This window comes from Vibrio sp. L3-7 (assembly GCF_963898195.1).
Taxonomy (GTDB): Bacteria; Pseudomonadota; Gammaproteobacteria; order Enterobacterales; family Vibrionaceae; genus Vibrio; species Vibrio echinoideorum.
Window position 1 is genome coordinate 1 of the sequence record NZ_CAWQUW010000007.1, and the last position, 57,671, is coordinate 57,671.

Genomic DNA, 57,671 nt, shown 5'->3' on the forward strand with positions numbered 1-57,671 from the left:
CTAAAGGGTTGTCGTAGACTACGACGTTGATAGGCAGGGTGTGTAAGTGCTGCGAGGCATTGAGCTAACCTGTACTAATTGCCCGTGAGGCTTAACCATACAACACCCAAGGGGTTTTGTGGACTCAAAGACAGACCTTGAATGCGTTTGAAGAGAAATACTTTTAAATAAGCTTTCCAGATTATTTTGCCTTCAGTTTTTAAAAAACTGAAAGTAAAAGCAAAATTTGCTTGGCGACCATAGCATTGTGGACCCACCTGATTCCATGCCGAACTCAGAAGTGAAACACAATAGCGCCGATGGTAGTGTGGGGTTTCCCCATGTGAGAGTAGGACATCGCCAGGCTCCTATTTATTTTCACTTTTTAAAAAGTGAAGACAAAAGGTATCGTTATTTGCATAGCAAGTAACAACTTCAACAGTGCACGAATCTGTTGATGACAATTTGCTGGAGGGATGGCTGAGTGGTCGAAAGCACCGGTCTTGAAAACCGGCAACCGTTAATAGCGGTTCTAGGGTTCAAATCCCTATCCCTCCACCACCATTGAAAAGCCCGTTGAGAAATCAGCGGGCTTTTTTTCGTCTAAAGAAAACTAACTTAGTTTATTAGCACATCTAATCGATACCCTAAATTAATATCTTTATTTCATCTCGAATTACTCCACACTCCAATAATAAAACAAACTTTCATTTAACCTTCTTAAAATTATCATGTTGTTAAGTTAACTTGATGAGATAAGGTAGCTTTTACTATAATTGTATTTAAATAATTCGAATTTTCTAGAAGTGTGGATTTATAAACAAAGCGGTTTGGGGTTTAGCGCTCGGTCAGACGTTGCTCTGGTGTTGTCTCTATTATGTTTTTCCGGCGCTACTTCTAAATTGTGAGCAAGTGCACGACTGGAGTCGTTATGAATTCATATTGGGGTTAACCTTGGCAGTGGGTGTATCTGATATTGCGGCCTTGGCTTCTGGGTATCTAATTGACAAAGGTTATGGTGGATTGCCTTTATGAACCTTGCTTTGCCTTTCTGACCCGAAATTTGAGAACGAAAGCCAAACGTGCGATCACTATGATCACCTTGGTGACAGGCTTTGCGATCACCATCTGTTTTCCAACGGTTCACTACTTCACGCAGCATTGTAGCCCAGTGGTACATTGCAGATTTTTGCTGGGGCAGCTCTGTTTGTCGCCGCGCCATAGCTGTTGATTAACACCAAATCGCTTGCTCGGCTTCGTGTGCCCTCTAACAATGGGGCTGACTCAAAACTGCCTCCCAAAGTATCAAGGTCTTCAACTACTTGTTTAAGCTCTGCTTCTTACCTGTTTAATCTAATGTTTTCGTTTCTCCATGATCGCGCTTAACCATGGTGTGGTGTTAAACCATCTTTTGCCATTGTTGGATGAGTGTAATGTTTCAGATGACTTAGCGATATTGGTGATCTCTTTGATAGGGCCTGTGCAGGTAGCTGGACGTATGATGTGGCTGTTGGTTGATAAACACTGGTCGATCGAGTGGATCACCGTTGCGTGCTTTATGAGTATCTGCTGTGCGACTTTGTGTTTGATTCTATCTGAGAATATTCTGTATCTCGTGTTCGTTTTTGTGCTCTTGCAAGGTTCGGCTTATGGTGTGATGAGTATTGTGAAGCCGCTGACGACTCGTGAGGTTATGGGCGAGGTTAACTGGGCGCTGTGAAGTATCTTTGTTAGTGCAGTTGTTGGTTTTATCTCGATAGTCACTGTATCAAGGCTTCATCTAGCTCGAACTCAATCGTGTTTATCGTAGACATAGATTGTGTTGAGGCGGTATTCACATCGCTTTGAAATTAAACACTTAATGATATCGAGCACTCCTTTATGGGGTGCTTTTTTTTATGTGAATTTAGCAGCTATTGGAGGTGTGTATCTATTGAGCAGAGAACACTGAGGAGTTGCCATTTTAATTGAGCTTTTCATTGTCAAATTACTGTGAATTACGTCTGTATATAAGTTGATATTTCCCATCAAATCTCTCCTTATTTTGGTATTAAAAACAGCGAGTTAAGCTTGTCTAGATAAGTTAGCTAACCGCTTGAAATATTACATTTCTGCAAATAAACCGACACGTAACCTTAATAATTAGACGTCAAAGTGGCCTTAAATCAAACAGGGACATTGACGATGAATAACATCATTGAAGTTAAGACGGTCAACAAAACATTCGGTTCGAACAAGGCTCTGAATGGCATCAATTTGACGATTACAAGCCGCAAGATGACGGCACTATTAGGCCCATCGGGTTCTGGTAAATCTACGCTGCTTCGTCATTTAAGTGGCCTGATCATCGGAGATAAAAACACGGATTCTCAAATTAACGTGCTTGGTCAAACGGTGCAGGCGAATGGTAAGGCGGACTGCAATGTTCGGAACATCCGTGCGCAAGCGGGTTACATCTTCCAACAATTCAATCTCGTAAACCGCTTATCTGTGATGACCAATGTACTGATTGGCGCACTGAGCTCAACACCTAAGTGGCGCACTCTTACGGGTATTTTTACGGTTGAACAACAACAAGAAGCGCTTGAAGCACTGCGTCGAGTTGGTATGGAAGATTTCGCAAGTCAACGTGTTGGCAATTTATCTGGTGGTCAACAACAACGTGTCGCTATCGCACGCGCATTGATGCAGAAAGCCAAAATCATTTTTGCTGACGAGCCTATCGCTTCGCTTGATCCTGAATCAGCACGCATCGTGATGGAGTTGCTTACGGACATTAATGAGAAGGAAGGCATTCCTGTCATCGTCACGCTTCACCAAGTCGACCACGCCCTTAAGTATTGCGAAAACATTATCGCGCTGAAAGACGGCCAAGTGTTCTACGAAGGAAAGAGTGCGGAACTGACTAAGCCTCAGCTTGAAGACCTATACCGTTCTAAAAAATCGATAAACACACCATACATCCAATCTAACGACGTGCTCGCTACGTCTTTTTAAATATCAGGGAAATCAAGATGTTTCATTCAATGAAATCAGGGATTAAGAAGGCTGTCACGTTGGCAACTGTGTTGATGACGACGCTCACCGCCGGTCACGTTGTTGCAAAAGATTCGATCAACTTCGGCATTATCGCGACCGATGCACAACAAAACTTGCGTAGCCGTTGGGAGCCTCTTCTGGATGACCTAGGTAAAGCGTTAGGCATGCCAGTAAAGGCTTATTTCGCACCTGATTACGCAGGCATCATTCAAGCACAGCGTTTTGGTAAGGTCGATTTTGCTTACTACGGAAACAAGGCGGCGATGGAAGCCGTTGATCGTGCTGACGCAGAAGTCTTCGCTCGATACATAGATGAAGAGGGCTTACAGGGTTATTACAGCTTACTCATTGTGAATGCCAAAAATGACAACATCAACACGCTTGAAGACGTGATCGAGCAGCGCGAAACATTAAAATTAGGTAATGGCGATCCTAACTCTACGTCGGGTTTCCTTGTGCCGAATTTCGAAGCGTTCGCCAGCAATGGTATTTCTGCCAATGACTTTCACCGCAACGTAACCGCAAGCCATGGTGCCAACGTGATGGCTGTCGCGAACAACCAAGTGGACGTCGCAACCAATCACACCATGAGTCTTATCCGCATCGAAGAGCAAAACCCTGAGTTGTTTAACAAGCTGAAAGTGGTTTGGAAATCAGAGCTTATCCCATCAGACGTGATTACCTACCGTAAAGATTTAGATGAAGACTTGAAGCAAAAAGCACGTGATTTCTTCGTGAGTTACGGCCAAGAGCCTGAACAGCTTGAAAACCTGCATCAATTGGCTTGGTCTGGCTTTGCTGCTACCGACAACAACCAACTATTGCCTATTCGCCAAATGGAAGCGTTCAAAAAGCTGGTTGACGCTGAAAACAACAGCAACCTAAGCGAGAAAGACAGATCCATACGCATGGCGCAATACCAAGCAGAAATCGACCAGCTGCAAACGGAAATTGATGCGCTGAAAGGCTAATCCTATCCCCTGCGCCGCTTTGGGCGGCGCAATAAAAGAGTAAAGAACAATGACTGCAACAACTCAAAGTTATGTACCTTCATCAAAGCTGTCGATCAAAAACGGTGTGATTGCTGTGATAGCCCTACTGGTCCTTAGCTGGGCGTGGCAAGGCGCAGAAATGGCACCAATGATGTTCTTTGAACACCCAGAGAACATGGTTCAGCTAGGCAAAGATTTCTTCCCCGCAGATTTCAGTGAAAGCAACGTGTACCTCAGTGAAATGCTGGTGACGATTCAAGTGGGTATTTGGGGAACCGTGCTATCGATTCTGTTAGCGATTCCATTTGGCATTTTGAGTGCTGAGAACTTGATGCCGAGCTGGGTGACATTTCCAATCCGTCGATTAATGGATTGTTTACGCGCTATAAATGAAATGGTGTTTGCGATGCTGTTTGTCGTGGTTGTCGGATTAGGACCGTTTGCTGGTGTGATGGCGCTGTTTATTCATACAACAGGTGTGCTTGCCAAGCTATTTGCTGAAGCCATTGAAGCGATTGAACCCGGCCCGATGGAAGGCGTGAAAGCGACAGGCGCAAACCCAATCGAAGTGATTCTTTACGGCGTGATTCCACAGGTGATGCCGCTTTGGATTTCGTACTCACTGTACCGCTTAGAGTCGAATATTCGCTCGGCAACGGTTGTGGGTATGGTTGGTGCAGGCGGTATTGGCGTGCTGCTTTGGCAATCTATCTCAGGTTTCCAACTGCAACAAACCGCAGCAATCATGTCGATTGTTATCGTGACGGTGAGCGTTATCGACTTCGTTTCTCAAATCATCCGTAAGAAGTTTATCTAGGCATCTTAGATGTCTATTTATCTGAACTTATCTAGATAAGTGATTGAACTTTAGGAAAGGAAACTCTTATGCCCGTTTACTTAGATATTGCCTCAGAGCTTGAAAAGGAAGTGAAAGATCGCTTTGTACCGGGTGACTACTTACCTCCGGAATCCAAATTGGCTGAGCGCTTCGCCGTGAATCGTCACACGCTTCGTCGCGCTGTTGATGAACTGGTGTCTACGGGCTTGATTCAACGTCATCAAGGTAAAGGCAACATGGTAATTCGTCAGCCAAGTGACTATCGACTTCACTCCGGTGCGCATTTCACCAAGAACCTGATTGAGCAAGGTGCGATGCCAAGATGTGAAGTGCTTCAATCTCGTCTTATCAATGTATCACCCAAGATTTCGGGCTACTTGAAAGTGGCGGAGGGAAACAAGGTCATCCACATCCGTACCCTGCGAAAAACGGGAGATACACCGAGAACCATCATCGACCATTACCTACCGAATCTGGAGTGGTGGCCGATTATCAAGAACTTCACCAACGGTTCTTTGCACCAATTTATTCAGCGTGGTTTGGAGATTGATTTAGAGCGAAAAGAGACTCGGGTGGGCGCGAAAATCCCAACCAATGAAGAGTGTCGTTTATTGCAAATCAGTACCAGTACACCGCTACTCAAAATTAAAACCACCAACGTAATTAAAGGCACTCAAGTAATAGCGGAATTCTCAAGTTCCAATACCCGTGCCGACGCAACCGAAATAGTAATGGAGCACTAAATGACAGCTTTGAAAGAGCGAAAAAAGTGGATGTCAGTACTCGCGCAGAGCCAGTTCTCAGAATTGAAAACGCGCTGGGAAGCATTAGGGCTAGAAGCGAAGTACGCCATGGTTCGCGAACCGGAGATTGGGTTAGCACAAGTCCGTGCGCGTATGGGATCAACGGGTCGTCAGTTCAATATGGGTGATGTCACGATTACTCGCGCCGTAATCAAGCTAACAAGTGGAGAACTTGGTTACAGCTACTTACAGGGGCGAAGCAAGCCTCATGCAGAGCTAGCCGCTGTTGTCGATGCCTTAATGCAAAACGGGCAACAAGCCGAAGTGATTAATACGCAAGTTATTGAACCTTTGGCTGCGATGAAACATGAACGAGACAGTCAACGTCGCCAAGAAGTGGCGTCAAGCAAAGTGGACTTTTTTACCATGGTTCGCGGAGAAGATTAGGCTCGCGGTGAAGACTAGGTACGAAGAACCACATGTCATTCAAGAATAAGATTAACGAATTAAACAGGTTAGAACGAATTCAATGAGTATGATTTCTCCTGCATTTCAAGATGCAGTTCATGACAGCCAGCAGTGTTTTCGATTACTGCTGAAGGCAATGTCTGAACCCGGCACCGTCGTAACGCTAAACCGCTGTGAAGGCTTTGGTTCAATGATGAGCGCAGCGGCTCAAACACTACTTTCAATGGCGGATAACGCAACGCCAATTTGGCTATCTGAGACATTAAAGGCCGATCACGCGGTGACTGAAAACATCAAATTCCACGTTGGCGCACCGATTGTAGAACAGACTCAACAAGCGAGCTTTGCTGCGATTTCAGCACAAGATCTACAGGAGATTGATTGGTCAGAACTGACATTCAATCTCGGCAATGAAGAGTACCCAGATACCTCAACAACGTTTGTGATTGAGGTCGATAGCTTAACGTCTGGAACTGAGCTGTCGCTGAGTGGCCCTGGAATCCAAAGTGAACAAGCTGCGTTTTTTAACGGTTTACCGATTGGCTTTATTGCTCATCTTAAAGAGCGTCAATCACTGGTGAAGTTTCCATTAGGTGTCGACTTTATCTTTGTAGCGGACCAGCAAGTGCTGTGTCTGCCTCGAACAACCAAAGTGGAGGCAACAACATGTACGTTGCTGTAAAGGGTGGAGAAAAGGCCATTAGTCTGGCGCATCAACTGCAAGCGAAGAAGCGTCGTGGTAATCCTGAATTGCTAGAATTGAGTGTTGAACAGATTCAAGAGCAGCTGTCAGGTTCGGTAGACCGAGTGATGACGGAAGGCGGAATTTATGACAAACAACTCGCGGCATTAGCCATCAAACAAGCCGCGGGTGATTTGGTTGAAGCTATCTTCTTGTTGCGCGCTTATCGCACCACGTTACCTCGCCTGATAACTGCGCAACCCGTAGACACGAGCGCAATGCGAATTGAGCGTCGTATTTCGGCAACCTATAAAGACTTACCGGGCGGCCAGATCTTAGGTCCAACCTACGATTACACGCATCGCTTGTTGGATTTCAGTCTGCTTGCTGAGGGTGAAACACCGCAGATCCCAACTCAATATGTGACTGACACTGAACCTTGTCCTCAGGTGCTGGGCATTCTTGAAAACCTCGACATGATGTTGACCGAAGAAGACGATCAGCAAGTACCAGAAGACATCACCATGAATCCGGTGAATTACCCGTGTAACCGCAGTGCACGCCTACAAAACTTGGTTCGCGGCGATGAAGGTTTCTTATTGGCACTGAGTTACTCAACCCAACGTGGCTATGGTCGTAACCACCCATTCGCAGGCGAGATTCGTACCGGCTTTTCGACACTATCTATTGAACCGGAAGAACTGGGTTTTAGCATCGACATCGGTGAGATTGAGCTGACCGAGTGTCAGATGGTCAACGGCTTTGTTGGCAATAAACAGCAGAAAGCCAAACTGACCCGAGGCTACGGCTTAACGTTCGGTGCGACTGAACGTAAAGCAATGTCGATGGCGTTGGTTGACCGTTCTTTGCAAGGCGCAGAATACGATGAGCCTGTCGATGGCCCAGCTCAAGATGAAGAGTTTGTGCTTTCTCACTCAGACAACGTAGAAGCCGCAGGCTTTGTATCTCACCTTAAACTTCCTCACTACGTCGATTTCCAAGCAGAACTGGAACTGCTTAGAAAAATGCATAAAGAGCACGATGAATTGATGGCTCAGCCAGGTAATGACGAACAAGGTAATGATGTACAAGGAGGTCAGTCATGAACACAGCAACGCTTAATGCACCGATACGTAACTCTTCAGCGACAGTCAATACTGAAGAAACAGCATCTCAGAACCGAGCCGGTGCGACGGGTTACAACTACGGCTACCTTGATGAGCAAACCAAGCGAATGATTCGTCGTGCGTTGCTTAAAGCGGTTTCCATTCCGGGTTATCAAGTTCCATTTGGTGGTCGCGAAATGCCAATGCCTTACGGTTGGGGAACGGGTGGTGTGCAGGTCACCGCTGCAATAATCGGCCAACCAGACACGTTAAAAGTGATCGACCAAGGCGCGGACGACACAACCAATGCAGTGTCGATTCGTGAGTTCTTCAAGTTCATCGCCAGTGCAAATACGACTGAAAAAACGACGGAAGCGAGCATTATTCAGACACGTCACCGTATTCCTGAAGTTGATCTTCAAGAAGATCAGATCTTGGTGTATCAGGTGCCGATCCCAGAGCCGCTGCGCTTTATTGAACCTCGTGAAACTGAGACTCGTAAAATGCATGCGCTGCAAGAGTACGGAATCATGCACGTCAAACTGTATGAAGACATCGCTCGTTTTGGCCACATCTCAACGGCTTACGCTTACCCAGTGCGAGTAAACGATCGCTACATCATGGATCCATCGCCAATTCCTAAATTCGATAATCCAAAAATGGACAACATGGCAGCATTGCAACTGTTTGGTGCGGGTCGTGAAAAGCGTATTTACGCCGTACCTCCTTACACCAAGGTTCAAAGTCTAGATTTTGAAGATCACCCATTCGAGATTCAACAATGGGACGAACCATGTGCGATTTGTGGTTCGACGAATACCTTCCTTGATGAAGTCGTTATGGATGACCAAGGCTCACATATGTTTGTTTGTTCAGATACGGATTACTGCCGTGAGCAACAAGATAGCAGTCAACAACTTGATGGCAATCAGTTTGTTCATAACGAGATAGGCCGTAAAGAGGAGAACAACGCATGAACGCGGTGACGAACATGAAACACGAATGGAAACAGTCAGAGCAGCCTCTGTTGTCTGTCTCTAATCTCACTAAGCTTTATGCGCCGGGTAAGGGCTTTCAGAACGTATCTTTCGACCTTTTCCCCGGAGAAGTGTTGGGCATTGTGGGTGAATCGGGATCGGGTAAAAGTACCTTATTGAAGTCGATTTCTGGCCGTCAAACACCAGACAGCGGTGAAGTGATCTACCTGCGTGGTGACGCGGATAAGCAAATCTCACAACTGGAAGACTTGTACCAAATGGCAGAAAGCCAACGTCGCCATTTACTGCGTACAGAGTGGGGCGTGGTGCATCAACATCCAATGGATGGCTTACGCGGCCGAGTGTCGGCAGGCGGGAACATTGGTGAGCGCCTAATGGCAGTTGGCGAACGTAACTATGGCGAAATTCGAGAGAAATCTGCGAAATGGTTGGGTGATGTGGAGATCCCAACGGATCGAATGGATGACATGCCTACAACTTTCTCTGGCGGTATGCAGCAGAGATTACAGATCGCCCGCAATCTGGTGACGCACCCCAAGTTGATCTTCATGGATGAGCCAACTGGCGGTTTGGATGTGTCGGTACAAGCCAAGTTGCTCGATCTTCTTCGCCGCTTAGTCACAGAGCTTGAATTGGCCGTGGTGATCGTAACTCACGATCTTGCTGTAGCTCGTTTGCTTGCACATCGACTAATGGTAATGCGCCGCAGTGAAGTAGTCGAAAGCGGCCTGACCGATCAAGTGCTTGATGATCCTCAACATCCATACACACAACTGCTGGTTTCTTCTGTACTGCAGAATTAGGACGATGACATGAATACCAAATTAACCGTAAACAACGTTAGTAAAACCTTTGTGCTGCACAATCAAAATGGTGTTGAACTGCCAGTTCTCACTGGCGCGAACTTCTCAGTAGACAGTGGTGAATGTGTGGTTTTACACGGTCATTCAGGTTCAGGCAAATCAACGCTGTTGCGCGCGCTATATGCCAACTACCTAGTGGACTCTGGCTCGATCAACGTTGTACACCAAGGCAACACGCTAGACGTTGCGAAAGCAACACCAAGAGAAATCATCAACGTGCGTAAACACACCATAGGTTGGGTAAGCCAGTTCTTGCGTGTGATTCCACGTATTAGCGCGCTGGAAGTGGTGATGCAACCAATGGTGGAAATGGGTGGCTGCGCGCAAGAGGCAGAAGAGAGAGCTAAGTTACTGCTGACTCGCCTAAATGTACCTGAACACTTGTGGCACTTAGCACCTGCAACTTTTTCTGGTGGTGAACAGCAGCGTGTGAACATCGCACGTGGTTTTATTGTTGATTACCCAATCCTACTGCTTGATGAGCCAACGGCATCGCTTGATGCAACCAACAGTGCGGTGGTCGTAAGTTTGATTGAAGAAGCCAAAGCAGGCGGCGCTGCAATCATCGGTATCTTCCATGACGAAGCAACACGAGATCTGGTCGCTGACCGACTGTATGACGTGAAACTACAAAAAGACATTTCATCAAAACAACTCACCACAGCGTGTGCGTAAAGGGAGCTGACGCAAATGATTATTACCAACGTAAATCTAGTGCTTGAAAACGAAGTTGTGCGTGGCTCTGTTGAGCTGCGAGACGGCGTGATTGCCAACATGTCTGACTCGACGAGCCAACTTCCTAGTGCCTTTGATGGTGAGAATGGCTTTCTAATGCCGGGTTTAATTGAGCTGCATACCGATAACCTTGAGAAGTACTTCACGCCAAGACCCAAGGTAAACTGGCCACCGCTTTCGGCAATGAGCGCTCATGATACTCAGCTGATTGGATCCGGTATCACCACGGTGCTTGATGCGGTTGCTTTGGGTGACTACCGAGATGGCAATCGCCAAGAGAATCTCGACCAGTTTATTAATACCGTGGCTGAGAGCCAGAAGCGTGGTCTAACCCGAGCCGAGCACCGTATTCACTTGCGTTGCGAAGTGCCGCACTCAACCACGGTTGGTTTGTTTGAGCGTTACGTCAACATGCCAGAAGTGCAGTTAGTCTCCGTAATGGATCACGCGCCGGGTCAGCGCCAGTTTGTTAACCTAGATAAGTATCGAACTTACTATCAAGGCAAGTACAACATGACGGATGCTGAAATGGCGGTGTACGAAAAAGACCAAATTGCTCAGTCAGAACGTTGGTCGAAACAGAATCGTGATGAGATTTGTCGTCAGTGCCGAGAGTTGAACATTCCAACGGCAAGTCATGATGATGCAACTAGCGCGCATGTGACGGAATCTAAAGAGTTGGGTATGGTCATCGCAGAGTTCCCAACCACAGTTGAGGCAGCGCAGCGCTCTCACGAATTAGGATTGAAGGTAATGATGGGTGCGCCAAACGTGATTCGTGGCGGTTCGCACTCGGGTAATGTCGCAGCGCATGAACTGGCGTCTTTGGGCGTGTTGGATATTTTGTCTTCCGATTATTACCCAGTGAGCTTGTTAGACGCGGTATTTACGCTAGTGAATGATGAGCGCAACAACCTCGATGTAGCACAAGCGGTGCAATTGGCGACATTGAACCCTGCACAAGCTCTAGGCTTAACTGACCGTGGTGTAATAGCAGAAGGTAAGCGTGCCGATCTGGTATTAGCGCATCGTTTGGATGATCACCAGCTCGTATCTCGTGTGTGGCGGGAAGGCAAGAAGGTATTCTAATCCATGTCTAAAAGTTACTCATTTGATGTGAATGGGGTGGTGAACGCTACCCCTAAAGCTGACAAACCGGGCCAGCTTTATTACGTAATTGGTCCTTCTGGGGCAGGGAAAGATTCGATTATATCGGCTCTACGAGAACAGTTCGTCAAAGATTTAGTGGTTGCTCATCGCTACATTACACGTGCGGCCGATGCTGGTGGCGAAAATCATGTCGAGCTCAGTGACGATGAATTCTTTATTCGCTACTCACGCAATATGTTTGCAATGAGTTGGCAGGCACATGGCATGAGCTACGGCATTGGCCAAGAGGTTCACCAATGGATGGATGCGGGCTTAAGTGTCGTGGTCAATGGTTCGCGTGCGTATTTAGATGCCGCCAGAGACTTATTTGGCGAGCGGTTAGTCTCCGTTGTCGTGAGCGTTAAGCCTGAGGTGTTAGAAGCCCGCTTACGAGCCCGCGGACGAGAAAATGAAGCTGAGATTGCCCTTCGATTGCAACGTGCGGCTGACTATTGTGTGGATTCTGCATCAGGCTCATCGGCTCTCAATAATACGCTGTGTATTGATAACAGTGGCACGCTTGAACAGAGCATTGCGCAGTTTGCTCGTTTAAAAGAGCAAGCTGAAAGGCTCGCAGAACCAGCAGGCGGTGTCGTATGAAATTTACCATGTTAGGCACAGCCAACAGCGCGATGGTGCCAGTTTACGGGTGTGATTGTTCGGTGTGTGTTTCTGCCTTTGAAGACCCAAACTTAAGACGAGAAAAGTCATCAGCGTTCCTTGAACATAATGGAAAGTTTCTGCTGTTGGATGCTAATGCGCCTGATCTTATGCGCCGATTCCCCGCAGGATCGATTGATCAGATCTTATTGACTCATTACCACATGGATCATGTTCAGAGTTTGTTTGATCTCCGATGGGGTGCAGGCGATAAGATCTCGGTGATTTCTCCTGATGATCCGCTTGGCTGTGATGATCTTTATAAGCATCCGGGTATCTTAGATTTTTCCATACGAGCACAGGCGTTCAAGCCTTTTGATTGGCAGGGAATAATAGTAACGCCATTACCCCTCAATCACTCTAAACTTTGCCTTGGTTATTGCTTTGAACTTGATGGCAAGCGATTGGCCTATTTAACCGACACGATAGGGCTGCCAAAGCAAACCGAACGTTGGCTGAAAGAGTTTCCCGTTGATTGGTTAATCACGGACTGTAACTCCCCACCAATTGAAGACCCTCAAGTTCGAGCCAGTCTAAACCACAACGATTTCCACCATATATTAGATATTGATGAAACCTGTCGTCCGAAGAACCTTGGTTTGATTCATGTCAGCCACCACATGCTTGGCTGGGCAGCACAACACCCACAAGCCTTTTCGCAGCGATTGCGCATTCTCAACGATGGCGAGGAGATAACCCTATGAGCCAACCTCTTTCCCCAACCTTAAACAGCGAACCGAGCGTTGCTCAAAGCAGTAAGCTGCATAACGTCGAATTAGGACGTTGGACCGAAATCGCTGACCGTTGCGTGCTAAATAACGTGAAAGTCGGAGACTACAGCTACATACAAAATGACTGTAACCTGATGTTTACCGAAATAGGTAAGTTCACATCAATCGCCGCATCGGTTCGCCTAAATCCGAGCAATCACCCGTGGTGGCGTCCAACGCTGCATCACTTCACTTATCGCCCTGGAAAGTATCAGCTAGGTGAAGACCCTTCATTACTGGATGATGAGGTGTTCTCGTGGCGTGAAGAAGACAAAGTACACGTTGGACATGATGTGTGGATTGGTCACGGTGTGATTGTGCTTCCGGGTATTACCATCGGCAATGGCTCGATCGTCGGAGCGGGGAGTGTGGTCACGAAAGACGTGCCGCCATACTCGATTGTGGTTGGCAACCCAGCCAAGGTACTGCGCCCTCGCTTTGATGATCCTAGTTACGTCGAGCGATTAGAAAGCCTTGAGTGGTGGCATTGGGGTGATGAAAAACTGGCAGAAGCATTGCCACTTTTCCAAAAAGATTGCGGTGAGTTTTTGAGTCACTTTGAGCAAGCTTAAACTCGATGTTTTTTAAATCTGAAAACTAAAAAAGCAGCCTAAGTGGCTGCTTTTTCGTTTAATAATTTTCTGGCGGTTTAGTTGGTAAGCCGTTTAGTTCGCTAACTGGTTAATTAGCAAGCTTAGCCTCGACTTGCCCAAGTGCGCGTTGGTACATAAACCATGCACATGTTCCGGCAAGCACATTGCCGACCATAGCGCCCCAAAACAGGCCTTCAATACCAGCAAGCTGCGAACCAACCCATAAGCAAGGTAAGAAGAAAGCGAACAGGCGTAGCGCTGAAATCGTTAATGCGGTGTAAGACTTGCCTAATGCGTTCGAGACAGAAACCATTAACATACAGATTCCCAGTGGCCCTAAGCTAATAGGCACGATCAGTAAGTGATAGTTCAAAATCGTTGAGACTTCGCTTTCACTGGTCATTAGGTTTGCCAGCCCGCCTGAAAACAACCAAGTCACTAACGCTATCACCAACTGGAAACCCAATACGAACATCACTGCAATCTTAACGAGCTTGCGTATGTTTTCGAGGTTGTTCTCTCCTAACATGCGGCCAATCATTGGAGGCATCGACATAGTCAGTGCTAACACGGCAACAATGGAGAAAAACTCAAAACGAGAACCCAAAGCCCAAGCTGCAACGGCTGCAGTCCCATAGCCAGCAAGTAGCTTGGTGGCGAACATTGATGAAACGGGTGGTAGCAATTGACTGATCATGGCAGGTCCCATGATGTTACCGATTGAACGAACACTTTTGCTGATGTCGAGATCGTGCCAGTCGAATGTCATCCAATGCTTTTTCGTAACTTTTGGAGCAACGATAAAGATACCCGCACCGAACGCCAAAATGGTCGCAATGGCTGCCCCATTGATGCCCATGTCGAAAGTGAAGATGAAAATCGGGTCCAATATCAAGTTGATGATACTGGTCGCGATCATCATTGATCCGGGCAGCATGGTATTACCATTGGCACGACACACACTGTAGAAAAAGTAGAGCAGCGCACCTGTCCAAGAGCTGACTAGCCAATAGATCCAATAAGAATCAATGATCGGCAATACCGTCGGTGGCGCATCCAACAACTGTAAAATTGGCCCACGCAGCAGATAGATGATGACAGAGAAAAGCGCGACACTCACGCTGCCCATCGCAATCACTAATCCACCAAGCTGCTTAGCGTAGCGCGTTTCATTCGCGCCAATGGCTCTAGCGATTACCGCGGTCGTCGCGATACCCAGCCCGACCTGAATACCAATGATGATCATCTGTATTGGAAGCGTGAAACCTTGAACAGCCAGCGGTAGTACGCCCAGTTGGCCAATAAAAGCACTGTCTACAAGCTGAAAGCTCATTAGGGAGAGTACCCCAAACAGCATTGGCCATGTCATTGTATAGAGTTGTCGGCCAAGAGAAGGCGAGGGAGTTGCGGTAGTAGAATTCATAACACTCTTATCGGTCTTGAAGTTAGGCTTGTTGTGGTGACAAACCTCTCAATGAAGAATTGCGTAAAGGATAACGTAAGGTCAGCTCGATACCAATAATTGTTACCGGATCTAAGCATATTACTTAACGTCGAATTTGGCGGTGTTGGCGCATTGTGTGCTGTCACTTTAGGGAAGCATCTCTCAAACCTTATTTATTTTATAGGGTTATCGTTGTTGGCTAATGTAATTATCAAATCCATAAACTAATATCGTTGGAGAGAAAAGGAATTGCGAGTTAGCAAGCACAGTTTTAACTGCATATTGGAGAAGGAACCTAAATATGCCGACCACAGAAGAAATTCAGATCAGCCAAGAACAAGTTAGAAAGAACAAGGCGAAGGTACTCGCCAAGATAAACCAACAAGGCATCATGTCTCAGGGCTTTCGCTTGGTTAACGTCAAAGACTATCAACAGAAGTTACAAGCATTGAAACAAAAGGTCGAAAACTTCGATTACATGAATGCCGCTAACAAGCAGCAGGATCAAGTCATTCTCGACATCATGACTCAGAAGGAAAAGATCCATAACTATCTGGATGAATCATCCAGTCAGAAGTTAGCGAACGGTAACCTAGATTTTGGTTCTCGAAATCAAGTCGCGAATGCCACGCTCAAGAAAAAACAGTTGTTTCTGATGTTTATGGAGACAGTTGAAGCGCAAGAGGCTCTAAAAGAATATGCAGTTAAAGTGGCCTCTGTATGTAATGGAACTGTAAAACAGCCTCCGGGCGCTTACCTAGGGGTGAAAGATTTTCATGGTGCGCTAGACAAAATTACCAATCGTAAGCGTAACTATGATATTGGTGATCTGAAAGACGCGGCGCGTATGACGATAGTGTTTGAAACCTCGCAAGATATGGTCGCTGCAAAATCCATTATCGCCTTGTCGACAGAGTTCGATAAATTAAAGCACCATCAATCAGCAATGAAAGATCGTTACGGAACCAGTAAGGGGCAAAACGCTAAATTCAACTGTGGGGCGACAGACGCAGGTTATAAGGATATAAAGTTCTTCCTAGAGATGGAGAACGGACATATTGGTGAGCTTCAACTTAACACCAAGAATATGATGGTAGCCAAAAAGAATGGCCATATTATTTACGATATTCTACGTGACGGCGGGACGTTAGATAAGCCTTTCACTATTACTAATACGGAAGTCTTAGCAAAAGTGTCTCGGAATATGAATGAAAAATGGTTCAATTTCATGAATACCCGAGTTCCAAAAGCGAGAGAAGATATTGCAAAAGTTCGACTGTTGGTAGACCGTCTGAATGGTAACCTTACAAAAGGCATAAACTCTTTGCTCGTTAACTTAGACGATATCAAAACACTTTCTGCCGTTAGTATATATATCTATGAGCAGGGCGATAACGCTAGGGCTTTACTTGATTAAGTAGCCGAGTCGTTGTGGTTATTCATCGCATAGAAAATCCGGACATAAAGCCGGATTTTTTACGTTAGAGCATGATGGGATGTTTCTTGCCTTTCTGCTGATTTTTGGAGAGAGTGGCTGCGCCTGTACTCTGGCGCTGTGATGCCAACCCAACCTTTGAAAGCACGATTAAAGTTGCTCAAATCACTGTAGCCAACTTGCCAGCTGATCTCTTGCACCGAAAGATCTGTTTCTTCGAGCAACTGTTTGGCTTTCTCTTCTCGAACCTGTTCTTTGGCTTTTTTAAAGAAGATATTTTCACTCTTTAGATTTCGTTGCAGTGTTCGTTTTGTCATTCCCAACATGGTTGCAAACCACTCTATGTTAAACCAAGGCAAAATTGCGTAGGTCTGGATTAACGTTTCGACTGACTGGTACCAATTTAATTCGCTGTCTTGCTCTGTTACTGCACGATAGTCATCAGGTAATGGAATCGTAATCGCCCCATATTGTTGTTCAAACTGAATATCAGAATTAAAGAAGTGTTTAGGTAATTTACGAGCCTTGTTGTTTGTAGAAACAAGCTTAGCGTGTGATGGCTGCCATCTGCTGTCTATAAATTTACGGCATAAGCTAATTACAGTAAGGGATCTAAACCACTCGGATTGTTCAAAACCAGATGTAGATGGGTGATAACAACTTCGATGGCATAACCACCACAAGCCGTCTCTATACTCAGTCCATATAGTGACGTGATTGTTCAAATTAGGCATTTCGGCGATCAAACAACGAATGGCCTGCTCTAACGATGTGCATTTCTCTATTTCACGGCTCAGTTGTGGTGACAGTTGTTCCAGAGACGTTTTACGACCGACCTCAATCCCTATCGAATAACCAAATTGACGCTCAAGTCCATGAATGAAGCGAATCAAATCTTGCGTAGGAAGCCACTGATTAGATTGTGTTAGCTCAAGTGGCAAACCACATTCTATAGCGACACCGCGCCAATCAAGTGCTTCTTTATCGCAATACGCAATGTATGGGGCAATATTACTGGTAGAGCTCAATAGTATGTTAGTGGTGCGCGATGATGCTTTCATTGTTGTTAGTGCTTACCTATAAATGTCACCAAATGACCTAATTAAGTGTAGCGTAACTCAATATACTTTTCCCAACCCAAAGAGGAGAAGAATATGAAACTTACACCCATTGCCCTAATTATTTCATCACTCACGATTTCATCGCTTGCTGTGTCATCGACTGTATTTGCAGAAAACCCAGTAGAAGCCGCGCTTAAGATTGAAGGCGCGCAGGTTACTCTACCTATGAAAGATGCTCACCAATCTTTTACTCCTGACTTCGTTGATTCTGCCCGCGAAAACTTCAATAACTTCCATTGGCAAATGGGTGGAGACCACAGTGTTTACTACAACATGCACATGAGTGAATTCATGCCGACCGCTTTTGCCGCTCCTAATGTTGAATATAAGCCACTGGTTAAAAATATCGATTCACGTCTTGCTAAATTAACGGTAAACACCGAAACCAAAGGTGAGCTGACGATGGAGCAATACCTAGCGGATGAGCAGTTCCGAACTCAAGGTTTCATGTTAATTCACAAAGGGGAAATTGTTTATCAGGCCTACCCAGGCATGAGCCCAACAGACACCCATGTTTGGGCGTCAACAGCGAAAACGACGGTAGGCGCAGTAGTCGCAATGTTGGTTGAAGAAGGTAAAGTCGATCCTGAACAAGATATTACTTATTACATCCCTGAGTTAAAAGGGAGTAATTGGGAAGATATCACTGTCCATCAAGTGCTCAACATGTCGACTGCGTTAGACAACGAAGAAACGCTTGAATCGATATTGAATCCGGACTCTGACGTAGTACGTTTCTTTGCTGCGTCATTCAATTCACCAAGAGCAAAAACCGGTGAGATGGAAACATGGATGAATGTTGCAAAAGGTGCTCAGAAACTGGAGGGCGAGAAAGCAGGTGATCATTTCCGCTATGCCTCAATCAATACCATGGTTTTGACCAAGCTAGTAGAAAACATTGAAAACAAGACTTGGACCGAAGTCTTTGAAGATCGTGTTTGGTCTAAGGTACATGCCCGTCAGCCTATGCAGTTTAACCTAACGCCAGATGGAATGGCGATTGCCGTCGGTTTGGTTTCGACAACAGTAGAAGATATGGCGCGCTGGGGCACTCTGTTTACGCCAAGCTGGAAAGCGGTGGCGGATGAGCCTGTCATCTCTCAAGCCGTGATTGATCGTATTCGCAATAGCGGCGATCCAAAAACCTTTGTCGGCACTAGCAAAGAGAGCGGTTCAGTTCATGCTTTTAACGAAAAGGCCGACTACAACGCTTATCAATTCGACTATATCTTCAATGACGGTGCGATGTCGAAAAGTGGCAACCTTGGCCAGTTTATTTATATCGATCCAGATCGTGATTTTGTAGGCGTGATGTTCTCAACCAACCCATACCATTCAGGTTTTGGTGAGAATAAAGGCCCGGCACTAATGCGTTCAGCAGCAAAACTACTTGCTGACAAGTAATCTATTTATTACCTAACAGGATGTTCCAGGCTTCAAGGAGGAAGCAAACGACTTTCGAGAGATATAATGAAAAAGTTTGCTCTATTAATCCCGTTGAGTTTAGGTCTAGCCCTTCCTGCACATGCAGGTTCAGATTCCGAACGTGTTATCGATCCTGCTGATGTCACTAAAGTTTATACTCAAGCTGCATTGATGTTGAATGGTAGTTCAGATATCCAATTTCAAGGGCAAGTTTCTGGCGGTTTAGAAAACGGTCAACAGTTTGCCCTACTGGCTGAAGGGACGTTTGTCGATGAAAGCAACACAGCGCTTCGCGATCCAGATAAATTCGGTACAGAGTATAGCAACTCTAGAATCCAGTACTTCCACGTCTTTGAAACGGGGACTAAAGCTACGCCTAAAGTGGGTCTTTCATTAGATTATATTAATACGCGCAACAGCATTAAAAATGACTTATTGTCGGTTGGCGGTGTTGTTGCGATTAACCCTGCTTATACCGGTGGATTTCTTGTATTTCCAAGAGCAGGGTTGATGACAGGTAGCATGGAGATCCCTGGTGTTACTTCATCTAAAGATGATTTAACGGGATACTCGCTTGGTTTGATTACCGCGAAGCATCTCGGTGACTCTGGCGCCTATGTGTCTTTAGTACCTGAGTGGCAGGATCTGTCTGGTGATGATATCGACATGCAAAACTTCTCATTTAAAACATCGTTAAATGTGCCGATGAACACTGCAAGAACTTGGTGGTTGAATACGCGTTATGACATTACCAAGGCGGATGTTGATGTGAAAGGTGTGTCAATGCCGAATGGTTGGCAGACCGAAGCTTGGGTAGGCGTTAGATACTACTTCTAGCGATCTCGCCAGCTAATTAGCAAAGAACCTAAAAAAGCCAGTCATCGTGACTGGCTTTTGTTGTTAAGGTACGCGTGAAGCGTTACTTATTGGCGACGTTACCAAGCTTCAACCATGTGTCGATAACCGTATCTGGGTTTAAAGAAACAGAGCTGATGCCTTGTTCCATCAACCACTCAGCTAGGTCGTCATGGTCAGATGGGCCTTGGCCACAAATACCTACGTATTTACCCGCTTTAGCTGCTGCGTCAATCGCCATTTTCAACATCGCTTTAACCGCAGGGTTACGCTCGTCGAATAAGTGCGCAACATCGCCTGAATCTCGGTCTAGGCCAAGTGTCAGCTGTGTCATGTCGTTTGAACCGATAGAGAAACCATCGAAGTACTTCAAGAACTCATCAGCCAAAATCGCATTGGATGGAAGCTCACACATCATGATGACTTTCAGACCTTGGTCGCCACGACGCAGGTTAAACTTAGCCAGAATGTCGATAACCGATGCCGCTTCGCTTGGTGTACGAACGAATGGAATCATGATTTCAACGTTCTTCAGTCCCATCTCGTTACGAACGCGTTTCAGCGCTTGAGTTTCAAGCTCGAAACAGTCTTCAAAGACTGGAGAGATGTAACGAGATGCACCACGGAAGCCCAGCATTGGATTCTCTTCATGTGGTTCAAACGTTTTACCGCCAACAAGGTTACTGTACTCGTTCGACTTAAAGTCAGACATACGTACGATTACACGCTTAGGCCAGAATGCAGAAGCGATGGTCGCGATGCCTTCCGTTAGCTTGCTTACGTAAAAATCGATTGGATCTTTGTAACCACGAATGCGTTGGTTGATTTCTGCTTTGATCTCATCCGTTTGCTCATCGAAGTTCAGCAGAGCTTTAGGGTGAATACCGATCATCTTGTTGATGATGAATTCAAGACGAGCAAGGCCAACACCTTCGTTCGGGATTTGAGCGAAGTCGAAGGCACGATCTGGGTTACCCACGTTCATCATTACTTTGGTTGGCAGCATTGGTAGCTCATCAACCTCAGAACGCTTGATCTCAAAGTCGAGTTCACCTTGATAAACGTAGCCAGTTTCGCCTTCAGAGCATGATATGGTCACGATATCACCATCGTTCAGACTACTTGTTGCTGTCCCACAACCTACTATTGCAGGAATACCTAGCTCACGAGCAATGATCGCCGCGTGACAAGTGCGGCCGCCACGGTTAGTCACAATCGCAGAGGCTTTCTTCATCACAGGTTCCCAGTCTGGGTCTGTCATGTCTGTTACCAGTACATCACCTTCTTGAACCAATGACATTTGGTCTAGAGAGTCAACTAAACGAACCGGTCCAGAACCGATACGTTGACCGATAGCACGGCCTTCAACCAAGACATCCGCCTTGTTGTTCAGCTCGTAACGCTCGATAACGTTTTGGTCGCTTTGAGAACAGACTGTTTCAGGACGAGCTTGAACGATGTAAAGCTTGCCGTCGATACCATCTTTTGCCCACTCGATGTCCATCGGACGTTGGTAGTGCTTCTCGATGATCATCGCTTGTTTTGCTAGCTCTTTGATCTCTTCATCGTTCAGTGAGAACTCGTTACGTTCTTGAGTATCCGTGTCGATGATATCAACTTGTTTACCGATCTCTTGGTTGGTTGAGTAGATCATCTTGATCAACTTAGAACCAAACGTCTTTTTAACGATAGGGTAGTGACCCGCTTCTAGCATTGGCTTGTGGACGTAGAACTCGTCTGGGTTCACAGCGCCTTGTACAACCATTTCACCTAGGCCCCAAGAAGAGGTGATGAACACCACTTGGTCGAAGCCTGACTCAGTATCAAGCGTGAACATAACGCCTGAAGAAGCTTTGTCTGAGCGAACCATACGCTGGATGCCCGCAGACAATGAAATGCCTCGGTGGTCAAAGCCTTGGTGTACTCGGTAAGAGATAGCGCGGTCGTTAAACAGAGAAGCGAATACGTGTTTAGTCGCTTCGATAACCGCATCGATGCCTTTCACGTTAAGGAAGGTTTCTTGTTGGCCTGCAAAAGAAGCATCTGGAAGGTCTTCTGCCGTTGCAGACGAACGAACCGCAACAGACAATTCTTCGTTGCCTTCAATCAGTTCGCGGTAGTTATCACGGATATCTTGCTCTAGTGATTCTGGGAATGGTGCGTCTAGAACCCATTGTCGAATTGTTGCACCTGTCTTACGCAGTGCGTCAACGTCTTCAACATCAAGCTCATCAAGGAGTTGGTGAATGCGCTCATCAAGACCTTTGTAGTCAAGAAAGTTGTTAAACGCATAAGATGTGGTAGCAAAACCATTAGGTACTGATACGCCAGCGTTGGCTAGGTTAGAAACCATTTCGCCAAGTGAAGCATTCTTACCGCCGACTTTGTCGACATCTTCCATGGAAAGGCCATTGAACCATAGGGTGTTATTTTGCATTTATTTCTCCAGAAACATAGCAAGCATTGTAGGGATTTAAAGGCAAACGATTACGTATCAGTTTAAAAAAATGTAAATTATTTTCAAAAGCTGTGGGGGACGTAATAGTCAGCAGGGTTTTGTTATATATATTATGGTTACCATCCTACTCAAAATAATTTTAAATATTAAATAAAAAATGCAAATTGATATTCAAAGTCGTGATGTATTCTATGTTTCTGATGGAACGGCCATAACATGTGAGACTTTAGGGCATGTTGTTCTAGGTCAATTCCCTTTCAAAGCTAATGAAAAAACCTTTCCGTTTGTGGAAAGTGAGGACAAACTTTCTGATTTATTAAAAGAGATCGAAATTTCGTATCGTGATACCGGGTTAGAACCGTTGGTGTTTTTTTCGATTGTGATTCCCGATATCAAAGCGAAATTGCTTAAGGCACCAGCTCACTGTTATGACGTGTTGGAGAGTATCGTTCAAAAGGTTCAGGATGATATCCAGATGGCACCGGTTCCTAAGCTACAGCGATCACGCAGTGTGAATAAGGATTCGGTAAAGTATTTCGATCGTATTGCCGCGATTGAGTACACGCTGGCTCATGATGATGGCATCACGCTGAAAGGGCTAGAAGAAGCCGATATCATTTTGCTTGGTGTTTCTCGAAGCGGTAAAACACCGACTAGCTTGTATATGGCGATGCAGTTTGGTTTACGCGTGGCGAACTACCCATTTATTCATGATGATTTAGCGCGCTTGAAACTGTTGCCAGAGTTTGAGATTTATCGACATAAGCTGTTTGGCTTAACCATTGATGCCGAAAGGTTGACTGAAATTCGTGAGAATCGTTTAGCAGGCAGTGAGTACGCGAGTGACTCGCAATGCTTGTATGAGTTACAAACGGTAGAGGCGATGTTCCGCCGAGAAGCGATACCTTACATCAACACGTCCTCGTTATCGGTTGAGGAAATTTCGACGAGAATCTTGGAGCGTACAGGGTTGAGAAGACGCTTGCTCTGATAAAGGGGATTGAACCTTTAAAGAAACGAGAATCTCATTCGGTGAGATTCTCGTTTTTATTTATTACTTGTTATTTTTTAACGAATTAACGAATTAACGAATTAACGAAGCAGCGATAGCTTAAGAGCTTCGCTTTGCTGTTCTAACCAACGTTCAAGCGCTGGTGGCCATGTGATGCTTGGTTCAACACAGAAACCGCGCAGCATGGAGAAGTACACTGCTTGATCAATAAGCGGTAGCGACGACTCACCATTTTCTAAGTTCAGCAGAAGCTCGGCATCTTTCAATAATGGATTAATCTGTTCAACGAATTGCGGTGTTTGCTCAATCAGTTTGTCGAAGTTGAGTTCTTCCGTCTCTTTGCTCGCGCGCCATGCAGCTTTACTTGCTTCGGATTGGTATTCAGCAAGATCCAGTTTCCACCAACGTGGCAGACCGATGCGCTGACTTAATGGGAATGCACGGCTTTGGAACAGAGTGACTTGTTCAGATGGTACACGTTGTTCATCACTTGATTTCAAGTCCATGAAATAAGCGATGATATCTAAGCTTTCCGCCATGATAGAGCCGTCGTCTTTCTGTAAGACTGGCACCATCTTTTTACCGATCAAATCGATAAGGGTTTGGGCATCATCATAATCCACAGAAATAAGATCGATATTCAAGCCTAGAGATTGAGCGATGTAGGCAACTCTTGCACAGAAAGGGCAGTGGTCGTAAATGTAAAGCTTCATAGCTTCCCTCAGTTCATGGTCATTATAAGTATAAGATGATGCTAATGTAGCAGAAGTCCGAGCCGACAATAAGAGCTTGGCTTAAATAGTCATTGATTAGTTAGGGCGACCATCGTTACAAGCGTCTAACCCGATGGTAAATGAACATAGCCGGCAAGGGGGAATTACAGGCACAAAAAAGGCTTTGGCTGCTCACTCTAATGCAGAAGAGTGAAGCTAACCAAAGCCTTAATTTTGTTACCTTTAGCAGAGTGACAACTAAAAGAGCAGAGTGGTTAAACTATGCTTTTTTAAGGTCTTGCGCTGGGTAAGTAAGCGTCATTGCGCCTTCTACCGTTGTAACGTGAACGTAGCCACCACCAGCACTTAGGCCAGTCACTACCATTTCACCAAGATCAACACCTTTTGTTGCTACAACGCGATCGTCAACTGAAAACACTTTACACACCTTCAATAAATTAAATAAGTACGACAGATATCGAAAGCGGATTTAAACAGATGACTTTCGAATCAACTAATCCGGTTATTTGTCGTAAGGATTAAATTTGGTTGTGAGTAAATTGCGATGTCTTAAAAATCAGCTTGTTAACTTACCAAAGGAGTCTATTTATCCGCAGGATAAACGACACCAACTTGCTGGCGCATCTCTGTAATTAACTTGGAAACGGTTAAAGTACGCTTTGTTGTTTGAGCCTTGGTTACTTGATCGCCACGAATGCAATCGGCAAAAGCTTGCGCTTCGTAGCCCATCGAATTCTCACTTTGGTGTTGAGTGAGGTTTTCAACACTGCCGTCTCGGTAGCGGATTTTTACGTCTGTGCACTCGGCAATATGATCGATGATGATCGCTCCGAGTTCGCCTTGGATCTCACTTGGCGCGTAAGAGTCGCTGACTTTGGAGTGAGCAAGCGTCACGTCAAATTCAGGGTACTGGAAGATCGCGCAGCCATGAGCATCAACACCTGACTCCAACAGCTTGGCTGAAGCTTGTGCGTTTTCGGGGTTACCAAACAGAGCAACCGTTGCTGCGACGCAATAGAAGCCAATATCGACCAATGAGCCGTTAGAGAAAGTTGGGTTGAAGGTGTTTGGGTTTTCACCGTTAAGGTATTTCTGATAACGAGATGAATATTGGCAGTAGTTGATGTGCGCTTTATGCACCTTGCCGATTTTTTCTAATCCGAGTTGGATCTGTTTAAAGTTCGGTAGGAACTGAGATTTATATGCCTCAAACAGCACGACGCCGTTTTGCTCCGCGACTTCAAACATTCGAGTCGCTTCATCAATATTCGACGCGACAGGCTTTTCACAAATGACATGCTTGCCGTGCTTCATCATTAAAATCGATTGCTCACAGTGCATTGAGTTTGGAGACGCGATGTAAACCGCTGTTATTGTGCTGTCACTGGCTAATGCGTCGAGTGAGTCATAAGTCGTTTCAACGTCAAATTCTTGGGCGAACTGTGCCGCGCTGTCTAAGTTTCGTGAATAAACCGCAGCAAGTTGCATCGATTGAGTTTCATGGGCAGCTTGAACAAACTTTTGTGTAATCCAATTGGTTCCAATTACAGCAAACTTAATCATATAGGTATCCAGTCGTTAGTGTATTGATTCTGCAGAGATAGTAGCACTCACGTCATCGAATGTGCTCGAGAATTGAGGAACAATTGTTATCCAAAGGCTGCCTTATATTAGCAATAGGGTGTAATTTAGCGTACTCGGAATCGGCTACGACGGTGCATAATGAAGGCATTTTTGCTAAGGTATTATGGAATTCAAACAAGGTAATGATATGCAAGTTCGGACAGCCAAGGTAACTGATATTCGCTCTATTTTAGCGCTTTCTGAGCAGATAAACCGCCAACATCATCTTGGCGCACCTATGGTGTTTGCACCACCGTCACGAAGCTTTGGAGACAGTGAAGAGTATTGGTTAGGGCTGATGATAGACCCGCAGGGCTCCTTCTTTGTTGCGGTTAAAAACGAACACGTTGTTGGTTTTCTTGCCGGCAAAGTGACGCAGAACAAAGGGGTGAGCTTTATTCAATCGCATAAGGTCGCGCGGGTGAATACGATTGTGGTTAGCGATGAAGCTCAGAGTCAAGGTGTCGGTAAGGCGTTGATGAAGTCATTCAACCAGTGGTCACAGGCTAGAGGTGCGATAGAGCTTCGTTTGGAAGTGATGGAGTTTAACCAGCAAGCTCAGAGTTTCTATGAGTCGTTAGGAATGGAAACTCAATCGCGAACCATGTCTATGAGCTTAGAGGAGATTTAGGCGTGCGGTTGTTTTTATCTCTATTTACTTACTTAGTTTTGTCGACGCAGGTTTTATATGCCGCGGCGCCTCCAGCCTTGGATGAGTCTGTCATTGGGCAACAGTTAATTGTTGAAAAGATTGTTTCTGATGCAACGGCCATCGAAACGATTGTGTTTGAGTCTGCCCCTTCTCAATCTGAGCGTGTTCCAACATCCCCAGTAACCTCGAATTCTTTTGCTGATGGTTTTCTTGAAAATGATGCTATTGAAGGTAAAGTTAACGAACAAATCGCCCTGCAATCTCAAGGAACATCCCGCCGAATTTATACGACTCCAGATATCGACTCTGCAATAGATCCACAGTTACAAATGGTAACTTTGGTTAAGGTCGATAAATCTAAACGTAGGATGTATCTGCTTAAAGGGGATGAGGTCATTCAGGAATTTCGCATCGCGCTAGGCAAGAAGCCCAAAGGACACAAACGTTTTGAAGGGGATAACCGCACGCCAGAAGGTCAATATCAACTTGATTACATTATGGAAGATTCTGAATTCTATCGCTCAGTACACATTAATTACCCACGTTCAACCGATAGACAATGGGCAAAGAAACACGATGTCGACCCAGGTGGGAATATTAAAGTTCATGGTATTAAAAATGGTGAATTGCGTTCACCTAGTTTTATCCAAAGCTTTGATTGGACGGATGGTTGTATTGCACTGACCAACCAAGATATGGATCAGTTTATCGAGTTAGTTAAAATGGGTACTCCTATCCATATTGAATGGTAGCACCCAGATTGTTTTTACTCGTCCAATTTAGACTTTTACTAATCTAACTTAAGTTTCACTTACCGAGCTTAGATTAACACTCGCCCTGCACTGAATATGGCAATCACCAAAAGCAATGCAATAGTGACAGGCTTGAATTTCTCTCCGCCAAACCTTTCGAACAATTTAGATCCGACATAGCCACCAAACATGCTGCTTGGCAAAAGTACAATCGTAATCCAGACCACATCACGGTCGACTAAGCCCGCTATCGATGCTGAAACAAACGCACTCGAATCTGCTAATACAAAGAACGCGATAAGGCCAGCTCTGGCAATGTGAGGCTCTACTGGGCTTGCTAGTGCATGCGTTCCAACCGGAGGCCCAGACATTGAAGCCGCGCCGTTCATTACCCCAGCAAGGCTGCCGAGAATATAGGGCGCAAACCTAGGTTCGCTTTGATACTGAAAGCCTTTGTAGATCATAAGTGCAGACGCAAAGATAAAAGCGCTGATGATCAAGATGATCGTGTCTTGGCTAACCGATTTGAGTAAGAGTAAGCCGACTGGAGTGAAGGCTAAACAAGGGATAAACACCTTTGAAACCCAGCGCCAATTAACCTGCTTTCGAACCTTTGGCAGCAATTGAATATTGCCGAGAAGGTCGATCAACATGAAAACAGGGACCAGTTCGATAACAGGGACGAACAACGCGCTTAATGGCAATGCCACTAAGGTGAAACCGAAACCTGAAAAGCCACGAACAATAGCGGCGAAAATGAAGATTGCACCCAAAATTGGGAAGGTTGGACTAAAAATGAGATCCATAAATTAAGTAACCAATGAAGCTGTCTGTATAGAGCGAGCTAATGAAACCAAGTGAGTAGCGGAATGTACTCCTACTCACTTGTGTTTGCTACCTAATTTTCAGGTTTATTGGGGTTAATTTTGATGTCTCTTGAGGCGTGCTTTTGCGGTATTTACGAGGTCAATTTATAAAGTTGAATTGATTCGGAAAATCAGTAAATACAGCGTCTACTTTTGATAAAAGTCTGAAGTGAGACGGATCATTGACGGTGTAGCACCATGCTTGAATGTTTGCTTGGTTGAGCGTATCGAGATCGCTCTGGTTCACATGTTCATAGTTCATGTGGCAGCTGAACGCTTTGACCTTATCGATAAGCATCAGGTCGGCTTGAGTCAATTGTTCTGTGATCACGCCAACTCGGTATCTCGATAAGTGGTGAGCCATTTCAGCAACGACTTGGTGACTGAAGCTAGACAGTAAGATCCTATCGGTATCCAGCGTTGAGCGGATCAATTCTGTGTGCAGAAGATCGACCACATGAGGTGCTTGGTGCTTACTATCGACCTTAATTTCCAGGTTAACACTAAGATCATGCGCTTCAACCAAGCTCAGCAGTTCTGTTAGAGTCAGTATTTTTTCACCTGCAAACTGTTCCGATTTCCAGCTACCAAAATCTAACAGACGCAGCTCTGCCAAGGTGTGTTCATCAACACGGCCTTTACCATCACTACAACGTTCTAGTGTGTGATCGTGACAAACGACAAGTTGGTCGTCGAGAGTGACTTGAATATCCACTTCGACCCATTTCAAACCGAGTTTAACGGCCTGTTCAATGCTTGCTTTGGTATTTTCTGGGTGAGTACCTGCCACACCACGATGACCTACGATGATAGACGACATAATTAATCCTTCTTTAAGACGCATCGTAAATATTTATTAAATATCAGTTTTCTCTATTACGCCAGAGCAATCGTGAAGCCAAATAGCCGTGTTGTGACTCTGCTAATGAAAGCGGTTGATTAGACTTGTCACTTATTGTGATTCTTATCTACGAAAAAGCCTCTCGATGGAGAGGCTTTCGATGAAATAGGCTCTGGATAAGATAGAGATTGGGTTGGCTTAGCTTAGTGTGCGATGTCCAATTGGTTGTCTTTCACGCCGTTAATTCGGAACCAACCAGCTATACTGAATCGCTCTGTGTTGGTTGGCAGAACCTCGTGTGGGAACTGTTCAGACAAGAATACCAACAGTCGACCACCCTTTGGTGGAATGGTCGCAATGTGATTGTCTTTTAGATCGTAAACCACGAGCTCTCCTGCGTCTTCCTCTGACCATTCGTCATTCATGTAGAACACGGTAGTTAGACGGCGGTTTTCATTGCCTTTGAAGCAATCTAAATGCTTCTGGTAGAAGTCGCCTTTTTCGTATTTCGCAAAGTGCGCTTCGTACTCGAACAGACCCAGAAAGAACGCTTGGTTTGCTTCTAAACGGATTTGTTCCATTTTGTCTAGGAACAAAGATGCGGGTTCGCCCATATCGCGGCGCACCCACTGAATTTTGTCACTACGAATCGTTGTTTCTCTTGCTACTTCATCATTACGGCCGATCCTAGCCTTTTTCCAGTTCTCTGGAATGCAATCCCTCAATGCCACCACTTCTTCTTGAGTTAAGAAGTCATCCCAAACGAAATAACCTTGGGTAGAAAGAGCATCGATTAATTGGTTCATGTATAGCACTCAGACAATAAAATAGAGGCGCATATATAGTCCGAATAACTCGTGCTAACAAATCACGTATTTTGTCGTCACGACTAATGTTGATAGTTTGCTGGTGAAGATAAGAGAGAGGATCAACCGAAAAGAAAAGTGAGCCAATTTAAAGGCTCACTTCTGTTGGATTATCGTCCGGTTGTTCCTTTAGCTAGTGCTTTGATTCGGACGACTTCGAATGGTCGAGTACCAGTATCTTTACCGTTGTTTAATGCAGCCGTTCGATCAAGTTGATTGACCGTTACGTAAATATAACCGTCAGGGCCAAATGACATGCCATCAGGCCAAGTTTGGTTGTCTGATAGTGTGGCAATAATTCGGTACCCTTTTGGTGTAGATACACCAATTGCATTACTCTCTATATCAGTAATATAAACGTTCTGATCACTGTCTACAGTAATGCCATCTGAATAAGGTTTATCAGCGTATTTTTTAATATTGGTTGCGACTGTTTTACCATTATTATCAAACTCACTCGCTTTAACACGGTAAATTGTATGGCCGTTGACAGCGCCGAAATAAACCCATTCATAAGATGGATCAATCGTGATTGGGTTTAACGCAAAACCGGTTTTACTGTCAGCTCTCATAGACGGGTGATTTTCTGCTACTCGTACAGCTTCCCCAGTATTGAGGTCAACGGTTACAAAGGCTGGAATGGCTTCACTTTTTAGATCGTTCTGGGTCATATCAGCAATGATAATACGTTGTCTTTTTTGGTCTAAAGCAAAGTCTTGTAGGAAGCTTGTCGGTTTTAAAACTGAATCCGGTATTTCAATCGTTTTTACCAACGTTTCATTGCGAGTATCCCAGCCCGTTACGGTATGAGTTGCTAGATCGAGAATCCATGCGACTCCGTTGTCATCGGTACGAATAGCAATGACGGCTTTAAATAGAGAGTCATTACCTTGTGCATACTTCATCGTTGGGTATGGGGTCTGATTTCCTGCCACGCTTAATTCGATTACTTTGGTCGAAGGGTGGTCGAGTGGATGAACGCTCAGTAATAAACGTCCATCCGGTGTAATTGAAGGGTTTCCCGGACGTTCAGTCATGGTCGCAACAACCGTTGCTTGTTTTAGTGTTGGCATGAGTTCTGTCGCAGCTTGCGCATAAGTGGATAAAAGAGTGCTCGCAAGAATTGTGTTGATTATTGTTTTTTTCATTGTGTTCCCCTTGATAATTGACGCAAATGTTACCAATGGGTTAATAATCATCAACAGTGCTGCATTTGTTACACTTTCAAAATTATTTTGATAATAGACTTAAATTTCTTCTTTAAGATGCATAGTGTTTTCAAGAGTGTTGTGAATTTAATGCTTTAAAATCAGCATGATTGCAAATTCTCCTGTCATTTAAGGTTTTTTTTATTCAAGAAGTAGGCTCGTCTTTTGTTATCTGTATCCGTAATTCTGCGTTCAAAAAATCATATTTTATTTATCTTTGCTATATTCTGGTTAGACCACTTGTTACTGGATTGTTAGTTCTATCCAGTAGGCAGGGATAAAAAATAGGAATACCGTTTGCAACTTCATACCATTAAAGGCTATATCCAAGACATATATCTCGTAGAGTACCCAGACAAGTTGCTCTTGCTAGATGGCGCTTGTCGGGCAGATATCCCTCATCTCAGATCTTTCATTGAAGACCAGCTCAATCGCCAATTTAATGATTTACATACAGTGGTGGTCACGCACATGCACCCTGACCATGCAGGGGCAGCGCACAAGCTCAGACAATTGACTCATTGTAATTTGGTCGCAGCGAATCGAGATAGGGATTGGTATCACGGTGTTGATGGGGTATTGATGCACCTTGCGGACCTTGCGTTGGCTCGATGGATGGCAAATCGATTGGGAAAACCTAAAGCGAATCTGTGGTATTCAAGAAAGTTGAAGCCGGATTACAAGCTGTCGGATGGAGATAGCATTCCGGGGTTTGACGACTGGTTAGTTCTGGAAACGCCAGGCCATACCGACAGAGACCTTTCCGTCTATTGCCCATCGCACAGTGTCGCGTATGTGGCTGACCTGATGGTGGACGTCAAAAAGAAGTTGATTCCACCTTTCCCCATTTTTCATCCTAATAAATATCGAAAATCAGTATCTCGTATTTATGACCTACAGGTCGATACCTTGCTGGTGGCACATGGTGGGCAAGTGGATTTCAATGAAAAAGCCTTTGAACACTTACTGATGAGTGCTCCAAGAAGACCTGTTACTCATTGGCGTGTGACCAAAATCAAACTTAAGGGCTTGATTAAATCGGTTTGGCGGTTTGGTTTTAAAGATAAAGACCGTCGGCACAAATGATAAAGGCCAGTCTTTAAGACTGGCCTTTATGTTTGCGTTGTTGAACCACTAAAGCCGTGGAGCGGCTAAGTTAGTGAGTAAGTAGAAACTCACCCGCTGGATCAACAATCACTTTGTCACTCATACCCTGACGACCAAGCAACATCATATAAGTCATATCTTGACGGTTACTGAGTGTGAGGTCGATAAGCCATTGCTTACCGCCAATACGCAATAATGTTTCAATCACACAGCGAGTTTCTACTTCACCGTTGGAAGACTTGATATTCTTGCTCGCTTTCAATTTAGCCGTGCAACGAATCGTCTCTTCTAGGTGATAAACATCTGGGTGCAAATCGAATTCTACGAAACGCTCGCCATCTTCTTTAAAACACAAAAGGTTGTCTACGTGTAGAGAAGACGTTTTAGCCCCCGTATCAACACGTGTATGTAGTCCAGTTATCCCTAACTCTGGTAAGCAAAGTGCTTCAGTATTCCCTATGATCATTTTATTGTTCATGTTATTTCCAATCATGAGTAAATGGCTGTTTAATTAGCCTTTTCCACGAGTACGGTTAGCGTTTGGTTTTGCATTTTTTTCGATACATTCGAAAATCATGTTTGCTACATCTTTGCCTGTCGCTTTCTCTATACCTTCTAAGCCAGGAGAAGAGTTAACTTCCATTACAACTGGGCCATTCTTAGATTGTAGAATATCAACGCCACATAGGTTTAAACCCATTATTTTCGCAGCATTGATTGCTGTAGCGCGCTCTTCTTTGGTTAGTTTAACCAGTTGAGCTGTGCCACCACGGTGCAAGTTAGAGCGAAATTCACCCTCACCAGCTTGGCGTTTCATTGCGGCAATCACTTTATTGCCAACAACAAAACAACGAATGTCGGCGCCATTTGCTTCTTCAATGAACTCTTGAACTAAGATGTTCGCTTTTAAGCCCATGAATGCTTCGATAACGCTTTCAGCTGCTTTGTTTGTTTCTGCTAGAACAACGCCGATACCTTGAGTACCTTCAAGAAGCTTGATGACCAGTGGCGCGCCACCTACGTTTTTGATCAAGTCTTGAATTTTGTCTGGGCGGCTAGCGAAACCTGTTTTTGGCAAGCCAATACCTTTACGAGACAACAATTGCAGTGAGCGCAGTTTGTCGCGAGAACGACTGATTGCTACTGACTCATTGATACAAAAAGTGCCCATCATTTCGAATTGGCGAACAACCGCAGTGCCGTAAAAGGTAATGGAAGCGCCAATACGTGGGATTACAGCATCGTATTGAGGTAGCTCTTCACCCATGTAGCGAATCTTCGGATTGTTACTCGCGATATCTATATCACAGTGCAGCGTGTCGATAACATCGACATGGTGACCGCGAGCTTCACCTGCTGCTTTTAAGCGAGAAGTAGAGTATAGATTTTCGTTGCGAGAAAGAATTGCGATACGCATGGCGTTTCCTTAGTTAATACCTGATTGGTAACTGCAAATAAATGAGTTGTTAGCTGAGCTTTCAGTTTTTCTGAGGCTCTTTGCTTGCTTCGGGGCGAACCTTAAGGCTTTTCGTTTAACTAAGAAAACGAATTAAATTTGTCGAGTCGATAACGGAAATTTATCAAGTGTGTGAGCTATTGGTACAGCAAGGTTGAGAGGGGATTTGAAATGGAAAAGCGAGTTGAGACCTAACTCATATTGGGGGTAGGAGCCTATTAGGTTGCACTCAACTCGCGTTAACTCGGTGCTAAAAAGTGTACTAATAACGCCAGTTACATAGCTCTATAAGTGTTCGTAGTGCTTCTCTTTCGAGCTTGCTACAGGTGCTTTTTAGCTTATTAAGATAGTATTTTCTCATGATGATTACTTCTCTTGTATTAGGCTTTGGTAGGAACTTTGAGTTCCTTGCTGACCTACTAATTATGGTTGTTTAATAGGAAGTAATAAACAGATGGGTTTTTATTAAAGCGTTCCTATTTTTGTCTTTTATCGTCACTTTAAGACAAATGTGTTTTATAATTGGCTTTATGAGGAAAGGTTATTTCTAAAAGGTTCATTATTTGTCTGATCTAAACATGATGCGTTACTACACAAGGCTGGATTCGTTCGAGCCTAACATCTCACACTCGGTTACCTTGACTGAGGTTGCAGACAAGCTGTTTACTAGTTTGCGCCATGCACGAACCTTGTTAGGCAAGATGCATCAGGCTGAGTGGGTAGTGTGGGAGCCTAAAGTGGGACGGAATCAACGTTCTAACCTGACATTACGTTTTAGTAATCAAGAAATGACTCAACATGTTGCCAGTAAATTGATAGAGCAGGGCAAATACGAAAAAGCACTTTCTATTTTGGAAGATGACCGGGCTGTATTTGGCGCTCTTCTCCAAGAAACTTCCGGTGCGACGATTCGAGAAGGGTTACTGCACGTTCAATTAACTTACAAACGTAAGTTTGAGGACTTGTTCCCGCATCATATTCACCGCAGTAGTGAACGGTTTTTGATCAGGCAAGTGTTCAGTTGCCTAGTCACTTGTAATGGCAAGGGGAAGTTGAAGCCTGAACTTGCACATCATTGGGAATATGATTCTGAGAAGTTGGTTTGGACTTTCTATTTGCGCCCCGGTCTCACTTTTCACGATGGTCACCCCGTCGACGCCAAACAGCTAGTATCGTTGTTTACCGCTTTACAACCGCTACCTTTCTATCAGACAGAGCTAGCTCATGTTGCTTCGGTTTACAGTGAGCAGCCGTTAAGGATCAGCTTCCAGCTGACCAAGGCCGATACTGGTTTTGCTGGCTTGCTTGCTGGCGTTAAGTATTCAATTCAACCTGCTGCCCAAGTGACCCGTGAACCATCGCCATTAAATTCAGTATCTCATGCTGTTATTGGAACAGGGCCCTTCAAAGTGGTTGAGACCAATAATGAACGTATCAAACTCGCGGCATTTGAACACTATTATGGCTGTCGTTCTTTAACGGATGAAGTCACCATTTGGCAATTTGAAGAATCAATGTCGGGCAGTGCTCGTTTTGATGACAGCCAAATGCAAGTGTCACCTTATGAAGACTCGTCTTGTTTTCATCAACTCGGGAAAAGCGATGCGGAGCTGGTGTCTGCAGAGACTGATGGCCTTCGTAGTCGGGTCGAAGATGGTTGCTTGTTTATCCTGTTCAATCAGAATTCAACGGCAAACTCGTTAAGCGATGAGCAGCGTAAATACCTCTCCGGGCTCGCCAATCCGCAAGCTATTTTGTCTCAATTGGAACAAAATCAAGGGTTGTTCAGCGTGTCTTTAGCTCAGAATATATTGCCAAGCTGGCAAAAGTTGTATCGAACGCCGTCGAAAGAAGTTCAATTACCTAAAAAGATGACCATAGCCGTTTACAATTACTACGCCCTATATAGATGTGCTATTTGCGTATCTGACATATTGAAACGATATGGTGTAGAAGTTGAGGTAAATACCTACAGTTTTCGAGAACTGGCTCAGCTATCTCAGAGTGGTGACCTTAAAGAAGATTTGGTGTTGTGTAACCTCAATCTCGATGACAATGCACCTTCTTCACTGTTCTCGTGGTTGATGAATGATCCTGTTTTGCACTCTGCACTAGGAGAGATGAACAGCGATTGGCTGAAGCAGCGCTTAGATCATCATAAGGCATCGGTTGAACTGCCGAATTACTTGGCAGAGTTGGAGCCCGTTGCATCGACACTGATCTCGGACTATTGGTTAGTGCCTATGTTCCATCACCTACAAACCGTGCGTTTCCAAGGTATTCTGAAGAATGTAGCCATCACGAACTGGGGTTGGCCAGATTTCAAGAATGTATGGTCTGCGGATTAATATTTCTAACTAAATAGATTCACTATTCTTTTCTAGCCGGTCTCGGCAGATCCACATATAGCCAAAATATAAATTACACTAACCGGTTTACTTTTTTGTTTTGCTATGTAAACTAATCAGTGTAGTTTTTGCGTTGGGATAGACCCAATGATTAAAGAGATACCAATGAAAAAATATCTATTACCGATTTTAGGAGTACTTGCCGTGGTCGCTATCGTAAGCACAGGTTCACAATCAAACGACAATCTAGATAAGCTTCCGAAGAAGTTTGTTAACAGTGAGCTGGAATACAAATCGGGTATGTCTGATATTTTTTCAATCTTGAAAGCTTACGTGACTGTGGAAAGGAATGAGCCGGTACCGCGTTCTGCATTGCCTCTGATACCGATGACAGCCGAGCAGCTGATCGAAGAACAAGACGATGTCGCTTATCGCTTGGGTCACTCAAGCGTGATGATGAAGCTGGATGGCAAGCTAGTGATGACTGATCCTGTGTTCAGTGATCGCGCATCGCCAGTGCAATGGATGGGGCCAAAGCGCTTCCATCCAACACCAATCTCATTACAAGAACTGCCTGATATTGATGTGGTAGTGATCAGCCACGATCACTACGACCATTTAGACAAAGGTGCCGTAAAGGCATTAGCAGGCAAAGTAGGGACATTTTTGGTGCCACTCAGAGTCGGTGCTCTACTAGAAAAGTGGGGCGTGGATAAAGCAAAGATCATTGAGTTGAACTGGTGGGAGTCGGCAACCGTTGCTGATATCGAGTTCACTTTGACGCCGACACAACATTTTTCTGGGCGTGGCTTACTTGATCGTGACCAAACACTGTGGGGGAGCTGGGTCATTAACGCTTCAGATAAGAAAGTCTTCTTTAGCGGTGACTCTGGTTACTTCAACGGCTTTAAAGAGATTGGTGAGCGTTTCGGACCGTTTGATTTAACCATGGTTGAAACGGGCGCGTATAACTCACTTTGGGCGGATATTCATATGTTCCCAGAGCAAAGCGTTCAAGCGCACATTGACCTTAAAGGTAAGGTGATGATGCCAATCCACAACAGCACGTTTGACCTTTCTATGCACGATTGACAAGACCCAATGGAGCAAGCACTGACGATAAGCAAAGAGCGAGGCGTGCAAATGGTGAGCCCTGTGATGGGGGAACGCCTAGTGATCGCAGAGCCAGTCCCCGTTCAAGTGTGGTGGGAACTAGCATCGAATTAGAGCTGTTACCTAATTAGAACTGGCATCTAATTAAAACGGTCATCTAAGTTAGAGGTAGCCATACCGCTAATCTATATCAAATCAGCTCATACAAAAAACGCCACCGATCGTACGATTCGGTGGCGTTTTTTTCATCTTTCTAAAGATCGGCTTTGTTTCAAAGAGCCGAACTATTTCTAATCACTCATTCTCTAGATCAGTTTTCTAGATTGTGAGCCATCTTGCTCGCAATTTTTCGAAACTGTTCTAACTCATCGTCGGCCATGCCTTTGGTCATTCTCTTCAGCATTTCACGATCAATATTCGCGACCTTATTCATGATCTCTTGACCCTTATCGGTCAGAACCAATAACTGGCTGCGCTTGTCTTCGGGATTAGGCGATTTCTTCACAAGTTCCTGACTGATCAACGCGTTAACGAGCCGAGTGACTTGCGCCTTATCGCGGTTTAGGAAGTGTGCAATATCAATAGAAGTACATGGAGACTTCTTGGTAATGATCTTCATTACACGAATATTCATTGGCGCGATGTCAGAGTCCAAACTCTCAATCTGTTCACTCATTTGACGTTTCAAAGAGTGTACCAAACGAAAGATGGATTCTAGCGATGTGTTATCAGACATAAACGATCCTTAGAAATCTAGTTGACAATATCAACCACTTTATTTATAGTTGACATTATCAACTTAATTGTTCGTAAATTCAAGACAGGAATATAGATATGACGATTCAAGCAACATTAACGCCAACTCTTCCTGAGCAAAAAGCCACGCCTGTATTGCACAAAGCTTTGGTAATGATGAGTTTAATGCTGACGATTGGCGGCAGTTTAACAGCGGTTATGACTTACATGAATGTCGGGTTTGGTGAGGAATTCATCAGTAATTGGCTATCATCGTTAGCGCTTGCTGTCGTGATTATGATGCCAATCGGCATGGTGATGATGACTTTGGTGACTAAAGTCACTGCTAAGGCGTTGCCCAATTACGGCGAGAAAGCTCGCAACCTAATCGTGGGATTGATTATGGCTTTTATCATGGAGTCCATCATGGCATTTGTAACAGCGGCAAATAATATTGGATTTTCGGATCCATCGGCGTTTACCAGTGGATGGTTTAATGGATTTATTGCTGCGCTTCCTATTGGCCTTACGATCATGGTCGTGATGTCGATGACGGTTAAACCTAAGCTCGAACGATTCATGAAGAGCTAGCCAAAACACTTTTTAAGCGTTGTAGGAGATCCACATGACAGCATTCACAGGCAAACACAATAACTACCGTATCACTATCGAAGAAGTGAACATCAAAGAAGATCGTGAACTGCAAACCATGCAGTTTGAAATTGAAGACAGAGAAAACATGTTCGCGATTGTTGAGAAGATCAAACAAGACAGCGGCTTAGACGAGCAATCAGCAACGCGACTAGGGGTGAGCATTCGATTACTCGGCCCAATGATGATGCAAGACAGAAAGCACCCTCTGTTTGTTGATTTTATGCCTCACTTCAGAAACTTCATGCAAAACCTGAAGAAGACGTTGAAAGGGCAGTAAGCCTAATCATCAGTAGTACGCTTAAAAAGCCAGTAATGAACTTACTGGCTTTTGTTGTATTTAAATCAACATGGTTTCAGTTGTTTGCGTCTAGAATATGGGGAAATTGATGGCTGAATTTTCGGTGTTGCTTCGTTGTTTAATTGTCTATTCAAGCTTCAAGAAATCCGATATTATACTGGTCATAAAAATAAAGGTGGTATTATATGACAAATGTATTTAAGCAAGCAGCTGAAGAACTGCTGAGTCGTCGAATTGCGGGCACCAAAGCTCCAAGATTAAACGAACAGTACCGTCCAAACAGCCTAGAAGATGCGTTGAAAATTCAAGCATCAATGATTGACCTTCAGAGCGATAAAGTAGGTGGGTGGAAGTGTTTACTGCCTCTTGCTGAAGAGAAGTTTATTGTTGCGCCTATCTTTTCGGGCAGTATTCAACAAGGTGAGGTTTGTGAACTGTTTGCAGACAACAACGTTGTTCGTGTAGAACCTGAAATTGCTTTTACGCTTGTAAAGAGCCTGCCTGCAAACCCGGAAGATTACAGTGAAGAGCAAATCAATGAAGCGATTGGTTCTTGCCATATGGCTCTTGAGTTAATGCAATCTCGCTTTGCTGATGACAGCGGTGCCGAGTTCTATGAAAGACTTGCTGACGGCCTAGTAAACCAAGGCTTGTTCATCGGCCCTGAGATTGATCGCGAAAAAGCGTTCACCTCTGCTGAGATCAGTATTGAAGTAACTCAAGGCGAGCAAGTTCAAGCATTTGACGGTAAGCACCCGAATACACTGCCACCAAGCCCAATCTACTGGCTGATTAACTACATGACGCGTCGTGGTGTTGATTTCCAAGCGGGTGAAGCAATCATCACGGGTTCTTACTGCGGTATCGTAGAAATGGAATTCGATAAGCTAACGACATTCCATTACCAAGATATTGGCGAATACCAAGTAACGTTTAAGCAGAAACGCTAACTAAGTTTATGCGCTAAGTTAACATAAACGCTAACTTCTATTGGCGCACTATCTGTTATTGAAAGGCTATTTACTGACTAGTAAATAGCCTTTTTTATTAAGTGATGTTCAATAGGGTTCTTATTACTTTGCATTTAATTGGGCGTTTAGACGTCTAGACGTTGACAAGTTCTAAGTGTGACATTAGTCTCTCTTCTCCCTGTTCTATTGCGTTGTCGTTCCATGTCTAATTCGAAAAATTCTAATGCTGTAATTGCACCTTCTGCAGTTGCACTTATCCCTCTGATTGTTTTCCTTTCGCTGTTTATTGGCGTAGGTACGTACTTGTCGTTGCAAGGCGTCGACTTTGCGTTCTATCAGCTTCCAGCTCCGATTGCGGCTTTGCCTGCGGTGATGTTGGCGCTGTTACTAAGCAAAGATAAATTGAACCGTGCTATCGAGCAATTCCTGAGTGGAGTCGGTCACAAAGACATTATTGCAATGTGTATGATCTACCTATTGGCGGGTGCTTTTGCGGCTGTGGCTAAAGCGTCTGGTGGCGTTGACGCGACTGTAAACCTTGGCCTATCTGCTATTCCAACTAGCATGATTCTGCCGGGTATCTTCCTTATTTCTGCTTTCATCGCAACAGCAATGGGCACTTCTATGGGTACCATCGCTGCGGTTGCACCTGTGGCGTTAGGCATTGCAGATTCAGCAGGCATGAGCATTCCACTGACAGCAGGTGTTGTTTTGAGTGGTGCGATGTTTGGTGACAACCTGTCTATCATCTCTGATACCACCATTGCCGCGACACGTTCGCAAGGCTGTGAGATGAGAGATAAGTTTAAAGAAAACATCCGCATTGCACTTCCAGCTGCTCTTATCGCGATTGTTATCTTTGCTTTCAACAGCACTGCAACTCAGGTTCCTGAAACAGGCCCAATCGAGTGGCTGAAAGTACTGCCGTACATCACTATTTTGATTCTTGCTGTATCGGGCATGAATGTGTTCGTTGTGCTGACAATTGGTATCTTGCTGGCGGGTGGCGTGAGCCTAGGTTCTGTCGAGAACTACGGTATGACGGATTACGCTCAAGATATCTATGCAGGCTTCGGTAACATGCAGGAAATCTTCCTACTGTCGATGCTGATTGGTGGTTTGAGTGAGCTAATGCGTCGCCAAGGTGGACTGGCATTTCTGACTAACTTAGTGAGCGGTTTGATTCGTGCGTTTGGTTCTTCACACTCTAAGCAAGCCAATGGCCGTGCGAGTGAGCTAGGCATTGCTGGTTTGGTATCTATGGTGAACCTATGTACGGCAAACAACACGGTAGCGATTATTGTTTCTGGTAGTGTGGCTCGCCAATTAGCTGAAGAAAATAACGTTTCTCCACGTCGCTCTGCCAGCTTATTGGATATCTTCTCTTGTGTGATTCAAGGCGTACTGCCTTACGGTGCACAGGTATTGCTATTAGGTTCGGTATTTAACCTATCGCCTTTGGATATCGTGGCGAACTCTTACTACTGTTTTGCTCTTGCGATCGTGGCTGTGTTTGCCGTGTTTATCAAGCATCCAGTGCGCCAAGTAGCTAAAGCTTAGTACCAACTTATCAAGCTTAGTCATCATTGATTTCGATAGAAGGCTCCGCAAGGAGCCTTTTTTGTGCCTGTTCCGAATGGGCAGACAATTAAGGCTTGATTTGAGGTTAAAGAAAACCGCCTGTGAATGAAGGCGGTTTTGAATTTAGTTAAAGCAGGTTCTCAAGTTCATTCGCGGACGCGACATTGGCGTAGCCAAAGCTAAGAGCCGCCATAAATGCAGCATGGACATGCGCTGCTGGCACGGTAATGCCGTTGAACTCCATATCTAACGTTGTGCAAGCGTCGTGCGCTACATGGCACTCATAGCCTAAATCGGTAGCTGCGCGAGTTACAGCATCAATACACATGTGGCTCATTGCGCCGACAACGATCAGTTTTTCAATTCCTTTTCCCTTCAGTACTTCGTTCAGCTCTGTTTCTCTAAAGCTGTTGATTTGATGTTTTACAATCACAGGTTCACCTTCTTGAGGTGCGACACTGTTGTGGATTTGAGCACCGTTTGAGCCCGGCTGGAAGAAGGGCGCCTCATTGGTTGGGAACTCATGACGAACATGAACAATAGGAAGCTGTTTCTTTCTAAATGCGGTTAGTAGTTGAGAGCCTTTTTGGGCTGCTTTTTCTGTCTCAGACAGCGGCCATTTCGCTCCCTCGTATGAAGGGAAGTAGTCATTTTGAAAGTCGATAAGTAGTAGTGCAGTGTTTGTCATAGTCCATACCTTTGTATTTAGTGTATTGCGGTGTAGGAATATTATGAATACTCTGTATTTTTTATCGCACGTCAAAAATGACAGACTATATGGCAATAGTGACAAAATCAGTAATGGTCGAAATCATCGACTATCCAGGTTCTCTTCAGAGTGCAGTGTTCGGGGTGAAAGAGTTTCTTCAGATGGCCAATAGCCTTGATCCTTCCAATGAACAGGTTCAGTTTCATGTTGAGATTAAGCCTCACGATGACTTGGCTTGTTCAACCGGCCATTCAATAGGCACCTCACAAGACAGTTCAACCTTTGGTTCAAAGGCCGATATTATTTTATTGCCGCCAAACTTAGATGGTCGCTACTACCTAGAGCCGGATGAATGGCTGTTAGATTACCTTGTTGAGTCTCATCAACGAGGATCGATACTGTGCTCGGCATGTGCGGGCGTGTTTATTTTGGCGAAGACGGGGCTACTGCAAGGTCGAACCGTGACAACCCATTGGCAAGCACAACAAAAGTTCTCGGATCTCTATTCGGACATCGATGTCGATATCGACAAAATCTTGATTGATGACGCTGACATCATCACAGCTGGTGGTTTGATGTCGTGGATGGATCTGGCTTTGTCTATCCTGACAAAATACACGACTCCGACCAATACTCGTAATCTAGGTAAGTATCTCGTACTTGATACTGGGTTGAGGGAACAGCGCTATTATCAGAGTTTTACGCCGAATTATGCTCACGGTAATGACAAGATTGTATCGGTGCAGCACTTTATTAAGAAAAACTACCACTTATCTTTAACTCTTGATCAGTTGGCTGAAGAAGCGTTCATGACCCGAAGAACTTTTATCCGTCAATTTACTAAAGCAACTACCTTTACGCCGATCAATTACATCCAACATGTGCGTATTCAAAGTGCCTGTGAACTACTGGAAAGTTCTCATAAACCGGTAGATCAAATCAGCTATTTAGTCGGCTATGAAGACGTAAATAGCTTTCGAAAAGTCTTTTTGAAAATCATCGGCTTAACACCATCAAGATTTCGTTCTAGATTTCTCGCCGAGGAATGACTTTTAATAGTCACCATTCCTCAGGTTTATTGAGTCATGTTGTTAGTGAGCATCTTGGATGTCTCTAATTCAGTTTCTTAGTCACAAACTCTTTGTTTCTGACCATTAGCCACATCAATCCGCCTAGAATTCCCACCGATAATTGGATGAAGCCTAGGTTTTCAATTAGAGAATCTGGGCGTATTGAAACCAAGACCATGCCAAGCGAGCCACAAATCATGCTGAAGAACTGTATCAGTGCGACGGCAGAACCCGTGTCATGATCTTGTTGGTTCAACATCAAGTTGGTGCCCGGTACTCGCATGATGATCGCCATTAATGTCGCTGGTGCAGCGATGAACATGAAGAACCAAGGGGACAGGTCGCCAATGGTTAGGGTGAAGATTCCCGCAAGCGCTAATAAAGCAAAACATCCTGAGATGACCTTTTGAACCGGCATTCGGTAGGACAACTTCATGTAAATTGTTGGACCAAATGAGGCGCACAATGCATTGAATGCGAACGCGTAACTAAATTGTTGTTCGGTCAATCCAAAGTGATCGATGTAGATATAAGAACCCGCCGCAAGAAAGCCCATCAACGCCATCGATATGATAGAGAAAATGACCAGTAGCTTGACGAACGAGCGGTTTTTCATGACCACGCCCATTCTTCCCCATGAGCGGAATATAGAACCTTGGTATTTGTTTTCGAGTGTTTCTCGGTAGCAGCAAGCTAATACTGACGCAAATGCACCAAAAATGGCGAGCGTGACAAACATCATTCGCCAAGAAGCAATTTTCAGTAAAAAGGCGCCAAACACAGGCGCAACCATTGGTGCGATGATCACCAGTGACATGATAGTCGCCATGATCTTTTCACGTTCTCGGCCGTCATAAAGATCTTTGACAATGGCGGTAGCGATAACGGTGATAGCACTGCCAGCAAAGGCTTGGAATACACGAGCACCAATTAACTGCTCGATGCTATTGGTCATGGCACATATTACACTTGCCACCATATAGCTCGCTAATCCAATCAATAGGATCGGCTTACGACCAAACTTTTCGCTGAGCGGCCCCCAGAACAACAGACCGAAGGCATAGGTAACGAAGTAGCTGCTCAGGGTTAGATTGACCATCGATTGGTCAGTGTTAAACACCTCTACCATTTGTGGTAGTGCAGGTAAATAAAGGTCGATGGTCAATGGAGGAAACGCACTGATGATGACGAGGAAAAATAGCATGCCGGTTTTACCCAGTACTGGTTGTGGTTTCTTCAAGGTATCTCCCTGTTATCCAAGAAAGGCGTTTATTCGATAGGATATTGGTTTACAGAAGGTTTTAAGCACTTCAGACATGAAGGACGGATTCACTACAGAATGTAGCGAACAGACTTTAAGAGCTTGTCTTTGTGCTTAATTGTATTACAAAATATTATCACTTTTATGGATAACGAGTTCAACCAGTTAGTGGTAGGGATAGGCTGTAATAGTCACGGCACATTTTAATTACTAGTGACCTTGTAATAGCTGGTGACATTGTAATGGCTAACGATATTGTAATACTCAACGAAACCACAATGCCCAACGACTTGGCTTGTTATCTTTTTTTTGGGCGTTTTTCGACTAAGCCGTTGCGCTCTAGACCACGTCTTACGCTGCTGCAAAGTTTTCCAAAGCGACGCAGTTCTTCGAAGTTAGGGCCTTGGCCAATCAAAATGTTGTGTTCCCAATACATCAATTCGCTGTCGACCATTTCTAACAACTTTTTAGAACAACCAGAGCAGTTGCCTTTTGGCCCACAGATAAACGTCTCTGATTCATATAGAGGGAGTTCGTTTTTAACTTCTTCAATCAAGCTCAGCATTGCAGAGTTTAAGTCTGGCTTTTTAGTGATGATTGGCTGTAAGCCAGATGCTTGTGCAGTAGCTAAAGGTATAGGTGGTGTGTTCGGTTGCAAATTCAAAGCAGCTGATGACATATCAAAGGCCTCAAGGAAAGAAGAAGTGGAGCATGCTACTCGTCACAAGAAAATGAATCTTGATGTAGTGCAATAAGCGTGGATAACTATCCGAAAGAGGTAGGAGTCACAAATGGTTGTGACTCCTTTCTATAAAGCGCGGAACTGTCGAAACTAATTGTCAAAATGTGCAGGCGAGAACGCGTTATTAAGGAAAGCGAGAGCGTTTAGAACTCTGCGTCGAACTGGAACACCATCCACTCTTTTGTCACTGGGTGGTGCAGAGCAAGCCTTTCTGCATGTAAGTGCAGTCGGTCAGCTTTGTTGCCATACAGTCCATCACCCAAAATAGGCATGTTAAGCCCTTCTTCATGTGAACAGTGAACACGCAATTGGTGTGTACGACCCGTTTTCGGGTGCAGATAAATCTTGGTGGTGTCTTGGTTTCGCTCAATCACTTCCCACTTGGTTTCAGCGTGTTTGCCATGTTCAAAGCAAACAATCTGACGAGGACGATCGTATAAGTCACCACGCATTGGCAAGCGAACATAACCCTCATCTTGATCTAAAACGCCTTCAATCATTGCTACGTATCGCTTCTCAACTTCACGAGTAATGAATTGCTTCTGTAAGCTTTTGTTCGCGCGTCGTGTAAGAGCGAATATCAAGATGCCAGAGGTGGCCATATCTAAGCGGTGGATAACAAATGGCCCTTCTACATTAGGGTGCATTTCTTGAACACGTGTGTAGGCCGAGTCTTTAATTGTTTTTCCCGGTACTGATAGAAAACCTGCTGGCTTATGTACCACGACGATGTGCTCATCTTGGAACAGAATATCGAGGTCTTTACCTTCTGCTGGGTTTTCTAACAATGGGTTTGGATCCACCTCAAGGCCTTTCATCATATGGCCGAGAATCGGAACACATTTACTCTGACAAGAGGCATAGTATTTCTTGTGCTTGCGGATTTCTGATTTCGGGGAACGCCCCCACCAAAATTCAGCCAATGCCAATGGTGTGTAACCGTTCAAATACGCGTATTGCAGAAGCTTTGGTGCGGCACATTCGCCAGAACCTGCTGGTGGTATCTTGTTGGGGGTGTCTTCAAAGATCTGGTTAAGATTTTCAATGTTTCCTTCCGCATTCTGGAAAGCGTATTGTGAAAACAGTTTGTGTTGGAGCTGATGAGAAAGGTGTGCTCTTTGCTCTTTGAGTTCTGCCAGTTGAGTGGTGAACACATCAACTTTAGTTTGCAGTTCATTCAGAATTTGTTCCCAGTTGAGCTTAAGATGTTTCTGCTGATTTTTGTCGGCAACACTGGCCTTGTTTAACTCGTTATTCAGTTGTTCAAAGGCCTGCTCATCAAGGTTTTCTTTACCTTGCTCACGTTGTTCTTTGCGTGTTTTTCGGCCTTCAATAATCAATAGACGTTGAGCTTCAATTTCTTGCTCTGCCTGTGCTTTCTGTTGTGCTAATTGTTCACACAGCTCAAGGTATTCAGCGTTCACTTGCAGCGCTTTAAATTTCGCATTCACAGCCATCATGTCGGCCGTGTCTTGATGGAAAAAGCTATCGCTACTTAACATGTCAAATACAGGCGGTACAAAGTGAGGCAATAGGTTTTGGTCGGCTATTTTCCCTGAAAAAGCAGAGAAATACCCCAATTCACCTTCGGGGCTTTTCACCAATAACACACCAAACATCTTGCCGCGGCCAGCGTCAGACTCTAACCCGAAGTCATGTTGCCAATCGGTTTGTGTCTCTAGGTATTGTTGAAGCTGGTGTGAGGCGAATTCACACAATGGATGCGGCTCGTAATAGAACGGGAAGGTGAAACGCTCAGGCAACGAATATGACTCGATCGGCTGTTGAAAGCGAGTGAAGCAATCCTCAGGTGTGTGGCTACTGTCTGAAGCGTGCGTTGGTTTTGATGAGTGCATATTATTGTCGTCTTACTACTTATATCGTGGTGATAAATGGCTGTGAGTCTACTGTGTATGATAAAAGAGCTCTGAAACACAGTACAAGGCGGCGATTCTACTCTTTATCGAAAAGCGCCTCAAATAAGAAATGGCTCAATGACTAGATACAACAACTATGGTCTGCAATGCAAAAATCACGAGTAAGGCTTGATAACCATAAATTGATGGGTGGCTTCTCGTTTTTAATCATAGAAGACAATTTAGAAAAAGAACGATGTTAGCCTTGCCGCTTTCTTGTTCCAACTAAGGTAACGTTATGATTCCACTTAATACTTCCATCGTGGCTGGTGTCGCTCTTTCTGAGATCGACGGACAAACGAAAATGTTATTAATGAAGCGTGTTAAGGGTGAATTTTGGTGCCACGTCGCAGGCTCGATTGAGGCGGGTGAAACAGGTTGGCAAGCCATCGTTCGTGAGTTTGAAGAAGAAACCCAAATTGAAGTGGAAGCCCTGTATAACGCGCAGTTTCTTGAGCAGTTTTACGAAGCTCACGTTAATGTGATTCAGTTGATCCCTGTTTTTGCCGTGATATGTCCACCGAATCAAGCGGTAGAGCTGAATGATGAACATACCGAGTATCGTTGGTGCAATTTAGATGAAGCGAAAGCGTTAGCACCGTTTCCCAACCAGCATGCCGTCTATAATCATATCTGGTCGTATTTTGTCGAGAAGCCAGTCAATCCGCTTTACCGAGTGAAGCTGAATTAGCGTTACCCAGTTAATAGGTCAATATGCCAATCGCCGACTGACCAAAAACGACGAGTTAAGACTTACCAAGATACGGGATTAGAAAGGCACTCACTTGTGCTTGGTATAACCCTACATCAACCTTCACGCCATGCGACTCAAGTATCGCAACACCACGACCATTATTACGAGGGTCTGGATCTAGCATCGCCACTACAACATGTTTGACGCCAGCTTTAACAAGAGTGTTGGCGCAAGCGGGTGTTCTGCCTACAAATGAACATGGCTCTAATGTTACGTAAGCGGTAACGCCTTCTATTTTTCCATCATAGTGATTTAACGCTTCGACCTCTGCGTGGTTTCCACCGACCTTTTGTGTGTACCCAACAGACACTACCTTATCGTTCTTAACCAAAACACAGCCCACAGGCGGGTTTGGTTGACAATCGGGTAGGGCTTGGAGCGAAGCTTCAAGAGCTTGCAGCATGTATTGTTGGTTCATGGTCGTTACTCAGTATTACGAGTGAGCGCAGCAGTTAGTGGCCGCGTGCGGTTGATGACTTGGTTAGTTACTAACTTAATAAGTAATAAGTAATAAGTAATAAGTTAATAGGTAATAAGTAGGGCATGTTCGATCTGATTGGGCTTTTAGTCAATGGTTTTAGCTGTAGAGTTGACCGATTGACCGAAGAAGCCGAACTCGATTTACCTGCGGATATCATTGAGTTAAGTGAGGCTCTACTCAATATTCAATTTTGGCCAATGGATTAGCCAGTTTTTAGATTGGACTCTTTGATCAAAGATATCTCGGCTACGTTTTGGGTTGGGTGTGATTTTTAAATCAAACAAGCTCTTTAAACCAAAAGCAGAAATACATTCGATCTCCCCAGTGAGACTTTGCTGTACGGCAACCGCTGTCTCTTTTTCAGGCCAGTAACTCATCGCATCTAATGAGCCTTGGTAAGGTTCATCCTCATTTCTGGTGTGCATGCAGGCTTGATTGCGAACTTGCCAATTCAGTTCAGGTAACCGTTGTTTAAGCAGATCCTCGTATCGAAGACCCGATTCGTAGGAGGTATCAATGGGATCAAAGTAGATCACATCAATATCATTGAGTGGCGTCGGGGAGTCAAAGTCATGCAAGTGATCCCAAACGAGGTTTCTCACAAAGCCCGCAGCAACATAGCACTGCGGTAAATCCAGCTGAGCGACACAGTCTAAAGCCTGCATTCGTAAGGGATCTTGTTTGATCAACGTGACAATACTGTTGGCTAGCGGATGTATCATTATGATGTCGGAACATCGGTGACTTGATAATGACGAGTCACGTTCTTTGAGATGTCACCCCATTCAGACGTTTTTACTCGCTGTTGGTGCGCTTCGAATGCTTCTCGGCTAGTGAATTCTTCATACACTTCAAAGCGATTAGGTTGAAGTGTGCTTTGACTGACTCTAAATACGATACAACCAGGTTCTTCCAGTGTCAGTTCTTTGTGTACAACCAAGGCTTGTGTGACGGCTTCGAGGTCTTTGTCTGGCACTAGAATATGCCCTTGCAGAATTACTTTACTCATAATTACGTCCATTTAATTTTATCCATTACGGCTTTTTCTATTAGAAGCTCCATCTATCACAAATATAATCCCATTTTGAGTTTGTGACGTACAGGCTAATGTGGCGATTATTTGTTCGCATTGAATACAGTATTGGTTACAGCGTAACTTTGGAGGCGATGTGAGCAATAAAAAATAAGACGTTGGAACTAAATCCGCGTTGGTCCGGTCTATTAAATACGTATCATTGAACTGTATTGATACTAAAATGAATTTGTCATCTGAGAGAACTAATCTAAATCTCGAACAACGGCTTAAGATATTAAATTGAGCCATAGTTGATAACTAGGTCATACTTTAATGTAAATGGTACTCAAAACTCTATAAATTTTGTGATTTGTATCATTGATCTGGACATCAAACACCGTTAGATTCGAATGGTTGGCAATAAAAATAGCTCATGAAGAGCAGTTAAAGAAAAGGAAATATCCCTTATGAAAAAAATGAGAAGAGCACAGCTTCATCGCGTTCGTATCCAATACTGGAAAGACACAGCGAAAGAAGCTTCAAAGAAATAAGCTTTAAATCATAAAGCTTAAAAATAAAAAAGCTGAAAAGCTTAATCAAATGTAAAACGTAGCAAATCGATTTCATTAGCACTCTCAAGGACCTTCATCTGGTCGGCGACTAAAGAAATCATCCCCCAAAGAGCTGACAGGCATTAATAATAATGCAATTCAATGTCAGCTCATTAATACCCCCTAGTTATCTCTACCTTACTCAGTTTTCCCAAATCAACTCGATCTGCACTTTTGTCTCTGTGATTAAACCTATCTTGAAAATTGAAAAGCACATGAAAACGACAAAAACTTGAAAAGAATTGCGTCTGAAAAAATGCCAGTCAATAAAAAAGCTCCCGATTTCTCAGAAGCTTTGATTTTAGATTTAGTATCTGATGTTATCCGATCAGGATAGATGACTCTATCGTTGGAACAACGTCTTCAAGCTTACATCGTCCGTTCTATTCAATTTAAGGCTCAGTAGATAACCACCAACACCAATCAATGCGTAAATACCTAAAGATAAAATAGGCGCTTCTGCAATCGCGCTGAATGGGTTGCTTGCTATGAGCACATTCATTGGTAATGACGCGATAAGAGATAGGAAGTCATTGATGCCATAGAACCCAAACACGGCGACAGAGAGGAACTTAATCGCATAGCTTGAGATGAAAATGACAAGCAGCGGAGAGTTCACCAGCTGCGAAATAGCTAGAGTGACAGTTGCCAGTGGCAATAAAACCAGTGCAACTAACATCATTCTTCCAAAAAACACGACCCAGTTGCTCAGCACATAAAACAGAGATTGCTGCTCAACCAATAGCGCCAGTTGTTGCTCACTTGAGACGTTCAGTATCCAGAATAGAAAATCTGCGAACAGCACTAACAACGCACAGATAGCCGGAATAACCACTAAACCGAAGCCTAGCTTCACGCCGTGAGTCATTGCGTTGGATACCGGCATACTTCTCCAAAACATTGAACTGCCTTCTTGGCGTTCTTTACGTAGCGTTTTAGGGATATATAGCGTCGACAGGATCAGTGAAATAAGGCCCGCGCCGAAGTAAATCACTGAGTTGAGATCTTGTGCGAACTCTCTGTGGATGTCGCTCACGTCACCGTTCACTTGCATTTCGAAGAAAAACTCATGTTGCGCTGCGCCATTAAAGAACAGACCAACGAACAGTAAGAAACCACATAATGCGACAAACAAAGGCAATCGAGTGTTAACTTTATGCTCGATGAGTTCTTTTTCTAGCATGTAAAAACTTGGATGCATTATGCCTTCTCCGTCTGTGTTGCAAGGAATAGATCTGCGAGACCAACGTTATAGATGTTACCCAGTGATTCAACCTGCGCTTTGTATTGACCTTCTAATAGCCACTTAGTCGTCCCTAACCCAGGCTGAGAGGTGAGTGGGGTAAGTTTCTGTATCTCGCTTGAATGGTTGTTTGCGACTTCGATAATGAAATAGTCGTGCTCGATGTCTTCCATGCTCTTTTGCAGTACACAATGACCTTGCTTCAAAATCAGTACATCCGTTAATAGGTGTTCAATTTCTGAAACCTCATGGCTCGCAATGATCATGGCGCGTTCGCCATCGTGGAACCACTCTAATAGGTGGCGATAAAAAGTATCGCGGTACAGCAAATCTAAGCCCAGCGTTGGCTCATCTAATATCAACACTTGAGTGTCAGTCGCGATGATGATCGCGAGATGAAGTTGTACTTTCATCCCTTTAGAAAGCTGTTTGATCTTAGAAGAGAGCTTAATGTTGGTGCTGCTTAACGTCAGCTCCGCTTTTTGTTTGTTGAAGCTAGGGTGCACACCTTGTGTGTATCGAAGCAGTTGTTTAACGGTCATCCACTCTGGTAACACGTTAACATCTGAAATGTACGATAAATGCTGCATTAGCTCTGCGTGCTGGTGGATAGGGTGGTAGCCGTTTACTTCAATCTCACCTTGATAGTTGTGGCCACCAAGCAGTGATTTGATCAGTGTCGATTTGCCCGCGCCATTGTGGCCCAGAAGCCCAAGTACTTGCCCTGGCTTTAACTCGAAGTTGATGTTCTCGACACCCACTTGGTTCGAATAGGTTTTGGTTACGTTTTTCACTGAAAGTAAAGTACTCATGACTTGTCCTTTATATGTTGTGCTAGCTGTTTCACGAGTTCTTCGACACTCATATCAATGATGCTTAGCGTCTCAGCGATGGCTGGGATCTGTGTGTTGATGAATGATTGGTGTGCAGACTCTTTCAATTTTTGAAGTGCCCCTTCAGCCACATACATGCCTTGGCCACGCTTTTTCTCTACCAAGTCTTCATCCACCAGTAACTGATAGCTTTTCATGACAGTAAGGTGGTTGATCTTGAGATCAGCGGCAACAGCACGCACTGAAGGTAACGCTTGTTGCTCTAACCAAACACCTTGAAGAATTTGGTCGCTGATCTTTGCAGCAAGCTGCCTAAAGATCGGTTGATCGTCTTTCCATTCGGTCATAATTAAAACTGCATAGTGTTATACATGTGTATAACACTAACCTATTTGTTCGAATTGGCAAGCTCTTTATTGGTCTTGAGAAGGTAAACCTATTAGAAGTCTTTGGTGGTAGAGGCTTGGAACGAGGAGAAGGTGCTGAAGTACCTGTCATTTCACTTCGACTTATCGTTTGGTTATCACTTCGATAATCTGTTGTCGCTTGATGAAAGGTTAGGCATATTTCCTGTGAGCTCTGAAGCAGTTGCCTTTGGTATGTAATTTCAGTTGGCTAAATTGAGCTCACAGGTAGTTAAGTTTGACGCAAGTGATCAGTTCGTTGTGCTTTGAGGTCTGCTATATAAGTAACCTTGATGTAAGTTGTAGCCCAACTGACACAAGATATATTGTTGTTTGCGGGTCTCTACACCTTCGTAAATCATCGTGATGTTTGATAGTCGTCCAATTTCTGAGATGTTGAGTAACACACCTTGATGGTGCTCACCCGATTCAATGTCTTTGACGAAACAACGATCCAGCTTCAAGTACGTTGGATCAATAGCACTAATGATTTCGATGTTATTGTTCCCTGTACCAAAATCATCCAATGCGATTGTAATACCTAATTTTTTGATTTCTTTGATGTTATCGATGACTTCGCATCCGTAGCCGATATTCGAGTATTCAGTGATTTCGACAACAAATTCGTTCGCCTCCATTGCCATTAGATGTTCTTTAACCTTTTCAAAGTTGGTACCGACTAATGAACTTGGACAGACATTGACACCATAAATTTCGTGGCTGTTATGCGACTTGGCATTTCTGACCGTTTCAATGATCAAAATAGTATGGAAGGTGAGTAAATTGGTACGTCTCATGGTATCGATGAAACTCAAGACTCCGACGTTACGCACTCTAGTTAACAATTCATAATATAAAACGCTGTTGTCTTCAGTGTTGATGATCGGCTCTTCTTCAAAAGAAATGTGTCTCCAACGAAGCATATAAACGACGAAACCAACAATATAAGAGTGATAAAGCAGTGTTGCTAACAAAAGCGAGAGTGCGACCCACAGTGCAACAATGTCATCGCTGTAAAATGTGATAGTTGCACCAGTAGGTAAAGTGGTTTGATAAATCGACTGACTGTTTTCACCTAAGTTAAGAATATGAAAACCATTCTTTTGGATGGCAACTGAATCTACAAGTAGTGGTAGCAATGAATTCCTGTAGCGGGCTTCGATAGCGCGTTTAGATATACGTGCGATGAGATCTATATCTTCTTCAGGGAATGAGAAGCGCGAATAAGCAAAATCGAGACTGTCGTAAAACTCGTCAATTCTATCGAGGTCTACCATCTTTGAGCGTGTAGTGGAGATGTAGCATGAACCGCGTGGGGTTGTCATGACAAGCGAGTCAAGGTTGAGTGAGTGTCTCATCGCGTGCACGGCACCTTCGCTTTCGCAGCCATAACTCATGACTTCTTCCGCTATTTGCTTAGTATTTTCACTGTATTCGTCTGCAATTTTCGTCGTATAAAGGATTTGGAAAAGGTAGACAACGAATAAGATAAACGAAGAAACAGTGAACACGAGAATCAAAGCTCTGATGAAATCTTTGTGGTAAGTGTTAAGCATCAGCTTTAACATTTCGATGTGGTTAGGCTTGAATTGATTGATGTTGTACTTGGGGGCGATGCGGTTTGTTGAGCTTTTATCGAGGTCAATGAAGTAGCCAACCTTATAAAGGTTAGATATAAGTTCATTATTGTTATTAACTTTTGCTTTCTTACATAGACTTCGATATTTCTTCCGTATAGAGGCAATAATATTTTTCAATGCGTATAAACTGAACTCTTCATCAAAATGTGCTTTAAAAGATTCCTCTACATCTCTAGCAGATTGCGGGTTTGATATTGATGAGTTTTCAATTAAGTATTTAAAAACAAAGCTCTCTTTACTATTGAGGCTTTCCTCTGATATCTTATTACTGTCGATCTTGATATAAATCTTTTCTTCATTATAAATCAGTTGCAAGCTCTCATTATTGTTGTTTATATTGAAAGAACAGTGCATAGCTCAACTCCTAAGCGATAGTTATTATATTTACGTGATTGATATGTAATGACTGGGATTTTCAATCAACCCAAGAGTCCTTTCTAAATAACATAACTAAAATGTCACTATTTCCTCTCAAGATGTTGATACTAATCGCAGAATTTGGATTTCAATTAAAGGTTATAGAGATGCTCATCCAAAACTTGAATTTATAAATGAAAGTCGATGATTTACAAGGGATAAAGGGGATTTATCTCTTTGTTTTAGAATTTATCCATTTCACACCTTACATTTCATAGCTTTCACACTGAAGTTTAGGGCTTGCTAATGTAGAGTTTGTTTTTATTCTTTAGGTCTATTGGTATGTGAGATTTATCAGACGTTTTCAAGATAAAACCAAATTGTTAAGAATGACAACCTATTCATAATATATAAATGATCTTATAATTTGATGGAGAGATAAGTCGATCTTTATTGATGTAAATATTAATAGAGAGTGGTGGAATGATTTTTTATTTGGATTTTTTGATGAAATCGATTGGTTTGTCTATTTAGCCCGATTTATAGTGATATGAAGGAGAAAGGTTTTTCCATTTTTACGTAAAGTATTTTTTGGATGTATTGTTAATAGTATATTTTTTAGTATTTTAAGAAAAACCTCCCCCATGTTTAATGTTTTGGACTTTTCCCATATTTAATATATTTGGTTACCTTTTAATTAAATAATGGTTTTGTCAGTATGTCGCTATTTATATTGGAGGGTAGTCACAGTCTTTGAGTTAAGATCTGTTGCTTAATTACTGATTAACATGCTCCATCAAGAACAACAATTTGTGGTTCTTTTTCTGGTTGGTAAAGAACCTGGCAGAAATCCCCTTCAGGTGAATAGGTGTAACTGTCGGTATCAAATGAGATAGCGGCTACTCTCTCAGCGTTGCTGTCTGGAACGACTTCCTTGTTTATCACGTGAAGCTCGGTTCTATCGATGTTTAACAACCTTCTCAATGAGTCGACATAGGCTATCGGATAACCATGACAAACGTAGTAGGTTTCAACTTCTGTTTTCTCAACATAGTTACATTGACCCTCGACACCCGCAATGGCTGACTTAGCGTAAATCATGTCGATACCAGTACGCAGGTTACCTGCCACATCGTGAATTTTACTTGCGCGCGCATTTCCTTGTATGCCTAAGAACTTCACCATCGCAGCGGCAGAAACTAGGCCTAGAATGGCTAAGCAGATGATAAGTTCCAATATAGTGAAGCCGCGCTGTGTTCTCATGTTGACTACTTTTGTTAATACTATTAAGGACTTGGCATAGAGTAATCGAAAACGCTATGCCATTACAGTTTGTAGGTATAAGTGCCGTACAATATTCCCATTGATTATTTTAATTATTTTTATTTAAAACAACAGGTTAGGTGTATTTTCAGCGGCTTTATCACAAATGTAAGCTTGTGTAAGCATCTGTGCTCATATCTAAATGGTAAGAAGCGTTATTTATCATTGCTTTAAGCCTTGATTTTCGGTCAAAAATTGGCTTTCCACTTGGTTTGAAGGAATAGCTTTGCTGAATAAAAAACCTTGTAAGTACTGATAACCACATTCGATTAAGAAAGCTTTCTGCGTTTCTGTTTCGACTCCCTCTGCAATGACTTTGAGCCCTAATTTTTCACAAATTGCATGGGTAGCTTGAACAATCGCTTTACTCCCTTTGTGTGAGCCGTGGACAAAGCTCTTATCGAGCTTAACGGTGCTAATGGGCAAGTCATGGAGCATCGAGAGTGACGAGTACCCCGTGCCAAAGTCATCAAGGTGAAGTTCAACCCCTAGTTTAGAAATGTCACTTAATGCTTGTCTAACTTCACCGTGTTTAAAGATCATTGAAGATTCTGTGATCTCAAGAGCGATACTTTGAGGTTGTATATTATAAAAGTTGAGCATCGCTGATAGCTGTTGGGCGAAGCTGGCGTGCATCTGGATACTTGAGATATTGATGCTCATCATTAACTGGTTATCAAACTCTCGATGCCACATCGATAGCTGTTTAAGTGCAGAATTGAGAACCCACTTTCCAAGCGGTACTATCTGCCCGGTCTCTTCCGCCAAAGTAATGAACTCATCTGGAGCTATGTTACCCAAGTCTTCGTCGGACCATCGGAGTAGAGCTTCAAATCCTTTCACTTTATCGCTGTTGGTGTTCATGATCGGTTGGTAATGCAAAGTGAGATCATCATTTTCTAAGGCTTGGGCCAAGCGATGACGGATTTCAACTTTGCGATGAAGAGTTTGCGCTAAGTCAGGAGTAAATGTCTGGAATCGGTTTCGACCGTTAGCTTTGGCAATATGCATCGCCATACCCGCTTGCTTCAACAATGATTCTTGATCGACGGCATTATCTGGGAAATGTGCGGTACCGATACTGCAGCCCACAGACAACGTGCCAATACCACTGATGTGGAAACTTCGGTTTAGTGCATCAATAATGCGAGAACAGAGTAGCGGGATATTGTGGTTACGACAGTTATGAGCGATTACGATGAACTCATCGCCCCCAAATCGACCGATCATGCAGGTTTCATCGACCAGTTGTTTAAGACGTTCGCCAACTTGTTTGAGCAGTTGGTCACCTGCACTGTGTCCATAGGTGTCATTGACTAATTTGAAGCCATCAAGATCCACAAACATTAATTCAAATGGCGCACGATAGGCGATGCTGGTTTCTAATAGGTTAGTGATACCCCTGCGATTATACAGTTCGGTTAAACAATCGTGTTCTGCGTTGTATTTTGCCTTTATTAGGCGCTCTTTCTGCTTTGTTGTGCATGTAAGGTTCAACAGTAATTCACTTTTATCGAATAGCCATTTGCCTTGAACATCAAAGTGATGAGTCTTTTCATCAATTTTGCAGCTGACTTCCTCTAATACCTCGCCTCCCTTACGTGCGTAAAATAACCACTGTGCAGCAATCTCTTCGCTTGAAACGAAATCAGAGAGGGTGGTGAACGGGCAACCATAGTTTTGATAAAATGCTGAGTTAGCACTCACTATCTTCCCCGACTTATCAAATAAGAGGGATAGATTCGCACCGTCAGAACATGCCAGATCATGCTTGAGGCTACCTTCTTCAGCAATGACTTGAACCAGCATTCCAGTGCGGTCATCGGGCAATGGGATTCCTGAAAACAAACACAATGCCCGCTTAGAAATGTATTTGGGCGTAAAATTCCACCATGTTTTGATGCTTTCATGACGTAGAAATTGTCTTTGGTATTCTTCCAATGTCGCTTCGATCGCTTTAGACATCTCGATGCCGAAATCGCGAGATGTTAGCTCAAACAAAGATTCAGACTCCCAGAGAGGGAGGGCGCTGCTGTTTGCCCAAGTTATTCTCTTATTATCAATGTCATATATCCAAATAGGACACTTGAGATGTTCGAAAGGTTGATAACTGGTCATCATGTTGAACTCTGCATACTGATA

At 44.0% G+C, this 57,671-nt stretch carries 56 protein-coding genes, 1 tRNA gene, 2 rRNA genes and 1 pseudogene (1 of these 60 running past the window's edge); 34 read left to right on the top strand and 26 right to left on the bottom strand.

Features of this window, described 5'->3' with window-relative positions; genetic code table 11:
* The 18 genes from AACW75_RS06905 to AACW75_RS06990 form a co-directional block, all read left to right on the top strand.
* Positions 1-99, top strand: a 23S ribosomal RNA gene (locus AACW75_RS06905); the annotation flags it as partial.
* Positions 100-229: 130 nt separating this feature from the next.
* Positions 230-345, top strand: a 5S ribosomal RNA gene (gene rrf / locus AACW75_RS06910).
* Positions 346-449: 104 nt separating this feature from the next.
* Positions 450-540, top strand: a tRNA-Ser gene (locus AACW75_RS06915).
* Positions 541-1,351: 811 nt separating this feature from the next.
* The gene (locus AACW75_RS06920; protein ID WP_237297696.1) at positions 1,352-1,699 is read left to right on the top strand and encodes a hypothetical protein; all 348 of its coding nucleotides are present in this window, start codon (positions 1,352-1,354) and stop codon (positions 1,697-1,699) included.
* 464 nt (positions 1,700-2,163) lie between these two features.
* Positions 2,164-2,976 (top strand): phosphonate ABC transporter ATP-binding protein, encoded by an 813-nt coding sequence (gene phnC, locus AACW75_RS06925; protein ID WP_145571020.1) that lies wholly within the window; start codon positions 2,164-2,166, stop codon positions 2,974-2,976.
* 17 nt (positions 2,977-2,993) lie between these two features.
* Positions 2,994-3,989, top strand: a complete 996-nt coding sequence (phnD, locus tag AACW75_RS06930) for a phosphonate ABC transporter substrate-binding protein (RefSeq protein ID WP_145571022.1) — start codon at positions 2,994-2,996, stop codon at positions 3,987-3,989.
* A 49-nt stretch (positions 3,990-4,038) separates the two neighbouring features.
* Complete coding sequence (gene phnE / locus AACW75_RS06935) at positions 4,039-4,827, top strand: phosphonate ABC transporter, permease protein PhnE (protein WP_017076534.1); 789 nt, start codon at positions 4,039-4,041, stop codon at positions 4,825-4,827.
* A gap of 68 nt (positions 4,828-4,895) precedes the next feature.
* Positions 4,896-5,591, top strand: a complete 696-nt coding sequence (phnF, locus tag AACW75_RS06940; protein ID WP_145571024.1) for a phosphonate metabolism transcriptional regulator PhnF — start codon at positions 4,896-4,898, stop codon at positions 5,589-5,591.
* The gene (phnG, locus tag AACW75_RS06945; RefSeq protein WP_145571026.1) at positions 5,592-6,038 is read left to right on the top strand and encodes a phosphonate C-P lyase system protein PhnG; all 447 of its coding nucleotides are present in this window, start codon (positions 5,592-5,594) and stop codon (positions 6,036-6,038) included.
* 82 nt (positions 6,039-6,120) lie between these two features.
* A complete protein-coding gene (gene phnH, locus AACW75_RS06950; protein ID WP_054548437.1) occupies positions 6,121-6,741 on the top strand; it encodes a phosphonate C-P lyase system protein PhnH in 621 nt (206 codons plus the stop codon).
* Positions 6,726-7,847, top strand: a complete 1,122-nt coding sequence (locus tag AACW75_RS06955; RefSeq protein ID WP_145571027.1) for a carbon-phosphorus lyase complex subunit PhnI — start codon at positions 6,726-6,728, stop codon at positions 7,845-7,847. Before phnH ends, AACW75_RS06955 begins: the two co-directional genes overlap by 16 nt.
* Positions 7,844-8,824 (top strand): alpha-D-ribose 1-methylphosphonate 5-phosphate C-P-lyase PhnJ, encoded by a 981-nt coding sequence (locus AACW75_RS06960; protein WP_017076539.1) that lies wholly within the window; start codon positions 7,844-7,846, stop codon positions 8,822-8,824. The genes AACW75_RS06955 and AACW75_RS06960 overlap by 4 nt, the downstream gene beginning before the upstream one ends.
* A complete protein-coding gene (gene phnK, locus AACW75_RS06965; protein ID WP_186437200.1) occupies positions 8,821-9,648 on the top strand; it encodes a phosphonate C-P lyase system protein PhnK in 828 nt (275 codons plus the stop codon). Before AACW75_RS06960 ends, phnK begins: the two co-directional genes overlap by 4 nt.
* Before the next feature lie 9 nt (positions 9,649-9,657).
* Positions 9,658-10,383, top strand: a complete 726-nt coding sequence (gene phnL / locus AACW75_RS06970) for a phosphonate C-P lyase system protein PhnL (RefSeq protein ID WP_017076541.1) — start codon at positions 9,658-9,660, stop codon at positions 10,381-10,383.
* 15 nt (positions 10,384-10,398) lie between these two features.
* Positions 10,399-11,532: an alpha-D-ribose 1-methylphosphonate 5-triphosphate diphosphatase gene (gene phnM, locus AACW75_RS06975; protein WP_145571029.1), complete on the top strand. Its 1,134-nt coding sequence runs from the start codon at positions 10,399-10,401 to the stop codon at positions 11,530-11,532.
* A 3-nt stretch (positions 11,533-11,535) separates the two neighbouring features.
* On the top strand, positions 11,536-12,192 hold the full coding sequence (gene phnN / locus AACW75_RS06980; protein WP_145571031.1) for a ribose 1,5-bisphosphokinase: 657 nt from the start codon (positions 11,536-11,538) through the stop codon (positions 12,190-12,192).
* Entirely contained in the window at positions 12,189-12,956 is a 768-nt protein-coding gene (gene phnP / locus AACW75_RS06985) for a phosphonate metabolism protein PhnP (RefSeq protein ID WP_145571033.1), read from the top strand. The genes phnN and phnP overlap by 4 nt, the downstream gene beginning before the upstream one ends.
* Positions 12,953-13,594: a DapH/DapD/GlmU-related protein gene (locus AACW75_RS06990; RefSeq protein WP_145571035.1), complete on the top strand. Its 642-nt coding sequence runs from the start codon at positions 12,953-12,955 to the stop codon at positions 13,592-13,594. The genes phnP and AACW75_RS06990 overlap by 4 nt, the downstream gene beginning before the upstream one ends.
* 109 nt (positions 13,595-13,703) lie before the next feature.
* Here the strand turns inward: AACW75_RS06990 and AACW75_RS06995 are convergent, their stop codons facing one another.
* Positions 13,704-15,038, bottom strand: a complete 1,335-nt coding sequence (locus AACW75_RS06995) for an MATE family efflux transporter (RefSeq protein ID WP_145571037.1) — start codon at positions 15,036-15,038, stop codon at positions 13,704-13,706.
* Positions 15,039-15,360: 322 nt separating this feature from the next.
* On the opposite strand from AACW75_RS06995, the gene AACW75_RS07000 reads away from it, so the two are divergent.
* Entirely contained in the window at positions 15,361-16,476 is a 1,116-nt protein-coding gene (locus tag AACW75_RS07000; protein WP_145571039.1) for a hypothetical protein, read from the top strand.
* A 59-nt stretch (positions 16,477-16,535) separates the two neighbouring features.
* Here the strand turns inward: AACW75_RS07000 and AACW75_RS07005 are convergent, their stop codons facing one another.
* Positions 16,536-17,555, bottom strand: coding sequence for a helix-turn-helix domain-containing protein (locus AACW75_RS07005; RefSeq protein WP_145571041.1), 1,020 nt, complete (start codon positions 17,553-17,555; stop codon positions 16,536-16,538).
* Between the two features lie 93 nt (positions 17,556-17,648).
* On the opposite strand from AACW75_RS07005, the gene AACW75_RS07010 reads away from it, so the two are divergent.
* Positions 17,649-19,019: a serine hydrolase domain-containing protein gene (locus AACW75_RS07010; protein WP_237297697.1), complete on the top strand. Its 1,371-nt coding sequence runs from the start codon at positions 17,649-17,651 to the stop codon at positions 19,017-19,019.
* Between the two features lie 66 nt (positions 19,020-19,085).
* Positions 19,086-19,877: a hypothetical protein gene (locus AACW75_RS07015; RefSeq protein ID WP_145571045.1), complete on the top strand. Its 792-nt coding sequence runs from the start codon at positions 19,086-19,088 to the stop codon at positions 19,875-19,877.
* A gap of 82 nt (positions 19,878-19,959) precedes the next feature.
* On the opposite strand, the gene ppsA is transcribed toward AACW75_RS07015, so the two are convergent.
* Complete coding sequence (ppsA, locus tag AACW75_RS07020; RefSeq protein ID WP_017076551.1) at positions 19,960-22,332, bottom strand: phosphoenolpyruvate synthase; 2,373 nt, start codon at positions 22,330-22,332, stop codon at positions 19,960-19,962.
* A gap of 178 nt (positions 22,333-22,510) precedes the next feature.
* Between ppsA and ppsR the strand changes: the two genes are divergently transcribed.
* On the top strand, positions 22,511-23,344 hold the full coding sequence (gene ppsR / locus AACW75_RS07025; protein ID WP_017076552.1) for a posphoenolpyruvate synthetase regulatory kinase/phosphorylase PpsR: 834 nt from the start codon (positions 22,511-22,513) through the stop codon (positions 23,342-23,344).
* A gap of 101 nt (positions 23,345-23,445) precedes the next feature.
* On the opposite strand, the gene grxB is transcribed toward ppsR, so the two are convergent.
* The 3 genes from grxB to AACW75_RS07040 all read right to left on the bottom strand — a co-directional run bounded on the left by grxB (position 23,446) and on the right by AACW75_RS07040 (position 25,662).
* Entirely contained in the window at positions 23,446-24,078 is a 633-nt protein-coding gene (grxB, locus tag AACW75_RS07030) for a glutaredoxin 2 (RefSeq protein WP_135458360.1), read from the bottom strand.
* A 280-nt stretch (positions 24,079-24,358) separates the two neighbouring features.
* Positions 24,359-24,517 (bottom strand): hypothetical protein, encoded by a 159-nt coding sequence (locus AACW75_RS07035; protein ID WP_017076554.1) that lies wholly within the window; start codon positions 24,515-24,517, stop codon positions 24,359-24,361.
* Between the two features lie 164 nt (positions 24,518-24,681).
* Complete coding sequence (locus AACW75_RS07040) at positions 24,682-25,662, bottom strand: Gfo/Idh/MocA family protein (RefSeq protein WP_135458358.1); 981 nt, start codon at positions 25,660-25,662, stop codon at positions 24,682-24,684.
* Between the two features lie 208 nt (positions 25,663-25,870).
* Between AACW75_RS07040 and AACW75_RS07045 the strand changes: the two genes are divergently transcribed.
* A complete protein-coding gene (locus AACW75_RS07045) occupies positions 25,871-26,353 on the top strand; it encodes a GNAT family N-acetyltransferase (RefSeq protein WP_102553217.1) in 483 nt (160 codons plus the stop codon).
* Between the two features lie 2 nt (positions 26,354-26,355).
* Positions 26,356-27,126 carry a L,D-transpeptidase family protein gene (locus AACW75_RS07050; RefSeq protein WP_135458355.1) on the top strand — a complete coding sequence of 257 codons (771 nt, stop codon included), beginning with the start codon at positions 26,356-26,358 and terminating at the stop codon, positions 27,124-27,126.
* Between the two features lie 68 nt (positions 27,127-27,194).
* Here the strand turns inward: AACW75_RS07050 and AACW75_RS07055 are convergent, their stop codons facing one another.
* From AACW75_RS07055 to AACW75_RS07070, 4 genes are all read right to left on the bottom strand, one after another.
* A complete protein-coding gene (locus AACW75_RS07055) occupies positions 27,195-27,932 on the bottom strand; it encodes a sulfite exporter TauE/SafE family protein (RefSeq protein ID WP_102553208.1) in 738 nt (245 codons plus the stop codon).
* Between the two features lie 160 nt (positions 27,933-28,092).
* A complete protein-coding gene (locus tag AACW75_RS07060) occupies positions 28,093-28,812 on the bottom strand; it encodes a glycerophosphodiester phosphodiesterase family protein (protein ID WP_017076559.1) in 720 nt (239 codons plus the stop codon).
* A 224-nt stretch (positions 28,813-29,036) separates the two neighbouring features.
* Complete coding sequence (locus tag AACW75_RS07065) at positions 29,037-29,639, bottom strand: 2OG-Fe(II) oxygenase (protein WP_102553206.1); 603 nt, start codon at positions 29,637-29,639, stop codon at positions 29,037-29,039.
* 170 nt (positions 29,640-29,809) lie between these two features.
* Positions 29,810-30,847 (bottom strand): L-dopachrome tautomerase-related protein, encoded by a 1,038-nt coding sequence (locus AACW75_RS07070; RefSeq protein ID WP_017076561.1) that lies wholly within the window; start codon positions 30,845-30,847, stop codon positions 29,810-29,812.
* A gap of 357 nt (positions 30,848-31,204) precedes the next feature.
* Between AACW75_RS07070 and AACW75_RS07075 the strand changes: the two genes are divergently transcribed.
* Positions 31,205-31,993: an MBL fold metallo-hydrolase gene (locus AACW75_RS07075; RefSeq protein WP_145571047.1), complete on the top strand. Its 789-nt coding sequence runs from the start codon at positions 31,205-31,207 to the stop codon at positions 31,991-31,993.
* Between the two features lie 70 nt (positions 31,994-32,063).
* Here the strand turns inward: AACW75_RS07075 and AACW75_RS07080 are convergent, their stop codons facing one another.
* On the bottom strand, positions 32,064-32,492 hold the full coding sequence (locus AACW75_RS07080) for an ATP-dependent zinc protease family protein (protein WP_017076563.1): 429 nt from the start codon (positions 32,490-32,492) through the stop codon (positions 32,064-32,066).
* Between the two features lie 33 nt (positions 32,493-32,525).
* Positions 32,526-33,431, bottom strand: coding sequence for a 30S ribosomal protein S6--L-glutamate ligase (rimK, locus tag AACW75_RS07085; RefSeq protein ID WP_017076564.1), 906 nt, complete (start codon positions 33,429-33,431; stop codon positions 32,526-32,528).
* Positions 33,432-34,033: 602 nt separating this feature from the next.
* On the opposite strand from rimK, the gene AACW75_RS07090 reads away from it, so the two are divergent.
* Together AACW75_RS07090 and AACW75_RS07095 are read left to right on the top strand one after the other, a co-directional pair.
* On the top strand, positions 34,034-35,818 hold the full coding sequence (locus tag AACW75_RS07090; RefSeq protein ID WP_145571049.1) for an SgrR family transcriptional regulator: 1,785 nt from the start codon (positions 34,034-34,036) through the stop codon (positions 35,816-35,818).
* Positions 35,819-35,983: 165 nt separating this feature from the next.
* Positions 35,984-37,045: pseudogene (locus AACW75_RS07095) on the top strand (MBL fold metallo-hydrolase).
* Positions 37,046-37,241: 196 nt separating this feature from the next.
* On the opposite strand, the gene AACW75_RS07100 reads toward AACW75_RS07095, so the two are convergent.
* Positions 37,242-37,667 carry a MarR family winged helix-turn-helix transcriptional regulator gene (locus AACW75_RS07100; protein WP_016769096.1) on the bottom strand — a complete coding sequence of 142 codons (426 nt, stop codon included), beginning with the start codon at positions 37,665-37,667 and terminating at the stop codon, positions 37,242-37,244.
* A gap of 98 nt (positions 37,668-37,765) precedes the next feature.
* Between AACW75_RS07100 and AACW75_RS07105 the strand changes: the two genes are divergently transcribed.
* From AACW75_RS07105 to AACW75_RS07120, 4 genes are all read left to right on the top strand, one after another.
* Entirely contained in the window at positions 37,766-38,257 is a 492-nt protein-coding gene (locus tag AACW75_RS07105; RefSeq protein WP_016788874.1) for a DUF2798 domain-containing protein, read from the top strand.
* Positions 38,258-38,291: 34 nt separating this feature from the next.
* Positions 38,292-38,597, top strand: a complete 306-nt coding sequence (locus tag AACW75_RS07110; protein ID WP_010428476.1) for a DUF3861 domain-containing protein — start codon at positions 38,292-38,294, stop codon at positions 38,595-38,597.
* Between the two features lie 206 nt (positions 38,598-38,803).
* Entirely contained in the window at positions 38,804-39,568 is a 765-nt protein-coding gene (locus AACW75_RS07115; RefSeq protein WP_145571051.1) for a hydratase, read from the top strand.
* Positions 39,569-39,790: 222 nt separating this feature from the next.
* Positions 39,791-41,149, top strand: coding sequence for a Na+/H+ antiporter NhaC family protein (locus tag AACW75_RS07120; RefSeq protein ID WP_145565247.1), 1,359 nt, complete (start codon positions 39,791-39,793; stop codon positions 41,147-41,149).
* Positions 41,150-41,297: 148 nt separating this feature from the next.
* Here AACW75_RS07120 and AACW75_RS07125 read toward each other — a convergent pair whose 3' ends face one another.
* The gene (locus AACW75_RS07125; protein ID WP_145565248.1) at positions 41,298-41,858 is read right to left on the bottom strand and encodes a cysteine hydrolase family protein; all 561 of its coding nucleotides are present in this window, start codon (positions 41,856-41,858) and stop codon (positions 41,298-41,300) included.
* Positions 41,859-41,947: 89 nt separating this feature from the next.
* Between AACW75_RS07125 and AACW75_RS07130 the strand changes: the two genes are divergently transcribed.
* A complete protein-coding gene (locus tag AACW75_RS07130) occupies positions 41,948-42,928 on the top strand; it encodes a GlxA family transcriptional regulator (RefSeq protein WP_145571053.1) in 981 nt (326 codons plus the stop codon).
* 64 nt (positions 42,929-42,992) lie between these two features.
* Here the strand turns inward: AACW75_RS07130 and AACW75_RS07135 are convergent, their stop codons facing one another.
* From AACW75_RS07135 to AACW75_RS07145, 3 genes are all read right to left on the bottom strand, one after another.
* The gene (locus AACW75_RS07135; protein WP_445329514.1) at positions 42,993-44,189 is read right to left on the bottom strand and encodes a multidrug effflux MFS transporter; all 1,197 of its coding nucleotides are present in this window, start codon (positions 44,187-44,189) and stop codon (positions 42,993-42,995) included.
* A gap of 319 nt (positions 44,190-44,508) precedes the next feature.
* Entirely contained in the window at positions 44,509-44,889 is a 381-nt protein-coding gene (locus tag AACW75_RS07140) for a hypothetical protein (protein ID WP_102553194.1), read from the bottom strand.
* A gap of 206 nt (positions 44,890-45,095) precedes the next feature.
* Positions 45,096-46,808: an RluA family pseudouridine synthase gene (locus AACW75_RS07145; RefSeq protein WP_145571055.1), complete on the bottom strand. Its 1,713-nt coding sequence runs from the start codon at positions 46,806-46,808 to the stop codon at positions 45,096-45,098.
* Between the two features lie 298 nt (positions 46,809-47,106).
* On the opposite strand from AACW75_RS07145, the gene AACW75_RS07150 reads away from it, so the two are divergent.
* Positions 47,107-47,559 carry an NUDIX hydrolase gene (locus tag AACW75_RS07150; protein ID WP_145571057.1) on the top strand — a complete coding sequence of 151 codons (453 nt, stop codon included), beginning with the start codon at positions 47,107-47,109 and terminating at the stop codon, positions 47,557-47,559.
* A gap of 55 nt (positions 47,560-47,614) precedes the next feature.
* On the opposite strand, the gene AACW75_RS07155 is transcribed toward AACW75_RS07150, so the two are convergent.
* The 6 genes from AACW75_RS07155 to AACW75_RS07180 all read right to left on the bottom strand — a co-directional run bounded on the left by AACW75_RS07155 (position 47,615) and on the right by AACW75_RS07180 (position 52,152).
* Entirely contained in the window at positions 47,615-48,040 is a 426-nt protein-coding gene (locus AACW75_RS07155) for a bifunctional diaminohydroxyphosphoribosylaminopyrimidine deaminase/5-amino-6-(5-phosphoribosylamino)uracil reductase RibD (protein ID WP_145571059.1), read from the bottom strand.
* Between the two features lie 236 nt (positions 48,041-48,276).
* Positions 48,277-48,825 (bottom strand): nucleotidyltransferase family protein, encoded by a 549-nt coding sequence (locus AACW75_RS07160; protein WP_145571061.1) that lies wholly within the window; start codon positions 48,823-48,825, stop codon positions 48,277-48,279.
* Positions 48,825-49,112: a putative quinol monooxygenase gene (locus AACW75_RS07165; RefSeq protein ID WP_145571063.1), complete on the bottom strand. Its 288-nt coding sequence runs from the start codon at positions 49,110-49,112 to the stop codon at positions 48,825-48,827. The genes AACW75_RS07160 and AACW75_RS07165 overlap by 1 nt, the downstream gene beginning before the upstream one ends.
* Before the next feature lie 960 nt (positions 49,113-50,072).
* A complete protein-coding gene (locus AACW75_RS07170; protein ID WP_017076580.1) occupies positions 50,073-50,930 on the bottom strand; it encodes a hypothetical protein in 858 nt (285 codons plus the stop codon).
* Positions 50,930-51,784, bottom strand: coding sequence for an ABC transporter ATP-binding protein (locus tag AACW75_RS07175; protein ID WP_145571065.1), 855 nt, complete (start codon positions 51,782-51,784; stop codon positions 50,930-50,932). Before AACW75_RS07175 ends, AACW75_RS07170 begins: the two co-directional genes overlap by 1 nt.
* Entirely contained in the window at positions 51,781-52,152 is a 372-nt protein-coding gene (locus tag AACW75_RS07180) for a GntR family transcriptional regulator (protein WP_054547155.1), read from the bottom strand. Before AACW75_RS07180 ends, AACW75_RS07175 begins: the two co-directional genes overlap by 4 nt.
* Positions 52,153-52,178: 26 nt before the next feature.
* Between AACW75_RS07180 and AACW75_RS07185 the strand changes: the two genes are divergently transcribed.
* Complete coding sequence (locus tag AACW75_RS07185; protein WP_186437201.1) at positions 52,179-52,340, top strand: hypothetical protein; 162 nt, start codon at positions 52,179-52,181, stop codon at positions 52,338-52,340.
* A 120-nt stretch (positions 52,341-52,460) separates the two neighbouring features.
* Here the strand turns inward: AACW75_RS07185 and AACW75_RS07190 are convergent, their stop codons facing one another.
* The 3 genes from AACW75_RS07190 to AACW75_RS07200 all read right to left on the bottom strand — a co-directional run.
* Complete coding sequence (locus AACW75_RS07190) at positions 52,461-54,203, bottom strand: EAL domain-containing protein (RefSeq protein WP_145571067.1); 1,743 nt, start codon at positions 54,201-54,203, stop codon at positions 52,461-52,463.
* A 786-nt stretch (positions 54,204-54,989) separates the two neighbouring features.
* Entirely contained in the window at positions 54,990-55,469 is a 480-nt protein-coding gene (locus tag AACW75_RS07195) for a type II secretion system protein (protein WP_017076585.1), read from the bottom strand.
* Between the two features lie 222 nt (positions 55,470-55,691).
* On the bottom strand, positions 55,692-57,671 hold the 3' portion of the coding sequence (locus AACW75_RS07200) for a putative bifunctional diguanylate cyclase/phosphodiesterase (protein WP_145571069.1). It continues 30 nt past the right edge of the window; only the last 1,980 of its 2,010 coding nucleotides appear in the window; the start codon falls outside the window, past its right edge; the stop codon is at positions 55,692-55,694.

Coding starts and splice junctions, on each gene's coding strand:
- AACW75_RS06920 (WP_237297696.1), top strand. CDS start 1,352: ATGATCGCGCTTAACCATGGTGTGGTGTTAAACCATCTTTTGCCATTG.
- phnC (WP_145571020.1), top strand. CDS start 2,164: ATGAATAACATCATTGAAGTTAAGACGGTCAACAAAACATTCGGTTCG.
- phnD (WP_145571022.1), top strand. CDS start 2,994: ATGTTTCATTCAATGAAATCAGGGATTAAGAAGGCTGTCACGTTGGCA.
- phnE (WP_017076534.1), top strand. CDS start 4,039: ATGACTGCAACAACTCAAAGTTATGTACCTTCATCAAAGCTGTCGATC.
- phnF (WP_145571024.1), top strand. CDS start 4,896: ATGCCCGTTTACTTAGATATTGCCTCAGAGCTTGAAAAGGAAGTGAAA.
- phnG (WP_145571026.1), top strand. CDS start 5,592: ATGACAGCTTTGAAAGAGCGAAAAAAGTGGATGTCAGTACTCGCGCAG.
- phnH (WP_054548437.1), top strand. CDS start 6,121: ATGAGTATGATTTCTCCTGCATTTCAAGATGCAGTTCATGACAGCCAG.
- AACW75_RS06955 (WP_145571027.1), top strand. CDS start 6,726: ATGTACGTTGCTGTAAAGGGTGGAGAAAAGGCCATTAGTCTGGCGCAT.
- AACW75_RS06960 (WP_017076539.1), top strand. CDS start 7,844: ATGAACACAGCAACGCTTAATGCACCGATACGTAACTCTTCAGCGACA.
- phnK (WP_186437200.1), top strand. CDS start 8,821: ATGAACGCGGTGACGAACATGAAACACGAATGGAAACAGTCAGAGCAG.
- phnL (WP_017076541.1), top strand. CDS start 9,658: ATGAATACCAAATTAACCGTAAACAACGTTAGTAAAACCTTTGTGCTG.
- phnM (WP_145571029.1), top strand. CDS start 10,399: ATGATTATTACCAACGTAAATCTAGTGCTTGAAAACGAAGTTGTGCGT.
- phnN (WP_145571031.1), top strand. CDS start 11,536: ATGTCTAAAAGTTACTCATTTGATGTGAATGGGGTGGTGAACGCTACC.
- phnP (WP_145571033.1), top strand. CDS start 12,189: ATGAAATTTACCATGTTAGGCACAGCCAACAGCGCGATGGTGCCAGTT.
- AACW75_RS06990 (WP_145571035.1), top strand. CDS start 12,953: ATGAGCCAACCTCTTTCCCCAACCTTAAACAGCGAACCGAGCGTTGCT.
- AACW75_RS06995 (WP_145571037.1), bottom strand. CDS start 15,038: ATGAATTCTACTACCGCAACTCCCTCGCCTTCTCTTGGCCGACAACTC.
- AACW75_RS07000 (WP_145571039.1), top strand. CDS start 15,361: ATGCCGACCACAGAAGAAATTCAGATCAGCCAAGAACAAGTTAGAAAG.
- AACW75_RS07005 (WP_145571041.1), bottom strand. CDS start 17,555: ATGAAAGCATCATCGCGCACCACTAACATACTATTGAGCTCTACCAGT.
- AACW75_RS07010 (WP_237297697.1), top strand. CDS start 17,649: ATGAAACTTACACCCATTGCCCTAATTATTTCATCACTCACGATTTCA.
- AACW75_RS07015 (WP_145571045.1), top strand. CDS start 19,086: ATGAAAAAGTTTGCTCTATTAATCCCGTTGAGTTTAGGTCTAGCCCTT.
- ppsA (WP_017076551.1), bottom strand. CDS start 22,332: ATGCAAAATAACACCCTATGGTTCAATGGCCTTTCCATGGAAGATGTC.
- ppsR (WP_017076552.1), top strand. CDS start 22,511: ATGCAAATTGATATTCAAAGTCGTGATGTATTCTATGTTTCTGATGGA.
- grxB (WP_135458360.1), bottom strand. CDS start 24,078: ATGAAGCTTTACATTTACGACCACTGCCCTTTCTGTGCAAGAGTTGCC.
- AACW75_RS07040 (WP_135458358.1), bottom strand. CDS start 25,662: ATGATTAAGTTTGCTGTAATTGGAACCAATTGGATTACACAAAAGTTT.
- AACW75_RS07045 (WP_102553217.1), top strand. CDS start 25,871: ATGCAAGTTCGGACAGCCAAGGTAACTGATATTCGCTCTATTTTAGCG.
- AACW75_RS07055 (WP_102553208.1), bottom strand. CDS start 27,932: ATGGATCTCATTTTTAGTCCAACCTTCCCAATTTTGGGTGCAATCTTC.
- AACW75_RS07060 (WP_017076559.1), bottom strand. CDS start 28,812: ATGTCGTCTATCATCGTAGGTCATCGTGGTGTGGCAGGTACTCACCCA.
- AACW75_RS07065 (WP_102553206.1), bottom strand. CDS start 29,639: ATGAACCAATTAATCGATGCTCTTTCTACCCAAGGTTATTTCGTTTGG.
- AACW75_RS07070 (WP_017076561.1), bottom strand. CDS start 30,847: ATGAAAAAAACAATAATCAACACAATTCTTGCGAGCACTCTTTTATCC.
- AACW75_RS07080 (WP_017076563.1), bottom strand. CDS start 32,492: ATGAACAATAAAATGATCATAGGGAATACTGAAGCACTTTGCTTACCA.
- rimK (WP_017076564.1), bottom strand. CDS start 33,431: ATGCGTATCGCAATTCTTTCTCGCAACGAAAATCTATACTCTACTTCT.
- AACW75_RS07100 (WP_016769096.1), bottom strand. CDS start 37,667: ATGTCTGATAACACATCGCTAGAATCCATCTTTCGTTTGGTACACTCT.
- AACW75_RS07105 (WP_016788874.1), top strand. CDS start 37,766: ATGACGATTCAAGCAACATTAACGCCAACTCTTCCTGAGCAAAAAGCC.
- AACW75_RS07110 (WP_010428476.1), top strand. CDS start 38,292: ATGACAGCATTCACAGGCAAACACAATAACTACCGTATCACTATCGAA.
- AACW75_RS07115 (WP_145571051.1), top strand. CDS start 38,804: ATGACAAATGTATTTAAGCAAGCAGCTGAAGAACTGCTGAGTCGTCGA.
- AACW75_RS07120 (WP_145565247.1), top strand. CDS start 39,791: ATGTCTAATTCGAAAAATTCTAATGCTGTAATTGCACCTTCTGCAGTT.
- AACW75_RS07125 (WP_145565248.1), bottom strand. CDS start 41,858: ATGACAAACACTGCACTACTACTTATCGACTTTCAAAATGACTACTTC.
- AACW75_RS07130 (WP_145571053.1), top strand. CDS start 41,948: ATGGCAATAGTGACAAAATCAGTAATGGTCGAAATCATCGACTATCCA.
- AACW75_RS07140 (WP_102553194.1), bottom strand. CDS start 44,889: ATGTCATCAGCTGCTTTGAATTTGCAACCGAACACACCACCTATACCT.
- AACW75_RS07145 (WP_145571055.1), bottom strand. CDS start 46,808: ATGCACTCATCAAAACCAACGCACGCTTCAGACAGTAGCCACACACCT.
- AACW75_RS07150 (WP_145571057.1), top strand. CDS start 47,107: ATGATTCCACTTAATACTTCCATCGTGGCTGGTGTCGCTCTTTCTGAG.
- AACW75_RS07155 (WP_145571059.1), bottom strand. CDS start 48,040: ATGAACCAACAATACATGCTGCAAGCTCTTGAAGCTTCGCTCCAAGCC.
- AACW75_RS07160 (WP_145571061.1), bottom strand. CDS start 48,825: ATGATACATCCGCTAGCCAACAGTATTGTCACGTTGATCAAACAAGAT.
- AACW75_RS07165 (WP_145571063.1), bottom strand. CDS start 49,112: ATGAGTAAAGTAATTCTGCAAGGGCATATTCTAGTGCCAGACAAAGAC.
- AACW75_RS07170 (WP_017076580.1), bottom strand. CDS start 50,930: ATGCATCCAAGTTTTTACATGCTAGAAAAAGAACTCATCGAGCATAAA.
- AACW75_RS07175 (WP_145571065.1), bottom strand. CDS start 51,784: ATGAGTACTTTACTTTCAGTGAAAAACGTAACCAAAACCTATTCGAAC.
- AACW75_RS07180 (WP_054547155.1), bottom strand. CDS start 52,152: ATGACCGAATGGAAAGACGATCAACCGATCTTTAGGCAGCTTGCTGCA.
- AACW75_RS07190 (WP_145571067.1), bottom strand. CDS start 54,203: ATGCACTGTTCTTTCAATATAAACAACAATAATGAGAGCTTGCAACTG.
- AACW75_RS07195 (WP_017076585.1), bottom strand. CDS start 55,469: ATGAGAACACAGCGCGGCTTCACTATATTGGAACTTATCATCTGCTTA.